This window comes from Streptomyces sp. NPDC059255 (assembly GCF_042752355.1).
Lineage (GTDB): Bacteria > Actinomycetota > Actinomycetes > Streptomycetales > Streptomycetaceae > Streptomyces.
Genome location: NZ_JBHYZP010000035.1, coordinates 1 through 57,671 on the forward strand (window position 1 = coordinate 1; position 57,671 = coordinate 57,671).

The window sequence follows — 57,671 nt, forward strand, 5'->3', positions numbered from 1 at the left end:
CGCCCGGTTACATTCCGAACCCGGAAGCTAAGCCTCACAGCGCCGATGGTACTGCAGGGGGGACCCTGTGGGAGAGTAGGACGCCGCCGAACAATCTTTCAAGGACCCGTGGTCCAGCGTTCACGCTGGGCTACGGGTCCTTTTTGTTTTGCCCTCTATTACCCGAAGCCACCGTCCCAGGCGCCCGTCGGTACCCCGACTGCGCGAGAATGGCTGCGGTACCCGAAGACAGGAGCCCAACCGATGTCCCCCAATTCCTCCGACGACCGTCCTGAGCGCGACCCGCGCCGCAGTGACAGCGGCGACCGGGGCGGCTTCCGAGGCGGCCGTGACGATCGCGATCGTGGACCGCGTCGCGACGACCAGCGCGGTGGCGGGTTCCGTGGCGCGCGGGACGGTCGGCCCAGCGGTCCCCGTCGCGACGACGACCGGGGCGGCCGTCCCGGCTCGGGTTCCCGTTTCGGCTCCAGCTCCGGTTCTGGTTCCGGTGGCGGCGGTGCCGGTGGCTACGGTCGCCGTGACGACCGGGGCGGTCGGCCGGGCGGCGGTGACAACCGTGGCGGCGGTGGCGGTTACGGCCGTCGTGACGATCGCCGTGATGACCGGTCCAGTGCTCCGCGTCGTGATGACCGGTCCGGCGGTTTCCGGCGTGACGACCGGCGTGACGACCGGCCGAGTGGTCCCCGTCGCGACGACCGGCCCGCCTTCCAGCGGGACGACCGTGGCGGCCGGCCCAGCGGCCCGCGCCGTGATGACCGTCCTGCCTTCCAGCGGGACGACCGGCGGGACGACCGGCCTTCCGGTCCCCGTCGTGACAACGACCGTGGCGACCGCGGTGGTTTCCGCCGTGATGACCGCCGTGATGACCGTTCGGGCGGTCCGCGTCGTGATGACCGGTCCGGTGGTTTCCGGCGTGACGACCGGCCGAGTGGTCCCCGTCGTGACAACGACCGTGGCGACCGCGGTGGTTTCCGCCGCGACGATCGCCGTGATGACCGATCGAGCGGTCCGCGTCGTGATGACCGGCGTGATGACCGGTCCAGTGCTCCGCGTCGTGATGACCGGTCCGGCGGTTTCCGGCGGGACGACCGGCCGAGTGGTCCGCGTCGGGACGACCGGCGGGATGACCGGTCCGGTGGCTTCCGGCGTGACGACCGGGGCGGCCAGGGCGGTCGGCCCGGTGGCCCGCGCCGTGACGACCGGGGTGCCGACAGTCGTGGCGGCGGGGGTGGCTACGGGCGCCGTGACGACCGGCGTGACGACCGTGGCGGCTACCGGGGCCGGGACGACAACCGCGGTGGCGGCTACGAGCGGCGTGACGACCGGGACCGTGACCGCGAGCCCATCAAGCGGCTGCCGATCCCGGACGACGTGACCGGCGACGAGATCGACAAGAGCGTGCGGCAGGAGCTGATGAGCCTGCCCAAGACGCTCGCGGAGGACGTCGCCCGTAACCTCGTCATGGTCGCCCAGCTCATCGACGAGGACCCCGAGCGGGCGTACGCCTACTCGCGGATCGCCCTGCGGCTCGCCTCCCGTGTCGCTGCCGTGCGCGAGGCCGCCGGCTTCGCCGCGTACGCGACGCAGAAGTACTCCGAGGCGCTGGCCGAGTTCCGGGCGGCCCGGCGGATGACCGGCAGCGTGGAGCTGTGGCCCGTCATGGCCGACTGCGAGCGCGGTCTCGGCCGGCCGGAGCGGGCGATGGCCATGGCCGGCGAGCCCGAGGTGCAGAAGCTCGACAAGGCCGGGCAGGTCGAGATGCGGCTCGTCGCGGCCGGTGCGCGCAGGGACATGGGGCAGATCGACGCCGCCATCGTCACCCTGCAGAGCCCCGAGCTGGCGTCCAGCTCCGTACAGCCGTGGACCGCGCGGCTCCGCTATGCGTACGCCGACGCGCTGCTGTCGGCCGGGCGTGAGGACGAGGCGCGCGAGTGGTTCGGCAGGACCATCGAGGCGGACAAGGACGGCGCGACCGACGCGTCGGACCGGCTCGCCGAGCTGGACGGGGTCGAGTTCGTCGACGCCATGGACGAGGAGGAGGCGGAGGGGGACAACAGCGCCCCGGCCGGCACCGACTCCGGTGCCGCCGTCCCGCCGACGGGTGACGCGGACGCGGACGCGCTCGTCGACGAGGACATCGTGGTCGTCGACGACGATGACAAGCGCTGAGCGATGACAAAGGTGGGCGGTATCCCGGCAGGGGTGCCGCCCACCGTCAGTCGAAGGTGACGCTCCGCATGACCAGGCCCGTGGCCGGCTTCGGGCCGAACGATGTCGACTTGCGCGGCATGGTGACCCCTTGACGCGCCAGCTCCCGTACGACGTCCTCGCGCACCGGATGCATCAGGACCGCCGTGCCGCCGGTGCGCTCGGCCTGGACGACGGCCGCCTCCGTGTCGTGAAGGTAGGAGATGTGCTCCGGGTCGTCCGGGATCCGCCAGACATGGTCCAGCAGTGCGGCGTGCAGCACCGTCGCGTCCAGCCGTTGCCAGGCCGCCGGGCGGTCGGTCCGTACCGTACGGGCCAGCAGTTCCTCGTCCGGGCGGTCCACGAGGTGGAAGCGGCCGTCCCCGGCGAGCAGGAACGCGTTGCCCGTGGCCGCCGCGTCCCCCAGCGCGCCCAGCGCCTCGGGGAGTGGTCCGCCGACCGTACGGACCCGGAACGAGCCCGCGAGCGCGTCGAGTGCCCGGCCTACCGGCAGTCCGCGCAGCAGACGGTGGATGGAGCGGACCTGGAGGGGGTAGCGGGCCGTGTCGATCAGCAGGACCAGGCCGTACCCCCAGGGTCCCGCCGCCCCTGCCGGTTTCTCCGGTCCCGCCGTCGCCGCGTGTTCGTCGCGCAGCCGCAGATAGGTCGCCCAGCGGTGGTGGCCGTCGGCGATCAGGGCCTGGTGGCGGGAGAGGTCGTCGGAGATGTGTGCCAGATCCGTGGGGTCCGTGACCGCCCAGAGGCGGTGGGCGAAGCCGTCCTCCGTGGTGGTGGTGAGGAGCGGGGCCCGGCCGAGGGCGCGTTCGACGACACCCGCGGTACCGCCCGGGGGCGTCGCCGGTTCCGTGGACGGTTCCCCGGACGGTGCGCCGTCGGTGTCGCCGCGGTACGTGAGCAGCAGCGGCTCCAGGTTCGCCGCCGTCGTCCGCAGCAGCGCCGCGCGGTCCTCCACGACGTCGGCCATCACGTCCTCGTGCGGCAGCACGATGCCGTCGGCGGGGGAGGAGAGCGCCAGGGCGCCGATGACGCCCCGCTGGAGCACCTCGCCCCTGCGCTGCTCGTACACGTAGAGCGCGGGCTCGGGGTCCGGCGCGAGGACGCCCTCCGCCAGCCACCGCTCCAGCGTCGCCGCCGCCTTGAGGTGCCGGTTCGCGGAGGTGGCGGCCTGCGGCAGGATGAGCCGGACGATGTTGTGCGGGTCCGCGGACTCCAGGTGGTGCAGTCCGTCGGGCCTGACGACGACGTCGTACGGTGGCGAGGTCACCGCGGACAGGCTGCCCACACGTTCCGGGACGTACCGGAGCCCACGGAACGGAATCAGTCGCAGACCCTTGTCCGCAGGACCTGTTGTGTTCATCCGAGCATCGTATGTGCATCGTATGGACGGGGTGGGCATGAGCGATGATCGGGTGAGAAGTCCCGGACGAGGAGTGTAAGCAGCATGAGCGAGCAGAGCAGGACCAGGCCGAGCGGGAGTGCGACCGCGCTGAGCGAGGCGTACGACACGGCTCTGCTCGATCTCGACGGGGTGGTGTACGCCGGCGGGGAGGCCATCGTGCACGCCGTCGAGTCGCTGCGTACGGCGCGGGACGGGGGGATGAGGCTCGCGTACGTCACCAACAACGCCCTGCGCCCGCCGGACGCCGTCGCGGCCCATCTCACGGAGCTGGGCGTGCCCGCGGAGCCCGCCGATGTGATCACCTCGGCGCAGGCGGTCTCCCGGCTGATCGCCGAACAACTGCCCGCCGGATCGAAGGTGCTGGTCATCGGGGGTGACGGGCTGCGGATCGCGCTGCGCGAGCGAGGGCTGGAGCCGGTCGAGTCGGCCGAGGACGATCCGGCCGCGGTCGTACAGGGGTACGGCGGCCCCGATCTGGCGTGGGGGCGGTTCGCCGAGGCCTGCTACGCGATCAACCGGGGCGTGCCGTGGTACGCGTCCAACACGGACCTGACGATCCCCAGCGCGCGCGGGATCATGCCGGGCAACGGCGCGGCGGTGGAGGTCGTACGGATCGCCACGGGCGCCGAGCCGCAGGTCGCGGGGAAGCCGCTGCCCCCGATGCACCGGGAGACGATCCTGCGGACCGGGGCGAGGAAGGCGCTGGTCGTCGGGGACCGGCTGGACACCGACATCGAGGGGGCGTTCAACGGCGGGGTCGACTCGCTGCTCGTCCTGACCGGGGTGACGGACGGGGCGCGGCTGCTGGCCGCCGAACCCAAGTACCGGCCGACGTACGTGGACGCCGATCTGCGCGGGCTGCTCACCGGGCAGCCCGAGGTGGTGACGGTGGACGGTGGCTTCGGCTGCGGCGGCTGGACGGCCTCGGCCGGTACGGGTGTGCTGGTCCTGGACGGGGACGGTACGGCGCTGGACGGGCTGCGGGCGCTGTGCGCGGCGGCCTGGACGGACGCCGGTGACGGCGCGTGCGCGCTGGACGCGGGGAAGGCGCTGGCCCGGCTCGGGCTCTAGGCGGGACTTCGGGAGGACTGACGGGACTTCGTGAGGGCAGGCGGGGCTTCGGGGTGACTCGTCCGGGCCGGGCTCCGGGCCGGACGCTCCGGGCCGAGCTCCTGGCGGGGCTTTTGGCGGGGGGCGGCGGGCCGGGGCCGGGCCCGTCGCCGGCGGGCCCGGAGGGCGGTGTCACGCCTCCTCGGCGGCCTGGAGCAGGTGGTCCTCGGAGGCGCCCCGGCGCCAGTAGCCGCTGAATTTCACCGCGCGCCGGTCGAAGCCGCGGTCCCCGACGAGGTGGCGGCGTACCGCCTTCACCGTCGCGGCCTCCCCGGCGACCCAGGCGTACGGGGTGCCGGCCGGGAGCGCGGCGGCGCGGATCGCCTCCGGGGCGGCGGGCGAGGCGTTCCGGACGAGCCAGGTGATGTCGGCGTCCGCCTTGGTGGGCAGTTCCTGACGCTCCGCCGGGTCGTGGACCTCGATCCAGACCCGGGCCGGGGTGCCCGGGGCCAGCGCGTCGAGGATGCCGGCGACGGCGGGGAGCGCGGACTCGTCGGCGGTCAGCAGGATCCAGTCGGTGTCCTCCGGCGGCCGGAAGTCGTATCCGCCGTTCTCCTCGTCGACCGGCGCCAGGACGCAGACGCGGTCGCCGGGCGCGGCGGTCCCGGCCCAGCGCGAGGCGGGCCCCGACGCGTCCCCGGACTCGCAGTGCAGCGCGAAGTCGATGACCAACTCGTCCGGTTCGCGGCGCAGTTCGCGGATCGTGTACGTACGCATGATGCCGCGTACCGAAGGGTCGAGCGCGCGCCACTCGGCGTACCAGTCGGCCACCCCCGGCTCCGGCATGACCGGCTCGGGCTGGCCGGGGTGGGGCAGGAAGAGTTTGACGCGCTGGTCCCGGCCGGCGGAGGCCATCCGCGCCAGGGCGGGGCCGCCGAGGACGATCCGCGCCATGGCGGGGGTGATCCGCTCCGTGCGGAGCACCTCCGCGGTGAAGAACTGGAAGGGCGGAGGGGGCGGGGGAGGTGAGGGGGAGAGGGACGGGGCGGAGCGGTGGTGGTGGACGGCGAAGCGTCGGTCATACGGGGAGCCCCTTCGACTTCTCGATGGCGGCGGCGAGTTGGTGCGGGAGCGGGGCGTACCCCGCGGGGCGGAGCTGTGCTCCGTCGGGCCGCGGGGCGTCCCGGTGGCCCGTGCGGGGAGCCGTTCATGGTGCAGACGTCCCCCATCGAAGCAAGATGCGAGGGTAGGCTAACCTAACCTCGTGTGGGTCGACAGTCCCCCGGAACGGCGCGCGCAGGCTCGCCCCCTCACCCGCAGCGGCCATCGGCATCGGAAATGAACCCCGCGGACACCAGGAGTACGACCATGCAGCGCCTCACCGCGGAATCGGTGACCCTCGGCTACGACCAGCGGGTCATCGCCCGCGATCTCTCCGTGGAGATACCCGACCACTCCTTCACGGTGATCGTCGGCCCGAACGCCTGCGGCAAGTCGACCCTGCTCCGCGCCCTCTCACGGATGCTCAAGCCGGCCGAGGGGCGCGTCCTGCTCGACGGCTCGGTCATCCACGCGATGCCCGCCAAGAAGGTCGCCAAGATCCTCGGGCTGCTCCCTCAGACGTCGATCGCGCCCGACGGCATCACCGTCGCCGACCTGGTGGCGCGCGGCCGCTACCCGCACCAGGGGCTGCTGCGCCAGTGGTCGCCGGAGGACGAGCGGATCGTCGGCGAGTCGATGGAGGCCACCGGCGTCGGTGAACTGGCCGACCGCTATGTCGACGAACTCTCCGGCGGTCAGCGCCAGCGCGTCTGGATCGCCATGGCCCTCGCGCAGCAGACGCCGCTGCTCCTGCTGGACGAGCCGACCACCTTCCTCGACATCCAGCACCAGATCGACGTGCTCGACCTCTGCGCCGAACTGCACGAGAGCCAGGGCCGTACGCTCGTCGCCGTCCTGCACGACCTCAACCACGCCGCCCGGTACGCCACGCACCTCATCGCGATGCGCGACGGGCGGATCGTGGCGGAGGGCGCCCCGGCGGAGGTCGTGACGGCCGAGCGGGTGGAGGAGGTCTTCGGGCTGCGCTGCCAGGTCATCGACGACCCGGAGACGGGTACGCCGCTGGTGGTGCCGGCGGGGCGACGGGCACGGCGCAAGCCCTCGAGGGGGCAGGAGCAGGGGCAGGAGTGCACTGCGGAGGCGGACGCGGACCGGCAGGCCGCGGAGCTGCTAGAGAAGTGACTTCAGGCGCAGCAGATCCCGGAAGCCGGCCTCCAGCCTGATCCGGCCCGCGCCCCACGCGCGGGCGAAGTTCAGTTCGCCGTCGACCAGCGCCACCAGATCGTCGCCCGTCATGGCCAGCCTGATCTGAGCCCGGTCGGGCGGCGGTCCCGCGACCGTGTCGGCCACCTCGATCCGGCCGTCCACCAGCCGCCCGGTGAACGTGACGTCCAGATCGGTGATGTGGCAGCTCAGAGAGCGGTCGAAGCCGGCCGCCCGGCCTGCCTCGCCGTCGGTCCGCGCCAGATTGTCCGAGAGCTTGTCGAGTGCGCTGCGGCACTCCTCCTTCGTCGCCATCGGCACCGACGGTACCGCAGCCCTTCGCGGTAGCGTCTTGGGTATGAGTGACGTGACCGCGGACCCGGCCCCCGATCCGGCGGGCCCGACGGACCCGGCGGAGTCCGTGGGCCCTGCGGAGCCCACCGGCCCGCCGGAGCCCCGTCCCCTCGGGGTGGCCCGCACTCCGACGGGCGATGCCGGGGTGGACCGTACGCTGGACCGGCTCGCCGACGCCGACCACCTCCCCGCCGACGGCCACATCGAGGTGTACGAGGATGTGCACGGGGGACTGCGCGACGCGCTGACCGCGCTCGACGCACCTCCCGGACCCCTCTCACCTCCGGGGTCCCCGGGCCCGCCCCGGTGACCCCTCGCGTACGACCACAGGAGCTGAACCGAACGTGGCTGGACTGGCACGCCGCCGTCTCGATGCCGAGCTGGTACGCCGCAACCTCGCGCGGTCGCGCGAGCACGCGAGCCAGCTCATCGCCGCGGGCCGGGTGACCGTCGGCGGCACCACCGCGACCAAACCCGCGACGCAGGTGGAGACCAGCGCCGCCGTTGTCGTCAAGGCGGACGACAGCGACCCCGAGTACGTCTCGCGCGGCGGCCACAAGCTCGCGGGCGCGCTCGCCGCCTTCGTACCGCTCGGCCTGGAGGTACGGGGCCGGCGCGCCCTCGACGCGGGCGCCTCCACCGGTGGGTTCACCGATGTGCTGCTGCGCGCGGGGGCCGCCCGGGTCGTCGCGGTGGACGTCGGATACGGACAACTCGCCTGGTCGCTGCGGAGCGATGAACGCGTCACCGTCAAGGACCGTACGAACGTACGTGAGTTGACGCTTGATGCGATCGAAGGGGAGCCCGTGGATCTGATCGTGGGGGATCTGTCGTTCATTCCGCTGGGGGTGGTGCTGCCGGCCCTGGTGGGCTGCGCCGCCCCCGACGCCGATCTCGTGATGATGGTCAAGCCGCAGTTCGAGGTGGGCAAGGAGCGCCTCGGCAGCGGCGGTGTGGTCCGCAGCCCCGAGCTGCGTGCCGAGGCCGTACGGAACGTGGCCCGGCGGGCGGGTGAACTCGGTCTCGGCGTACGGGGCGTCACCGCCAGCCCGCTGCCCGGACCCTCCGGAAATGTCGAGTATTTTCTGTGGCTCCGCGCCGGGGCACCCGAGCTGGACCCGGCGGATGTCGACCGCGCAGTGGCGGAGGGACCCCGGTGACGAAGAACGCAGCAGAAGGACGCGGGGCGGCCGAAGGACGAGTGGCGGCCGGAGAGCGGCTGTGGGACGGGGAGAACGCGTTGGACGAGGAGCGCGCGGCGAACGCCGACCGGACCGTCTTCCTGCTGGCCCACACCGGCCGTCCGGCGGCCATCCGCAGCGCCGAACTGGTCGTGAACGGGCTGGTGCGCAGCGGGATCGGGGTCCGGGTGCTGGACAGCGAGGCGGCCGATCTGCCGCTGCCCGACTCCGTCCAGACGGCGCCCGAGGCCATCCCCGACGCGCTGGAGGGGTGCGAGCTGCTGATCGTGCTCGGCGGGGACGGCACCCTGCTGCGCGGCGCCGCGTTCGCGCGCGCCTCCGGTGTGCCGATGCTCGGCGTCAACCTGGGCCGGGTCGGCTTCCTCGCCGAGGCGGAACGGGACGATCTGGACAAGGTCGTCGACCGGGTCGTCACTCGTGCGTATGAGGTCGAGGAGCGGATGACGATCGATGTCGTCGTCCACAGCAACGGCGACGTCGTCCACCAGGACTGGGCGCTCAACGAGGCGGCCGTCCAGAAGGTCTCGCCCGAGCGGATGCTCGAAGTCGTCCTGGAGATCGACGGCCGGCCGGTCACCGGATTCGGCTGCGACGGCATCGTCTGCGCCACCCCGACCGGTTCGACCGCGTACGCCTTCTCGGCGGGCGGTCCGGTGGTCTGGCCGGAGGTCGAGGCGCTGCTGATGGTGCCGATCAGTGCCCACGCGCTCTTCGCGAAACCGCTGGTGACGTCCCCGACGACGGTGCTCGCGGTGGAGGTGCAGCAGGACACCCCGAACGGGGTGCTGTGGTGCGACGGGCGCCGGACGATCGAACTGCCCCCGGGGGCGCGGGTGGAGGTGCGGCGCGGCTCCGTCCCGGTGCGGCTGGCGCGGCTGCACCACGCCTCGTTCACCGACCGGCTGGTGGCCAAGTTCGCGCTGCCGGTCTCCGGGTGGCGCGGGGCGCCGCACTGAAATCGGCCGTGTGCGGTTCCGGGTGGTTCGGCCCCGTACGGTACGAATCGCGGACCACTCGGACACCGGTCCTCCCGTGAACTCGGGGGTGGGGTGCGTCGCGCACCCGGTGCCGGGACCTCGTATGGTCGTCACCGTGTTGGAGGAGATGCGGATACGGTCGCTCGGGGTCATCGACGACGCTGTCGTCGAGTTGTCGCCCGGCTTCACGGCGGTGACCGGCGAGACCGGCGCGGGCAAGACCATGGTCGTCACCAGTCTGGGACTGCTGCTCGGCGGGCGCGCCGATCCCGCCCTGGTGCGGATCGGGGCGAAGTCGGCGGTGGTCGAGGGGCGGATCAGGCTTGCCCCCGGCGCGCCGGCGACGCTGCGCGCCGAGGAGGCGGGCGCGGAGCTCGACGAAGGCGCGCTGCTCATCAGCAGGACCGTCTCGGCCGAGGGGCGCTCGCGCGCCCACCTCGGCGGACGCTCCGTGCCCGTGGGCATGCTGGGGGAGCTGGCGGACGACCTCGTCGCCGTGCACGGCCAGACCGACCAGCAGGGCCTGCTGCGCCCCGCGCGCCAGCGCAAGGCCCTGGACCGGTACGCGGGGGACGCGGTCGGCGCCCCGCACGCCGCGTACGCCACCGCGTACCGCAGGCTGCGGGCCGTGGCGGCCGAGCTGGACGAGCTCACGACCCGGGCCAGGGAGCGCGCGCAGGAGGCCGATCTGCTGCGCTTCGGGCTGACCGAGATCGCGGCCGTCGAGCCCCTGTCGGGGGAGGACACCGAACTCGGCGCGGAGGCCGAGCGGCTGGGCCACGCGGAGGCCCTCGCCTCCGCCGCCTCCCTCGCCCACGCGGCGCTCGCGGGTAACCCCGAGGACCCGGAGGGCGTCGACGCGACGACCCTCGTCGGGGGCGCCGGGCGGGCCCTGGAGGCGGTGAAGGCCCACGATCCGGTGCTGGCCGGGCTGGCCGACCGGATGGGGGAGATCGCGATCCTCCTGACGGACGTCGCGGGTGAACTCGCCGGATACGCGGACAACCTGGACGCCGATCCGCGCCGGCTGGCCGCCGTCGAGGAACGCCGCGCCGCGCTGACCGGGCTGACCAGGAAGTACGGCGCGGACATCGACGCCGTACTGGCCTGGTCCGAGGAGAGCGCCGCGCGGCTGACCGAGCTGGAGGGCGACGACGAGCGGATCGGTGAGCTGACGGCCGAGCGGGACGCGCTGCGCGCCGAGCTCTCGGGCCTTGCGCAGGCACTCACCGAAGCCCGTACGGAGGCGGCGGCGCGCTTCGCGGAGGCCGTCACCGCGGAGCTGGCCTCCCTGGCCATGCCGCACGCGCGGGTCTCGTTCGACATCCGGCAGACCGAGTCGCCGGACGAGAGCGCGGGCGTCGACGTCGGCGGGCGCTCCGTGGTCTACGGGCCGCACGGCGCCGACGAGGTCGAACTGCTGCTGGCCCCGCACCCCGGCGCCCAGCCCCGGCCGATCGCCAAGGGCGCTTCGGGCGGTGAACTGTCGCGGGTGATGCTCGCCGTGGAGGTGGTCTTCGCCGGGTCCGACCCCGTACCGACGTATCTCTTCGACGAGGTCGACGCGGGCGTCGGCGGCAAGGCGGCGGTCGAGGTCGGCCGCAGGCTGGCGAAGCTCGCCCGGTCGGCGCAGGTGGTGGTGGTCACCCACCTCCCCCAGGTCGCGGCCTTCGCGGACCGGCAGCTCCTGGTCGAGAAGACGGTCGACGGATCGGTGACGAGCTCCGGGGTGACGGTCCTGGAGGGCGAGGATCGGGTACGGGAGCTGTCGCGGATGCTCGCGGGCCAGGAGGACTCGGAGACGGCACGCGCCCACGCGGAGGAACTGCTGGCCACGGCCCGTTCGGACGCCTAGGGGCGGGCGGCTGCCGGGGAGGTCGTTGGAGAGCGGTTGTCGGAGCGGCCGTCGGAACGGGCCGCTGGAACAGGCCGTCGGAAGTGACGCATGGAACGGGCCCTGCCGGGTGGATCCGGCAGGGCCCGTTCCATGACGTCCGCCCGGCCGGGGCGTGCGGGACGCGTTCCAGGGTGATCCGCATGGCCGCCAGGAAGAGCAGGACCGCCGCGTTCCTCACCGCGCTGGGCACCACCCGTGGCGTGTACGAAGTGCGCCGCTCCCGTGCGCCGGGGGAGCCCGCGCGCTGGCGGCGGAGCAACTACGCCGGGCGCACCGTCGACCTGTACGCCGGTCCCGCCACCGTCCTCGGAGCCGCCGCCGGGTCCGCGCCGGTCGGTGCGCGGGGCGCCGTCGCGCTGGCCGTCCTCGCCGCCGGTGCCTGCGGGGCGTACGACGACCGGGCCGGCGCGGGCGATCCGCGCCGGGGTTTCGCGGCGCACCTCGGCGCGCTGCGCCAGGGTGAGGTGACCACCGGTGCCGTGAAGCTCCTCGGCATCGGCGCGGCGGCGCTCGCCGCGGGCGCGCTGCTCAAGGAGCGTCCCGTGGACCGGCTGCTGGCCGGTGTCGTGATCGCGGGCGGCGCGCACTGCGTCAACCTCCTGGACGTACGCCCCGGCAGGGCCTGCGTCGGGGTGCTCGCGCTCGGCGCGCCCGGCCTGCTGCGCGGGGGTACGGCGGGCGCCCTGGCCGCCGTACCGGTGGGCGCCGCCGCGGCGGTCGTCGGCGCCGACCTCGGGGAGCGGACGATGCTCGGCGACGCGGGCGCCCACGCGCTCGGCGCGGCCCTCGGCGCCGCAGTCGTCGCGGGCAACGGGCGGGCGGGGCTGGCCGTACACGCACTGGGAGTCATCGCCGGGACGGCGTACGGTGACAGGGTCGGCAGCCGGTGAGTGTGGCGCGGAACCGGGACGGCCGACCCGCGTCCTCACCCGTGTGAGTGATACCAGGCGCGGAGTTGAGGCGTCGGACACCGGAACGACGCCCGGGCGGTGCCGGAACGTGCGTACGGACTGGCATCCTTGACGCAGACCCTCACCGATCCAGGAGCCTTGCCCACGTGACACAACTGCGTACGGTCCAGGTGCTGGGCGGTGGCAGCGCGGGCAGCAGCGCGCACGTCCGATCGCTGGCGGCGGGGCTGGTCGCCCGGGGCGTGCGTGTGACCGTGTGCGCCCCCGCTGAACTCGACCGTGCCTACGACTTCAGCGGCGCCGGGGCGTACCACGTCCCCGTCGCCCGGCGTGGCGACCCGGCCTCGGTGGCGGCGCTCCGGGCGGCCTGCGCCGGAGCGGACGTGGTGCACGCGCACGGGCTGCACGCCGCCGTACGGACCGCGCTCGCGCTCGGCGGACTGAGGGTGCCGCTGGTCGTCACCTGGCACACCCGTACGGAGGCGGCGGGGCCCCGCGGCCGCCTGCTGCGGATACTGGAACGGCGCGCGGTCAGGGCCGCCTCGGTGGTGCTCGGGGCGACCTCCGAACTGGTGGACGGGGCGCGTCGGCGGGGCGCGCGCGATGCCCGCCTCGCGCCCGTCGCGCTGCCCGCGCCCTGCCACCAGGCCGCGGGCGAGGAGAACAAGTCTCGCGCCGAACTCGGCGCGGTCGAACGTCCGTTGCTGATGGCCGTCGGCAGCCTCGTACCGGACCAGGGGTACGACACGCTGCTCGACGCCGTGGCCGGCTGGCGCCATCTGGACCCCGCCCCGCTGCTCACCATCGCGGGCGAGGGCCGGGAACGCGCCAGGCTCCAGCGCCGGATCGAGAGCGACGACCTGCCCGTACAGCTCATCGGCCGCAGGGACGACATCAGCGAACTCCTCGCGACGGCGGACGTCGCCGTGCTCGCCAGCCGCTGGGAGGCCCGCTCGGTGCTGGCCCAGGAGGCGCTGCGGCTCGGCGTGCCGCTGGTCGCGACGGCGGTGGGCGCCATCCCCGAACTCGTCGGCGACGCCGCCGAACTCGTCCCGTACGGCGACGCGCCGGCCCTGGCGGAGGCGGTGACGCGCCTGCTGGCCGACCCGGAGCGGCGGGCCCGGCTCGCGACGGCGGGCCGGGCGCAGGCGGCCACCTGGCCCACGGAGGACGAGACGATCGCGCAGGTGCTCTCCGTGTACGACGAACTGACGGCGCGGGGACGCCCGGCACGCTGATCCGGGCAGGGCCTAGGGTGGGCAGCCGGAGTGAGCCCCGGTGAGCCGGAGCGGGCCGAGGGGAGAGCGTGTGGAGAGCCGCAGTGCCGCTGAGGGATCCGGTGGGACGGTGAGCAACACCGTCTCCGGGGACGCGGTGATCTCGGGGCCGCTGGTGCAGGCCGGATACATCGGTTCGATCACCTACCCGCCCCTGCCGCCCCCGGTGATCCCTCGCCAGCTTCCCGTCCCGCACAACGGTTTCGTCAACCGGATCGATGAGCTGACCATCCTCAAGGGGGTGCTCGCCGCACCGGTGGGTTGCTGCGCCCAGGCGCTCGTGACCGGCCTGGGCGGGGTCGGCAAGACGGAGCTCGTGGCCCATTGGGCCAACGACCCCGAGGTGCAGGCCCGCTACCCGGGCGGACAGCTCTACGTCGACCTGGAGGACCTGCGGTACGGCGACGCCGTCGACATCGGCGGTGTCCTCGGTATCCTGCTCCGCTCGCTCAACGTGGACGAGAGCCGCATCCCGCCCACCCTCGGGGAGCGGTCCGCGCTGTTCCGCTCCGCCACCGCGACGCGGCCCGTGCTCGTCGTGGTCGACAACGTACGCGCCGCCCCCGAGGTCAGACCGCTGCTGCCCGGCGTCGGACTCGCCGTCGTTCTCAGCCGTACCCGGCTGGCGCCCCTGCTGCTCGACGGCGCGGTGGACGTTCCCGTCCCTCCGCTGGACAGCCGCGCCGGGGTCCGGCTCGTACGGCGCTGGCGGAGCACGGCGGCGGACGACGCGGCGGCCGAACTGGTCTCCCTCTGCGCCGGGCTGCCGCTCCTCATGCGCGCGGTGGGGGAGCGCCTGGTGGGGCAACCGCACAGGACACTGGAGGACGTGGTGCGCGAGCTGACGGACGGCACGGAGGCCGGCGAGGGGTCCGGCGACGGCGGGGCCGTGATGGACGCCGTCGTCGCGGGCTTCACCGGCCCCACCCGGCGCCTCTACGACCTGCTCGGACTGCTCCCCGGCACCACCTTCACCGCGCCCCTCGCCCACGCGGCGGGCGCGGGGGAGGAGTTCGACGCCGCGCTCACCGACCTCCTCGCCGTACATCTCGTGGTCGCCACCGGCCCCCGGGGCCGCTACCGGATGCACGACGTGGTCCGCACGCACGCGCGGGCGCTCAGCAGCCGCCGGGAGGGCGCCGAGGAGCGCCGCCGCACCGTGCTGCGCGGTGTCGTGGACTTCTACGTCGCCGCCGCGGCCCGCGCCGACCGGCTGATCCTCGGCAACCGATGGCGCCTTCAGGAGAGCCCCGCGGATCCCGGAGCCGCCGGCCCCGTACGGGACCCGCTCTTCACCACCTCCGCCGAGGCGGTGGACTGGCTGGACGACGAGCGGGACACGCTCCTCGCCGTGCTGCGCGCCGCGGACGGGGAACGGTGGTACGACGCCGTCTGGCGGCTCTGTGAGTCGCTGTGGGCGCTCTTCGAGAGCCGCAAGCACTACGCCGACTGGATCGACTCGCACCGGCTGGGGATCGAGGCGGCGGCCCGGGAGGGCCGCTTCGACGCCGAGGTCAGGATGCGCAACCAACTCGCCCGCGCCCACTACGGACTGGGCGAGTACGAGGACGCCAGGGACCAACTGGCCCGTGCGGAGCCCCTTCTGGAGACGCTGGCCGACCCGCGCCTCTCCGGCGCCGTACGGGAATCGCAGGGGCTGCTGCATCTCGCGGCCGGCGACCCGGACACCGCGGTCGAGCTGTTCCGCGGCGCGCTGGCGGCCAACGCGGGGGACCCGCACGGCATCGTCGTGCAGAGCTACCACCTGGGGCAGGCGCTGATCGCCGCCGGACGGAACCAGGAGGCGGCCGACGTCCTGGCGCGGGCCGCCGCGACCGCGGCCGGGACCGGGGACGACGGGATGCGGTCGAAGACCGGCATCCAGCTCGCCCGCGCCCAACGCGCCCTGGGAGACCCCGCGCTCGCCGTGCGGACGGTCACCGAGGCGGCGGTGTGGGCCGGACGGCAGGGCCAGTACACCAAGCTCGACCAGGCGCTGGAACTCACGGCGGAGCTCGCCCGGGAGATCGGCGACGACCGGCTCGCACAGGAGAGCCTGGACAAACTCCGCGCACTGCGCGCCGACATGGACCTGTCCCGGCGGCCCGGTCCGGCCTGAGCGGCTCGGTCCGGCCTGAGCGGCCCGGCCCCGCCTGAGCGGCTCGGTCCGGCCTGAGCGGCCCAGTCCGGCCTGAGCCGCCCGGCTTCTCCGCCACCCGTCTCGTTCCGTGGCCGTGCCGTGCCGTGCCCGTTCAGTACGATCACACTCGCATCCCTCTCCCCGCTCTGCACATGACCGCAGGACCGAAACCGTCCGGAGGTGGCCGTGTTCCCGCCGCGCAGGAGCCGTGCCCGGCACGCCGGGACGCGCTGGGACACCTACGAGCCGCCCAGGGCCCAGGTCCTGGCCGTCGCCCGCACCCTGACCTCCGCGACCAGGCTGCGGGACGTGACCCGCCTGCTCCGTCCCGAGGACGGGATCGAGGTCTCGTACACCGTCAACCCCGGCTCCGCCTTCAGCGCGGGGCTGGCGGAGTACCTGGACGGGCTCGGCGTCACCGTCCTGAGCTGGCGCGAGGCCAGACGGCGGCGCTTCCATCTCGTCGTCGCCTGCGCCGTGCACCGCTCCATGTACCGCAGGGGCACCCCGCTCGTGGTGCTGCCGCACGGCGCGGGCTACAACCGGCTGGTCACCGAGTCCACCGGGGACACGTCCTCACCCGCCGGACTCTCGGCGCGTGAACTGACCCGGCGCGGCAAGGTCCTGCCGTCCTGCATCTGCGTCTCCCACGAGGACCAGATCGCCCGGCTCGCCGTCTCCTGCCCTCAGGCGGTGCCGTACGCCGTCGCCGTCGGCGACCAGTGCTTCGACCGGATCCGGGCCAGCGTGCCCCGGCGCGACATCTACCGGGAACGGCTCGGCGTCGTGGGCGGGCGGCGGCTCGTGGTCGTCCACTCGACCTGGAGCAGGCACTCCCTGCTCGGCCGCTGCCCCGACCTGCCGGAGCGGCTGCTCGCGGAGCTGCCCGCCGACGACTACGCGGTGGCGCTCGTCCTGCACCCCAACGTCTGGGCCCGCCACACCACCGACGGGGTCCTCGACCGGCTGGCCGGGGCGATGAACGCGGGGCTCCTGGTGATCCCTCCGCAGGAGGGCTGGCGGGCCACCGTGGTCGCCGGGGACTGGGTGATCGGCGACCACGGCTCCACGACCTTCTACAACGCCGCCCTGCACCGGGTGACGCTGCTCGCCGCCACCGGGCTCGACGAGCTGGACCCGGCCTCCCCCGCGGCGGCCTTCGCCCGGCGGGCGCCCGCCCTCGACCCCGCCAGGCCCCTGCTCGACCAGCTGCTGAGCGCCGCCGACCGATACGTCCCCGGCGAGCTGGACGACGTGTTCGCCCTCCAGCTCGGCGCCAGGGGCGAGGGCGCGGAACGCACCAGGCGCAAGCTCTACTCCTTCCTCGAACACCGGGGCGTGCGCCTTCCGCCGGTGACGGAGCAGCCCGATCCGGTCCCCGACCCCCGCCCCGTCGAGCACACCGTCTCCGCCGTGTACGACGTCGTCGGCGGCCGCCCCGCGGACGGGGTGGTGGCGCTGCGCCGCTGGCCGGTGATCCCCGGGCGGCACGGCACGGGCCGGGGCTTCTACGCCGCCCACGACCACGGCACGGACACCCGGTGGCGCGGATACGCCGAGGTCCTCGCGCGCACGACCGTGGAACCGGTGCAGACCCCCGCGCGCTGGGCGGCGGCGCGGTTCGCCGCGCTCCCCGCGCTGAACGTCGCGGTCGCCGCCCTGGGCAGCCGTACGGCCCTGGTGGCGCTGCGCGACGGGACCCTCCTGGAGGCGTCTTCGGCGCGGCCGTGGGGCGAGCACCACGCGCCCCTCGATCCGGTGCTGCTGGGCGCCGCGGTGAACGTCCTGCTGGCGGACGGGTGTTCCCCGAAGGAGATCGCCGAGGGCGTGACCGTCCGTACCGGAACCCGTGACGTACGGGTGGAGTTCACCACCCCGGAGTGACCCGGCGCCCGGCCGCGCTCACCCGCCGGGCGGGTGGCGGTCGGTCGCGCTCACCCGCCGGGCGTGTGGCGGCGGGCCCGGAGCGCCAGGCTCAGCGCCAGTACCGCCTGCGGGTCGTCCAGGTCCGTGCCGAGCAGCTCGGAGATCCGGCCCAGCCGGTTGTAGAGCGTCTGCCGGTTGAGATGCAGCTCCCGCGCCGTCTCCGCCTTGCGCCCCGCGTGCGCCAGGAAGACCTCCAGCGTCGGCAGCAACGCGGGCCTGGACGACCGGTCGTGGGCGCGCAGCGGGCCGATCGCACGGTCCACGAAGGCCGCCAGGTCCGGGTGTTCCCGCAGCCGCCACAGCAGCAGATCGATGTCCAGGCGGCGGGCGTCGTACCACGGCAGGTCCGGCAGCCCCCGCGCCGCCGCGGCCGTCTCCGCGGCGTGCCGCAGGCTCGCGCTCGCCGCCGCCCAGCCTCCCGCCACGCCCACCACAACCACCGGGGGCGGCGCGCCGGGCCGCTCCACGCCCGCGCGCGCCACGCCCGCCCGCAGCGCCGCCGCGACCCGGTCGGCCACCGCCGTACGTTCGGACTCCGCCCGCAGCCCCAGCAGCAGCGGAACCCGGCCCTCCACGGGCCGTACGCCCAGCAGCACCGGCACGCCCACCGCGGACAGCTCCTCCAGCACCGCTCCGGCCAGCACCGCCCAGTTCCCCACCGGCGGCGGCTCGGCGCCCGGGGCCCGGTCCGCCGCCCGGTCCGGCCCCAGCCGCATCACCACCGGCAGCAACGGCCCGTCGCCGGGCCGGAAGCCCAGCACCCGCGCCCGCTCGGGCGCGTCCTCGGGGCGGATCCGGCCCTCCGCGAGATCGGTGAGGAAGTCACCGCGGCCGCGGGCCGCCAGCTCCTCCTCCTGGCGTGCCTGCATCAGGACGACCGCGAGGGTGCCGGCCACGCGCTCGGCCGCCAGCCGGTGCACCGGCAGCGCCGCCGCCGACACGGCCGGGATCACCAGCCGGGCCCGCACCGCCCCCGTACCGTGGCCGCGCCCCGCGACGTCCACCAGCACCGCGCCCGCCGGCGGCCCCGCCGCCCGCGCCGCGCGCCGGCCGCGCAGCCCCGCCCACACGTCCAGCGGATCGGCGGCCGCCGGGGCCGCGCCGGGCGCCGCCGCGTACAGGAGCCGGCCCTCCGCGGTCTCCAGGAAGACCGGATTGCCCGTGAAGTCCGCCAGGATCCGGAGCACCCGCTCCACCCCGCCCCCGTCCAGTACGGCCTCCGTGCACCGGTGGTGGACCTCCTCGGCCTGCCGCAGCAGCGCGTAGTGGCCGTTGACGATCTCGGTGTGGACCTCCTCGGTCACCGAGACGAACGGCACCTCGCGGTGGAGCTGCACCAGCGGCAGCCCGGCCGACCGTGCCGTGTCCACGAGCGCCGCCGGGAGCCGGTCGAACCGGGCGCCCAGCTCCACCACCAGGGCCGCGATGCCCCGCTCGGCGAGCCTGCGGACGAAGGCGCGCTGCTCGGCGGGTCGGCTGCCGAGGCCGAGACCGGTCGTCAGCAGCAGCTCGCCGCCCTTGAGGAGCGAGGCGATGTTCGGCACCTCGCCCGCGTGCACCCAGCGCACCGTACGGTCCAGTGCCTCCGCGCAGGCGACCACCTCCGGCAGCCCGCCCCGGAGTCCGGGCAGCTCAAGAACGCGCCGCACGGTGATGCCGCCCTGAGTCTCCATGGGCCGGAGGCTACTGGACGAGGCGCAGGTGGGGACGTACGGACGTACGCGGAGGACCGGCGAGGACCCGGGCCCGGACGCGGGAAGGGCCCGGACGCGGGAAGGGCCCGGACGGAGGCGGCGTACACCGTCCCGTCCGGGCCCCGCCCCTGGCGGTCGGCCGTCAGCCGCCGTACGCGCCCGACGCCGTCAGCCGCAGCGCCGTGTCGATCAGCGGCACATGGCTGAACGCCTGCGGGAAGTTGCCCACCTGGCGCTGGAGCCGGGAGTCCCACTCCTCGGCCAGCAGCCCGAGATCGTTCCGCAGCGACAGCAGCTTCTCGAAGAGCTTGCGCGCCTCGTCGACCCGCCCGATCATCGCCAGGTCGTCGGCGAGCCAGAACGAGCAGGCCAGGAACGCGCCCTCGTCGCCCTCCAGACCGTCGACCCCCGCGTCCTCGCCGGACGTCGGGTAGCGCAGGACGAAACCGTCCTCCGTGGACAGCTCGCGCTGGATCGCCTCGATCGTGCCGATGACCCGCTTGTCGTCCGGCGGCAGGAAGCCCATCTGCGGGATGAGCAGCAGCGACGCGTCCAGCTCCTGGGAGCCGTACGACTGCGTGAAGGTGTTCCGCTCCTTGTCGTACCCCTTCTCGCAGACATCGCGGTGGATGTCGTCGCGCAGCTCGCGCCAGCGCTCCAGCGGCCCGTCCGCGTCGCCCGACTCGATCAGCTTGATCGTCCGGTCGACCGCGACCCACGCCATCACCTTCGAGTGCACGAAGTGCCGGCGCGGCCCGCGCACCTCCCAGATGCCCTCGTCCGGCTGGTCCCAGTGCTTCTCCAGGTAGCGGATCAGCTTGAGCTGGAGCACGGAGGCGTAGTCGTTGCGGGCCAGACCCGTCATGTGCGCGAGGTGCAGCGCCTCGGTGACCTCGCCGTACACGTCGAGCTGGAGCTGGTGCGCGGCGCCGTTGCCGACCCGGACCGGGCCGGAACGCTCGTACCCCGGCAGCCAGTCCAGCTCCGCCTCGCCGAGCTCACGCTCGCCCGCGATGCCGTACATGATCTGGAGGTTCTCCGGATCGCCCGCCACGGCGCGCAGCAGCCACTCGCGCCAGGCGCGGGCCTCCTCGCGGTAGCCGGTGCGCAGCAGGGACGAGAGCGTGATCGCGGCGTCGCGCAGCCAGGTGTAGCGGTAGTCCCAGTTGCGGCTGCCGCCGATCTCCTCGGGCAGCGAGGTCGTCGGCGCGGCCACGATGCCGCCGGTCGGCGCGTACGTCAGCGCCTTGAGCGTGATCAGCGAACGGATCACGGCTTCCCGGTAGGGACCGTGGTACGTGCAGTGCTCGACCCACTCGCGCCAGAACTCGGAGGTCGCCTCCAGGGAGCCCTCCGGGTCCGGCAGCGCCGGCGGCTGCCGGTGCGAGGGCTGCCAGCTGATCGTGAACGAGATCCGGTCACCGGGTGCCACGGTGAAGTCGGAGTACGTCGTCAGGTCCTTGCCGTGGGTCTCCGCCTCGGTGTCCAGCCAGACCGAGTCGGGTCCCGCGACCGCGACCGTACGGTTGTCCACCTTGTGCACCCACGGCACGACGCGTCCGTAGCTGAAGCGCATCCGCAGCGCGGAGCGCATCGGCACCCGGCCGCTGACGCCCTCGACGATCCGGATGACCTGGGGAGCGCCGTCACGCGGCGGCATGAAGTCGGTCACTCTCACGGTGCCGCGCGGGGTGTCCCACTCCGACTCCAGGATCAGGGAGTCTCCGCGATAGCGGCGCCGCGTGGCCCGCGGCGGTACGGAGCCCGCGGGGTGCGCGGGTCCCAGTCGCCAGAAACCGTGCTCGTCGGTTCCCAGCAGAGCCGCGAACACGGCATGCGAGTCGAAGCGGGGCAGGCACAGCCAATCGACTGTGCCGTCCCGGCAGACCAGGGCAGCGGTCTGCATATCTCCGATGAGTGCGTAATCCTCGATGCGCCCGGCCACGTGCATCTCCAGTCGAACGGCCACGTCCGCCCCGCGGGGCGCTTACTGCGGTCAAGGGTCGTTGACGAGCTGGTTTTCCGGGAAATCGGGCGGGGGTGGTGCCGTTTGCCGGCCGTACTCGGCAGCGAATGTTTGAGCAGGATACGACGCACCCGAGGGTTCCGCGTCACGCTCGGAAGAAGAGCGGTCCGCCGAACGAGTGGGTCTGAGGGGACGTGGGGGAAAAAGTGTGACGAGGGGGAAAGGAGGGGCGCCGACCGGTGTCGCGTGGCCGGAAGCGACCTCCCCATGTCGCTGTTACCCTGGTAGCCCGTGGACCGGTGGACTCCCTGCACAGCACAGAGACCCCGAAACCGCAGCGACGGCAGTCCCGTCACCTCTCGGCAGGGACTCCGGCACGCACACCGAACCGCGACCACGGGAGCCCCCTCTTGGCCATGCCGACACGATCCTCGACAGCCTCGACGACCAAGCACATCTTCGTCACCGGGGGTGTCGCCTCCTCCCTCGGCAAGGGCCTGACCGCCTCCAGCCTGGGCGCGCTGCTCAAGGCGCGTGGTCTGCGGGTCACGATGCAGAAGCTCGACCCGTACCTGAACGTCGACCCCGGCACGATGAACCCGTTCCAGCACGGTGAGGTGTTCGTCACGAACGACGGCGCCGAGACCGACCTGGACATCGGCCACTACGAGCGCTTCCTCGACGTGGACCTCGACGGCTCGGCCAATGTCACCACCGGGCAGGTCTACTCGCAGGTCATCGCGAAGGAGCGGCGCGGCGAGTACCTGGGCGACACGGTCCAGGTCATCCCGCACATCACCAACGAGATCAAGCACCGCATCCGGCGGATGGCGGCCGGCGACGTCGACGTCGTCATCACGGAGGTGGGCGGCACGGTCGGCGACATCGAGTCGCTGCCGTTCCTGGAGACCGTCCGCCAGGTCCGCCACGAAGTGGGCCGCGACAACGTCTTCGTCGTGCACATCTCGCTGCTTCCGTACATCGGCCCGTCCGGCGAGCTGAAGACCAAGCCGACCCAGCACTCGGTGGCCGCCCTGCGGAACATCGGCATCCAGCCGGACGCGATCGTGCTGCGCGCCGACCGCGACGTGCCGCTCTCCATCAAGCGCAAGATCTCGCTGATGTGCGACGTCGACGAGGCGGCCGTCGTCGCCGCCATCGACGCGAAGTCGATCTACGACATCCCCAAGGTGCTGCACACCGAGGGCCTGGACGCCTATGTCGTACGCAAGCTGGACCTGCCCTTCCGCGATGTGGACTGGACGGTCTGGGACGATCTGCTGGACCGCGTCCACAACCCCGACCACGAGGTCACCATCGCCCTGGTCGGCAAGTACATCGATCTCCCGGACGCGTACCTCTCCGTCACGGAGGCCATCCGCGCGGGCGGCTTCGCCAACAAGGCGCGCGTCACCGTGAAGTGGGTCACGTCGGACGACTGCAAGACGCCGGCCGGCGCCGCGAAGCAGCTCGCGGACGTCGACGGGATCCTGATCCCCGGCGGCTTCGGCGAGCGCGGCGTGACCGGCAAGGTCGGCGCGATCCAGTACGCCCGTGAGCACAAGGTGCCGCTGCTCGGCATCTGCCTCGGCCTCCAGTGCATCGTCATCGACGCGGCGCGCAACCTCGCGGGCATCGCCGAGGCCAACTCCACCGAGTTCGACTCCGGCACCGCGCACCCGGTGATCTCCACGATGGAGGAGCAGCTCGCGTACGTGGAGGGCGCGGGGGACCTGGGCGGCACGATGCGGCTCGGCCTCTACCCGGCGAAGCTCGCCGAGGGCTCGATCGTCCGTGAGGTGTACGAGGACCAGCCGTACGTGGAGGAGCGCCACCGCCACCGCTACGAGGTCAACAACTCGTACCGCGCGGAGCTGGAGAAGAAGGCCGGTCTCGTCTTCTCCGGTACGTCCCCCGACAACAAGCTCGTCGAGTACGTCGAGTACCCGCGCACCGCGCACCCCTACCTGGTCGCCACCCAGGCCCACCCGGAGCTGCGGTCCCGGCCGACGCGTCCGCACCCGCTCTTCGCGGGGCTGGTGAAGGCGGCGGTCGAGCGCCGTGAAGGGCTGCGTCAGGAGCCGGGCGAGCCGGTGGCCGCGCGGTCGTAGGGCGCGCCGCAGGCGATACGGTGGGAGCCGGGGTACGGGCCGCGTTCTGCGGGGCCTGTGCCTCGGTTTCCGCTTGTGTACCACCGTGGGAGGACGCTGCCATGACCGTCAAGGACACCCCTGAGGAATGGCGGGTCACCGCGACCACGACGCCCTTCCGCGGCAACAAGACCAGCGTCCGCACGGATGATGTGGTCATGCCCGACGGCACGGTCGTGAAGCGGGACTACCAGGTCCACCCCGGATCCGTCGCGATCCTCGCCCTCGACGACGCGGGCCGGGTCCTGGTCCTGCGCCAGTACCGTCACCCCGTACGCCAGAAGCTCTGGGAGATCCCGGCCGGCCTGCTCGACGTGCCGGGGGAGAACCCGCTGCACGCGGCGCAGCGCGAGCTGTACGAGGAGGCGCACGTCAAGGCCGAGGACTGGCGGGTGCTCGCGGACGTCTACACCACGCCGGGCGGCTGCGACGAGGCGGTACGGGTCTTCCTCGCCCGGGAGCTGTCGGAGGCGGAGGGCGAGCGCTTCCAGGTCTCCGAGGAGGAGGCGGACATGGAGCTGGCCCGGGTGGAGCTGGCCGAGCTGGTACGGGGCGTACTCGGCGGCGAACTGCACAACACCTGCCTCGCGGTGGGCGTCCTGTCGCTCACCGCCGCGCTGGCGGGGGACGGCGTGGAGGCGCTGCGGCCGGCGGAGGCGCCGTGGCCGGCACGTCCGTTCGCGGCCTGACTGATCGACCGACTGACTGCCGGTCGTCGATCGCCCCACTGATACATCCTCTGATCTGAAGAAATGCTGATCCGATCGAGGGATGTACCGGCCACGCTCTCCCGATCTCGTCGCAGAGAGTGAACTACGCTCGAACCGTCCGTGCGGAGATCCGCCGGGCTCGGATCGTGCGCAGGCGGACGGGAGCGTGGCCCGTGACGGATCAGGCGGTGGACGTGGGCGGCCCCGGCCGTGCGCGGGCGAAGAAGCCCCAGGAACCGGGGAAGACCGCCGCCGGGCCGACGGAAGCCGACGCACCGCCGAAGAAGCGCCGCGGCCGGGCCACGTCCGCCGCGAAGAAGAAAGGTACGGCCCGGGTGAGCACCCCGGAGGGTCCCGAAGACGTGACGGACGGCGCGAGCGGTACGGAGAGCGACGGCCCCGCCCCGCGCCCGGCCGCCAGGACGCCCAGGACCACCCGCCCCCGGCGGAAGCCCGCCGTGCCGAAGGATGACCACGACCACCCCGAACCGCGGACGGCCGAGCCCGAGCCGGAGCGTCCCGAGCCGGAGCATTCCGAGCCGCTCGCGCCTGCCGCGCCACGGCCGGAGCCCGAGGCCGACGCGCGGGCCGAGGCCGGCCCCGTAACGGCAGTCGAGCCCGATCCGGGGGGCTCCGAGCCAGTGGTGTCCGCCGTGTCCGGGCCCGGGCCGGAGGCGGAAGCCGAGCCGGAACGTCCCGAGCCGGTCGTGCCTGACGCGCCTGACGCGCCTCGGCCGCAGCCGGAAGCCGAAGCCGAGCCGGAGCGTCCCGAACCGGTGGTGCCTGCCGGGTCCGGGCCGGAGTCCGTGGCCGAAGTGCCGGCGCAGGCCCGCCCCGAAGCGGAAGTGGAAGCCGAAGCGGAAGCCGGGCCCGCTGAGCCGGCCGTGCCGGCTTCGGAGCAGGACCAGGATCAGTACCAGTACCAGGACCAGGTTCACGACCGGGGCCCGGGCCCGGCCGGGGGCGAGCGCGTGCCAGGGGCTGTCGTCCGGGCGGGAGCTGTGGAGGGGCCGCCGGAGGGGGAACGTGCCGTGGCCGGCGGGGAGTTCTTCGGGCGGCTGCGGGAACTCAAGTCACTGCACGCGGACATCGAGGGCGCCGGGCTCAACACGATCTCCGGCCGGAAGGAACCCCGCGCGCGGGTGCTGCTGATCGCCGGGCGCCCCGGGTCCGGGCGCACCTCGCTCGCGCGGGAGCTGGCCCGGCAGTTGCGGGACCGGTATCCCGACGGGACCGTACGGACCAGGCTCACCGAGTCCGGCGGCGCGCGGGTGCCCACGGAGCGGACCGCCCGCGAGATCCTCGGCGCGTTCGGCGTGGCCACGCCGCCCGGCGCGGGGGAGGACGAACTGTCCGAAATGGTGCGCGAGGCGCTGAGCGTCCGCCGGGTGCTGCTGCTCCTCGACGACGCCGCCGACGCCGGGCAGGTCGACCCGCTCGTGCCCGACAACCCGGACTGCCTGGTCGTCGCCGTCTCGCGGGGGCCGCTCACCGGGATCCCCGACGTGCGCCCCTGCACCCTCGGCGGGATGGACACCAAGGCCGCCATCGAACTGCTCACGCGGTTCACCGGCGCCGTACGGATCACCGTGGACCCACAGGCCGCGGAGTCCCTCGCGGAGGAGTGCGGCGGTCAGCCCGCCGCGCTCGTGCTGGCCGGCGGCTGGCTCGCGGCGCGCCCCATGGCGTCGGTCGCCGATGTGTCCAAGCGGCTGCGCGCCCTGCCGCACGACCCCGAGTGGCCCGTCGGGATCCGCCCGCTCGCCCGCGCCTTCCGGCTCGTGTACGAAAGCCTGCCGCAGCCCGCCGCCCGGATGCTCCGGCTGCTCGCCTTCGCGCCCGCCGGGATCACCGACGCGCACACCGCCTCGGCGCTGGCCGGCTGCTCCATGTCGGACGCCGCCGCCCTGCTGGACGACTTCGCCGTACGGGGGCTGCTCCGCACCGCCGACGACCGGACCGCGCGGGGGACCGAGCGGCCGTACCGGCCCGACCCCGAGCGGGTCCCCCTCGATCAGTACGTCCTCCCCGGCTGCCTCGTCCCGCTGCTGCGCGTCCTGCTGGCCGAGGACCGCCCCGCCGAGGTGCAGCTGGCCCGCGCGCGGATGCTGGAGCGGACCGTACGGCTGCTCCAGTCCTGCCGTGCCGTCACCGACCCCGAGGGCTCCCCGGCCCGTAAACGGCTCGCCGGGCTGCCGCGCGCGCTGCGCTTCCCGAACGCCGAAGCCGCGGCCGGGTGGCTGTACTCCCGGCAGCCCGCCCTGCTGGCCGCCGCGCGCCTCGCGGTCGCCGACGGGGAGCTGGACACCCTGGCCCGCCGGCTGGTCGCGGCCCTGGTCCGCGCGCTGGCCGCGCACCGGGGCACGGAGGCCGCCGCCCCCGAGCTGTACGGGCTCCACCAGCTCGTCCTCGACATCGCGGAACGGCACGAGCTGTACCGGGAGCAGGCCGCCGCCCTGCTGAACATCGGCGATCTGGACGCCAGGACCGGCCGTACCCACGACGCGCTCGCCCGCTACCGCGCCGCGCTGGACGCCGGACGGGCCGCGGGCGACCTGTACGCCACCGGCCGTGCCATGGAGTCGCTGGGCGGCGCCCACCAGGACCTGCAGGACTGGCAGCGGGCCGCCGACTGGTACGGGCGGGCCCTCTCCCAGCGGCTGAGCCGGGGCGAGCGGGCCGACGAGGCGCGTCTGTACGGCCGCCTCGGCACCGTCCACACGTACGCGGGCCGCTACGGCGAGGCCCTGCGCAACTGGCGCGCCGCCACCGCGATCCACCGCAGACTGGGCGATCTGCCGGGCCAGGCGCGGTCGCTGAGCGAGGCGGCCCGGGTCCAGGAGTACGCGGGCCGGCCGCAGGAGTCGCTGCGTACCTGCCAGGAGGCGGTCGAGTGGGCGCGGCTCGCCGGGGACCTGCGGCTCCAGGCGGCGCTCCAGCTCCGGGTGGCGGACACGCTGGACCGGCTCGGAGATCCGGCGGCGGCCCGGCTGCACCGCGCCACCGCGGAGCGCCTTCTCCTAGAAACGGAAGGAAACACCTACGAAATCCGTAGCGCTGTCGTCGAGGACTGATGCTTTGTAAGGCTAGACAGCAGGAAATCCTTCATTAGACTGGCTTTGCCGCCTTCGTCAGCGGTGCCTTCCCGTGTGCCACGCGTGCCCGGGTATGTATGGGATTGCGTCCGGAGTCTCCGCGGAATCCCCCGAGCCAAGGACCGTGATCTGCCGTGTTGGTCGGTATCCCCCGCGAGGTCAAGAACAACGAGTTCCGGGTGGCCATCACGCCCGCCGGTGTGCACGAACTGGTGCGCCAGGGACATCAGGTCGTCGTCGAACAGGACGCCGGCACCGGCTCCTCGATCACCGATGGCGAGTACACCGCCGCCGGCGCCCGGATCCTGCCCACCGCCGACGAGGTCTGGGCCACCGCCGACCTGCTGCTGAAGGTGAAGGAGCCGGTCGCCGAGGAGTACCACCGGCTGCGCAAGGACCAGACGCTCTTCACCTACCTGCACCTGGCCGCGTCCCGCGCCTGCACCGACGCCCTGCTGGAGTCCGGCACCACCGCCATCGCCTACGAGACGGTCGAGACCGCGAACCGCGCGCTGCCGCTGCTCGCCCCGATGTCCGAGGTCGCGGGGCGGCTGGCGCCGCAGGTCGGCGCGTACCACCTGATGCGTTCGGCCGGCGGACGCGGTGTGCTGCCGGGCGGTGTGCCCGGTACGGCGGCGGGCCGTGCCGTGGTCATCGGCGGCGGGGTCTCCGGCTGGAACGCCACCCAGATCGCCGTCGGCATGGGCTTCCACGTGACCCTGCTCGACCGGGACATCAACAAGCTGCGCGAGGCCGACCGGATCTTCGGCAGCAAGGTCCGGACCATCGTCTCCAACGCCTTCGAACTGGAGAAGGCGGTCATCGAGGCGGACCTCGTGATCGGGGCCGTGCTGATCCCAGGCGCGAAGGCGCCGAAGCTCGTCACCAACGCGCTCGTCGCCCGGATGAAGCCCGGAAGTGTACTTGTCGACATTGCGATTGATCAGGGCGGCTGCTTCGAGGACTCACGCCCCACCACCCACGCCGAGCCGACCTTCCGGGTGCACGACTCGGTCTTCTACTGCGTGGCCAACATGCCGGGCGCCGTGCCGCACACCTCCACGTACGCCCTGACCAACGCCACTCTGCCGTACATCGTGGAGCTGGCGAACCACGGCTGGGCCGGCGCGCTGCGCCGTGACCCGGCACTCGCCAAGGGGCTCAACACCCATGACGGCCAGGTGGTTTACCGCGAGGTGGCGGAGGCCCACGGTCTGGATCACGCCGAATTGGGGGCAGTTCTCGCCTGAGATGTCAACGGGCGTCGTCAACGTCACGCCGACGGCCGGACCTTGCCCGGTGAGGTCCGGCCGTACGCGTTCCCGCGGAGTGTGCCGCGTCCGGCCAACTCGCCTCGAACGTAACAATTTCAACCGTTTCGCAGGGCGGCGAAACCTCGCCGCCCTGCCTTGGTGAGAGGGTTGTGCGCCCTTGACAGAGGGGTGTTCGGTTGCCGACACATCGGGTCCGGTCCGGCGGATTGTGTTGCTGCGGAGTGGTGACACGCCATAGAGTCGCCAATCGTCGGCATGGTGCCACGCTGACCTATCGATAAGTTTCCTGGTCCCGTCCAAGGAGGTAAGACGACTTGTGAATGAGTCGACATTTACTCCCGGGGGTGGTCAACCAGGAATGCCGGTGAGGGGCTATGGCCCGTCGTCCGGGTTCGAGGCTGTCGGCTCCGTAGCTGTCCGCACCTTCGCCACCCACCAGCACATGACGACAGCCCACCAGATGATGGACGGCCAACACGTGAACGCCATGGCCGGCAACGAGGGTGGCCGAGAGTCCACTTCGTTCGCCGACTTCGACGAAGCGCCCGAGGGGCACTTCTACGACCCTGACGCCGAATACGAGCCGGACCCCGAATACGCGGCCACCCTCGCCCCCGACGCTGCCCGCCAGCGCCGCGAGCGGATCGGCCCGACCGGGCGCCCGCTGCCGTACTTCCCGATTCCCGGCCCGCTCACCGACCACGGCCCCGCGAAGATCATCGCGATGTGCAACCAGAAGGGCGGCGTCGGCAAGACCACGTCGACCATCAACCTGGGCGCCGCCCTCGCGGAGTACGGCCGGCGTGTGCTGCTCGTCGACTTCGACCCGCAGGGAGCCCTGTCGGTCGGGCTCGGTGTGAATCCGATGGAGCTCGACCTCACCGTCTACAACCTGCTCATGGAGCGGGGCATGGCGGCCGACGAGGTGCTGCTGAAGACCGCCGTGCCCAACATGGACCTGCTGCCGAGCAACATCGACCTCTCGGCCGCCGAGGTGCAGCTCGTGAGCGAGGTCGCGCGCGAGTCCACGCTCCAGCGCGCGCTCAAGCCCCTGATGCTCGACTACGACTACATCGTGATCGACTGCCAGCCCTCGCTCGGTCTGCTGACCGTGAACGCGCTGACGGCCGCTCACAAGGTGATCGTGCCGCTGGAGTGCGAGTTCTTCGCGCTGCGCGGGGTCGCGCTGCTCACGGAGACCATCGAGAAGGTCCAGGAGCGGCTCAACCCGGAGCTGGAGCTCGACGGCATCCTCGCCACCATGTACGACTCGCGCACGGTGCACAGCCGTGAGGTGCTCGCGCGCGTCGTGGAGGCGTTCGACAATCACGTCTACCACACCGTGATCGGACGCACCGTGCGCTTCCCGGAGACCACCGTCGCCGGTGAACCCATCACCACGTACGCCTCGAACTCCGTCGGGGCCGCCGCCTATCGCCAGCTCGCCAGGGAGGTGCTCGCCCGGTGTCACGCCGAGTGAGTCTGCCCGGCGCCGACGAACTGTTCCGTACGACCGGAGGCATGGCGCTGACGTCGTCGTCCCCGGCGGCGCAGCGGCGGGGTGCGAACGGCGAACCGCGGGTGCCCGCGCCGGCCGGGGAGAGCGATCCCGGCGGCGACCAGGCGGGCCCGGACGGGTCCGGGACGGCGTCCGGATCGGCGGAGGAGCACTCCGGGCCGGACGGGGAGCCCGCCCCGGCCCAGCCGGCGCGCAGCCGCACCGCCGACGCGGAGCAGGCCGCGACCGCCGTGCAGGCCCGCAGGCCGCAGGAGGGCGGGCCCGCGGGGCCGGGCCCCGGCGGCGGTACGGGGCCGGGAACGGGGACGCAGGGCGCGCAGAACGCACAGCAGGGCGGGCAGCAGCGCCGGCAGCGGCGCGGCGCCAACCGGCGCCCCAGCGGGCGCGAACGGCACGACGAGAAGATCACGGTCTATGTCTCGGCCGAGGAACTGATGGACCTCGAACACGCCCGGCTGGTGCTGCGCGGCGAGCACGGACTCGCCGTGGACCGCGGGCGGATCGTCCGCGAGGCGGTCGCGGTCGTCCTCGCCGACCTCGAATCGCGCGGCGACGCGAGCATCCTCGTACGGCGGCTGCGCGGGCGCTGACGGTAGCCTGCGCGGGCCGCCCCACCGCTCACCGCCCCGCCGCCCCCGCCGCTCCCAGGACCGCGATGCCCCCGCCGCCCGACCCCGCCCGCCCGCCGCGCCGCCCGCTGGGCCGAGGCCCCGGCACCCCGGCGCCCGTCGTCCCCGGCCCCGAGCGGGTCGAGGCGGTTGAGCCCGTCGAGCCGGTTGAGCCGGTCGAGACTGCTGAGGTCCCTGAGGTCTCCGCTGTTTCCGAGGCCGCCGAGGGCGGGGACGACGGGGACGGCGGGGACAGGGAGGACGGCGGCGGGGACGAGCGGCGATTCACCGTGCGGCTCGCCAACTTCGAGGGCCCCTTCGACCTGCTGCTCCAGCTCATCTCGAAGCACCGCATGGACGTGACCGAGGTCGCGCTCTCCCAGGTCACCGACGAGTTCATGGCCCATCTGCGGGCGATGGGCCCCGAGGGCGACCTCGACCAGACCACCGAGTTCCTGGTGGTCGCCGCGACCCTGCTCGACCTGAAGGCCGCCCGGCTGCTGCCCGCCGCCGAGATCGAGGACGAGGCCGATCTCGCGCTCCTGGAGGCACGCGACCTGCTCTTCGCGCGGCTGCTCCAGTACCGCGCGTACAAGCGGGTCGCGGAGATCTTCGGCGAGCGGCTGGAGACCGAAGCCCGGCGCCACCCCCGTACGGTCGGACTGGAACCGCACCACGCGGAGCTGCTGCCCGAGGTCGTCATCGGCGTCGGGGCCGAGGGGTTCGCCCGGCTCGCGGTGAAGGCGATGCAGCCGAAGCCGAGGCCCCGGGTGTACGTGGACCACATCCACGCGCCGCTGGTCTCCGTCCGGGAACAGGCCGGGATCGTCGTCGCGCTGCTGCGCGAGCGCGGCGGGATGAGCTTCCGGGAGCTGACCGAGGACATCCACGGCACCGACGGCACCCTCACCGTCGTGGCACGCTTCCTGGCCCTCCTGGACCTGTACCGGGAGCGCGTCGTCGCCCTGGAGCAGGACGAGGCGCTGGGGCCGCTCATGGTCCGCTGGACCGGCGGGGACGGCTACGTCGACGAGGGCGGCAGGGGCGACGGGGACAGCCGGGACAGTGGGGACAGTGAGGGCGACGACAGTGAGGAGACGGTGTGAGTGAGCGGCAGCCGCCGGGTACGGTCGCGGACCTGGAGCTCAGGCCCGCCCTGGAGGCGGTCCTCATGGTCGTCGACGAGCCCGCCACCGAGGAGCATCTCGCCAAGGTCCTCGACCGCCCCCGCGGCGCCGTCGCGGACGCGCTGCGCGCGCTGGCCGACGAGTACACCGTCCAGGGCCGCGGCTTCGAGCTGCGGCTGGTCGCCGGCGGCTGGCGCTTCTACACGCGGCCCGAGTACGCCGAGGCCGTCGAGAGCTTCGTACTCGACGGGCAGCACGCCCGGCTGACCCAGGCCGCGCTGGAGACCCTGGCGGTCGTCGCGTACCGCCAGCCGGTGAGCCGTTCGCGGGTCTCCGCCGTACGCGGAGTGAACTGTGACGGTGTCATGCGCACCCTCCTTCAGCGCGGGCTGGTGGAGGAGGCGGGCGCGGAACCCGAAACAGGTGCGATCCTGTACAGGACGACGAACTACTTTTTGGAGCGGATGGGCCTGCGCGGCCTGGACGAGCTGCCGGAGCTCGCGCCCTTCCTCCCCGAGGCGGAGGCGGTCGAGGCCGAGAGCCAGGAAGGCGTCCCGTCGTTCGATCCGGACGCGCCTGACGCCCCGGAAACCCACGCAGACGACAAGACGGAACTTTGATGCGAAGCAACGGCAGGAACAGCGGCGGCTCCGACCGGAACAGCGGAGGCGGGCGCGGCGGCGGCCGGGACGACCGGGAGGACCGGGACAACCGGGGGGCCGGCGGGCGCGACGACAGGCCCAAGCGGCCGTCCCGCCCGCGTCCCGAGGAGCGCCGTTACGACGTCGGCCGCACGGGCCCCACCGGCGGCTCCGGCGCGTCCGGCGCCCCCCGCGGCGCCCGCCGTTCCGGTGGCGAGGGCGGCGGCAGTGGTTCCGGGGGGTCCGGCGGCTCCGGCGGCGGCACGCGCCAGGGCGGCGGCGCCCGCGGCGCGGCGGCCAGGGGCGGCGCCAAGGGCGGCCCCAAGCCGGCGCAGGGTGGCACACGGGGCGGCAAGGGCGGTCCCCGGCGCGGCGCACCGTCCCGTCCCCGTGAACTGGACGCCAAGATCGAGCAGCGCAACCGCGACCGGTACGCGGGCAAGCCCGCCATCACGACGCCCAGGACCAACCCGGGCGCCGAGCAGGAGGGCGAGCGGCTGCAGAAGGTCCTCGCCCGCGCCGGCATGGGCTCCCGCCGCGCCTGCGAGGAGCTGATCGAGCAGGCCCGCGTCGAGGTCAACGGCGAGATCGTGCTCGAACAGGGCATGCGCGTCGACCCGGAGCACGACGAGATCAAGGTCGACGGGCTGACCGTCGCCACCCAGTCGCACCTCTTCTTCGCGCTGAACAAGCCGGCCGGAGTCGTCTCCACGATGGGCGACCCCGACGGCCGGCAGAACCTCGGCGACTACGTCACCAACCGCGAGACCCGGCTCTTCCACGTCGGCCGGCTCGACACGGAGACCGAGGGCATCATCCTGCTCACCAACCACGGCGAGCTGGCCCACCGGCTGACGCACCCCAAGTACGGCGTCAAGAAGATCTACCTCGCCGCGATCCAGGGCCCGCTCCCGCGCGATCTGGGCAAGCGGCTCAAGGACGGCATCCAGCTGGAGGACGGCTACGCCAAGGCCGACCACTTCCGCGTCGTCGAGAACACCGGCAAGAACTACCTCGTGGAGGTCACCCTCCACGAGGGGCGCAAGCACATCGTCCGCCGGATGCTCGCCGAGGCCGGATTCCCGGTCGACCGTCTCGTCCGTACGTCCTTCGGCCCGATCCCGCTGGGCGACCAGAAGTCCGGCTGGCTGCGCCGCCTCACCAACACCGAGGTCGGCATGCTGATGAAGGAAGTCGGCCTCTGAGCCGTCCGAGACAGACAGGCCTCTGTGACCACCGGTGTCCCCGACACCGGTGGTACGTGAGAGAAGCCCGTGGCCCTCATGGCCGCGGGCTTCTCCCATGGGCCGCGGGCTTCTCTCTTGTCGCGGCGGCCCGTCCCGCTTTATAGTCAACATGACCATTAAGGAGGCGGGCGTGAGTCCACTGCTGCCCCCCACCGGTCACCGCCGGGGAACCTGGTCCCACGGGGGTGGACCAGGTTCCCCGGTTCCGCGAGGGCGACGATGAAGGCGCCCGCGCGGCGCGTCACCACGGCCGGGGACCCGCCCCCCTACGACGTGCCGCACGACGTGCCGCACGAGGCTCCGCACGACGCCCCGCCGTACGACCCGTCCGCGTTCGAGCCCTTCGCCGTCACGGTCGACCTCGCCGTCTTCACCGTCCGCGACGGCCGGCTCCACGTCCTGCTCGTCGAGCGTGGCGAGGCCCCCTACCGGGGCGACTGGGCCCTGCCCGGCGGCTTCGTCCAGCCGAAGGAGTCCGCCGGGCAGGCCGCCCGCCGTGAACTCGCCGAGGAGACCGGCCTGTCGGAGGAGACCGCGGGCGCGCTCCACCTCGAACAGCTGCGTACTTACAGCGCCCCGGACCGCGACCCCCGGATGCGGGTCGTCTCCGTCGCGTACGCCGCCCTCGTGCCGGACCTGCCGGAGCCGCGCGGCGGCGGGGACGCCGTCCGCGCCCGCTGGACCGAGTTCGGGGACCGCGGCTCCCTCGCCTTCGACCACGACGACATCCTCGCCGACGCCTACGACCGCATCGGCGCCAAGCTCGAATACACCTGTCTCGCCACGGCCTTCTGCCCGCCCGAGTTCACGCTGGGCGAGTTGCGGCAGGTCTACGAGACCGTCTGGGGCGTGGCACTCGACCGCCCCAACTTCCGGCGCAAGGTCCTCACCACGCCTGGGTTCGTCCAGGCGCTGGAAGGGCCGCCGCGCCGGACGGGTGGCCGCGGGAAACCCGCCGCGCTCTACCGTGCGGGCGCCGCCACCACGCTGCACCCACCTCTGCTGCGACCGGAAGGACGGACGGCATGATCATCGCGAGGACCCTCACCAAACAGGCCGCGACGGGCACCCTCATCGGGCTGGCGCTCGGCGACGCCCTCGGATTCCCCACCGAGTTCAGCGACGTCCCCTCGATCCTCGCCAAGTGCGGCCCCTGGCGCGAGATGGCACTGCCGAAGCCCGCCGTCGTCACGGACGACACCCAGATGACGCTCGCCTTCGCCCGCGGCATCAGGACCGCGATGGACCGCGGTGTCCTCGGTCCGCTCCGCCTGGAGCGGCCCGTACGCGACGAGTTCGTCGACTGGTACCACTCCCCGGACAACAACCGCGCCCCCGGCGCCACCTGCATGAGGGCCTGCATGCTCCTCGACAGCGAGCGGCCCTGGCAGCGCGCCAGCCAGATCCACTCCAAGGGCTGCGGGGCCAACATGCGCGTCGCCCCGATCGGTCTGGTGCCCGGGCTGAGTGACGAACAGCGGGCGGGCGCCGCCCAGTTGCAGGCCGCGCTCACCCACGGCCACCCGACCGCCCTCGCCGCGTCCGACCTCACGGCGCGCGCCGTCTACCTGCTCTCGCACGGCGGTGAGCCCGGGGCGCTGATGGGCCAGCTCCGCAGTTACGCGTACGAGAACCGCGAGCACTACCGCCAGCGCTGGCTCGGCGACCTGTGGACGTACGCCGACGACGCCTCGCCCGAGGAGTTCATCGCCCGCGGCTGGGACGACTGCCTGGAGGTCCTCGAACGCCTCCAGCAGGCCCTGCGCTCCCCGTCCCCGGAGACCGACCCCTGCCTGGCCACCGGGGACGGCTGGATCGCCGAGGAGGCCCTGGCCACCGGACTGCTCTGCTTCCTGCTCTTCCCGTCCGACCCCGTCACCGCGGTGCGCCGGGCCGCCTGCACGCGCGGCGACTCGGACTCCATCGCCTGCCTGACGGGCGCCTTCGCGGGCGCGTACCTGGGCGCGGGCGCCTGGCCGAAGGAATGGGCCGAACGCATCGAGTACCGCAGCGACCTCATGTCGCTGGGAGCCCTCTGGGACTCTTGACCCATGCGTACCGAAGAGTTGAGCGCGGACGAGCGGGACCACCCGGCGGGGCCGGACCACGCCGAGGAGCGGAGCCGTGCCGACCGCCTGCGCGCGGCCGGGCTGCCGGTCACCGACCTCGGCCCGGTCCTCGCCGCGGAGACCGACCCGCTGCTGTTCGCCACGGTCTCCGGGGCGCATCTGTACGGCTTCCCCTCCCGTGACTCGGACGTGGACGTCCGAGGTGCCCATCTGCTGCCCGTCGCCGCGCTGATCGGGCTCCGGGAGCCGGAGGAGACCCGGTCGCGGATGGCCGACCGGGACGGTGTGGAGACCGACCTCGTCACCCACGACCTGCGCAAGTTCGTCCGGCTGATGCTGCGCCGCAACGGCTACGTACTGGAGCAGCTGCTCTCGCCGCTGGTGGTCCGCACGTCCGAGGCGCACCGGGAGCTGATCGCCCTCGCGCCCGCCGTGCTCACCAGCCACCACGCCCACCACTACGCGGGGTTCGCGCGGACGCAGTGGCGGCTGTTCGAGCGGACCGGTGAACTCAAGCCCCTGCTCTACACCTTCCGCGCGCTGCTCACCGGCGTGCACCTGATGCGCGGCGGCGGGATCCTGGCGCATCTGCCCACCCTGCTGGGGGAGGTGGCGGCGCCGGGCTATCTGCCCGAGCTGATCGCGGCCAAGGCCGAGGCCGAGCACGCCCCTGCCGCCGGGCCCGGCCGGGACCGGCTGGAACAGGACGTGGAGGCGCTGCGCGCGGTGCTGGACGAGGCGCGCTCGGCCACGGCCCTGCCCGACGGCGGCGCCGGGCACGAGGCGCTGCACGACTTCGTGGTCCGCGTCCGGCTCGCGGGCTGATCCGTACGCGTCCTCGTGGCTACGTGGCTACGTGGCTGCAGGGGTACGGGGCTACGCGCCGGCCGAGGCGCGGCGCGTACGGATCAGGAAGTCCTCCACCCGGGCCCGGTCCGGCTCGGCCGGCAGCGGGGAGCGCCCGACCGCCTCCTCCGCCTCCGCGATCAGCCCGGCCACCCGGCGCGCCACCTCGGGCCAGGGCACCTCGCCGCGCTTGACCGCCAGCAGCGGCTCCCGCTCCGTACCGACGTCGATGACCAGTTCGCCGGTACGGAGCAGATCCCGGCAGGAGGCGAGCAGCCGGAGCAGATGCATGGCGGGCTTCCAGCGCGGGGCGCCGCCGCGCCGGACGTCCGTCTCCAGCTTCCTGTGCTGGCTCTCCGCGTACCGGACGAAGGTCCCGTACGCCTGCCGCGAGAGGAACGCGTCGCGCAGCGCGAGCAGTTCGCGGCCCGTGGCGTCGACGTGCTCGACGAGCGGTGAGTGCAGACACTCCAGGACGTTCGGGTTGGTGCGCAGCGCGAGGGAGCAGAAGCGTTCCAGCTCCCAGGAGAACTGCTCGGGCGCGGGCCCCTCGACGTGGAGCGGCGGCTTCTCGAAGCCCCAGTACGACGGCGTCGGGGCGAGGAAGACCCCGCGCCGGTCGGTGTCGCTCTCCTCCGTCGCGAGCCCGAAGGCGCGCGAGCCCATGACGCACGCGTAGACGGTGTGGTCGCGGACGAGGTCCTCCGGCGAGGGGGAGGACGAGGGCGACGGGGAGGAGGAGGTCGAGGGCGAAGGAGAAGGCGAGGCCATGCGCGCGAGCGTACGGGCCTGCGCGGGAGGCCGTCGGCCGGGAGGTCGTTAGTCTGGACGGAGCACTCGATCATTCAGGGAGAACGCGGTGGCGGTACGAGCGGTTCGCGGAGCCGTCCAGTTGGAGCGGGACGAGTCCGGGCACATGGACGAGCAGGTCAAAGCCCTCCTCACCGCGATTCTGGAGCGCAACGGGCTCACCGCCGACGACCTGATCAGCATCTGGTTCACGGCGACGCCCGATCTGCACAGCGACTTCCCGGCCGCCGCCGCGCGCGGCCTCGGCATCGTGGACGTACCGCTGATCTGCGCCCAGGAGCTGGACATCGCCGGCGCCCTGCCGCGCGTCGTCCGCGTGCTCGCCCACATCGAGTCCGACCTGCCCAGGTCCGAGGTCGCGCATGTCTACCTCGGCGCCGCCGCCGCTCTGCGCAAGGACATCGCCCAGTGAGAACCGCCCTCGTCATCGGGACCGGTCTGATCGGCACCTCGGCCGCGCTGGCCCTGGCGGGCCGTGGCGTCACTGTCCACCTCAGCGACCACGACCCCTCCCGGGCCAGGACCGCCGCCGCCCTCGGCGCCGGCACGGACGAGCCGCCCGAGGGCCCCGTGGACCTGGTGATCGTCGCCGTACCGCCCCGGCACGTCGCCGCCACCCTCGCCGGGGCGATGCGCGCCGGCGCGGCCCGCGGCTACCTGGACGTCGCCAGCGTCAAGGACGGGCCCCGGCGCGAACTGGCGGCGCTGGGCATCGACACCGCCGCGTACATCGGGACGCACCCCATGGCGGGCAAGGAGCGCTCGGGCCCGCTCGCCGGGACGGCCGACCTCTTCGAGGGGCGGCCCTGGGTGCTCACCCCGACCCGGGAGACCGACACCGAGGTGCTCAACCTCGCGCTGGAGCTGGTCTCGCTCTGCCGCGCCCTGCCCGTGGTCATGGACGCGGAGGCGCACGACCGGGCGGTGGCGCTGGTCTCGCACACCCCGCACCTCATCTCCTCGATGGTCGCGGCCCGTCTGGAGGCGGCCGACGAGAGTGCCGTACGCCTCTGCGGCCAGGGCATCCGCGACGTCACCAGGATCGCGGCCTCCGACCCCGCGATGTGGGTCGAGATCCTCTCCGCCAACGCGGGCCCGGTCGCGGAGGTGCTGGCCGCCGTCGCCGCCGACCTGGACGAGACCGTGGAGGCGCTGCGCGCGCTCCAGTCCGCCGACGAGGCGAAGCGGAGCGGCGGCGCGGCCGGCATCGAGGACGTCCTGCGGCGCGGCAACGCGGGCCGGGGCCGGGTCCCCGGCAAGCACGGCGCGGCCCCGACGGCGTACGAGGTCGTGGCGGTCCAGGTCAGCGACCGGCCGGGCGAGCTGGCCCGGATCTTCGCCGACGCCGGCCGGGCCGGGGTGAACGTCGAGGACGTACGCATCGAGCACGCGACCGGGCAGCAGGCCGGCCTGGTCCTGGTGATGGTCGAACCGGCGGCGGCGCCCGTGCTCGCCGCGGCCCTGCGCGAACGCGGCTGGTCGATCAGGCAGTGACCGGTGCCGCCGAACGGGTGCGATCGGGGCCCTGAAGACTCGGTAACCTTGTGCGGGGGCGTGTGCGCGTCCCCGCACATCCACCCCGTGATTCAGGAAGGTGTCCACCCCCCGTGGAAGCTACCCCCGCCCGGACCGCCCAGGCCGCTGTGATCGTCGCCATCGACGGGCCCTCGGGCACGGGCAAGTCGAGCACCTCCAAGGCCGTGGCCGCCCAGCTCGGGCTGAGCTACCTGGACACCGGCGCGCAGTACCGCGCGATGACCTGGTGGATGATCAGCAACGGCGTCGACGTCGAGGACGCCGCCGCCGTCGCGACCGCCGCCGCCAAGCCCGTCCTGGTCTCCGGCACCGACCCGGCCGACCCCACGATCACCGTCGACGGCGTGGACGCCGCGGGCCCGATCCGTACCCAGGAGGTCACCGCCCGGGTGAGCGCGGTCAGCGCCGTCCCGGAGGTGCGCACCCTTATCACCGGACTCCAGCGCGAGATCGCCGCCGCCGCGCCGCTCGGCATCGTGGTCGAGGGCCGCGACATCGGCACGACGGTCCTGCCGGACGCCGACGTCAAGATCTTCCTCACCGCGTCCCCGGAGGCCCGCGCGGCCCGCCGCAGCGGCGAGCTGACCGGCAAGGAGGCGACCGACGTCGCCACCACCCGGGACGCGCTGGTCAAGCGGGACGCGGCCGACTCCGGCCGGAAGACGTCCCCCCTCGCCAAGGCCGCCGACGCGGTCGAGGTGGACACCACGGATCTCACACTCCAGCAGGTCATCGAGTGCGTCGTGACCCTGGTGGAGGAGAAGCGGGCCGCGCGGTGAGCCCGGCGGACGCGCCGCCCTCGAAGCGGGGCGCGGCGATCGGCAGAGGTATCGGCATCGGGCTGATGTACGGGCTGTGGAAGCCGCGGGTGCTGGGCGCCTGGCGGGTTCCGGCGAGCGGCCCCGTGATCCTCGCGGTCAACCACGCGCACAACGTCGACGGCCCGATGGTGATCGGCACCGCTCCCAGGCCGTCGCACTTCCTGGTCAAGAAGGAAGCGTTCATCGGCCCGCTCGCCCCCTGCATGCGCTTCCTCGGGCAGATCGAGGTGGACCGCTCGACCGCCGACCGTGCCGCGATCACCGACGCGCTCGGGGTGCTCGCGGAGGGCGGCGTGCTGGGGATCTTCCCCGAGGGCAGCAGGGGCGAGGGGGACTTCGCCTCGCTCCGTGCCGGGCTCGCGTATTTCGCCGTACGGTCGGGAGCACCGATCGTGCCGGTCGCGGTGCTCGGCTCCACGGAGCGCCCCGGCCGTCTGATACGGGGGCTGCCCGCGCTGCGCAGCCGCGTGGACGTCGTCTTCGGCGACGCCTTCGAGGCGGGCGACGGGAGCGGGCGCCGTACGCGCAAGGCGCTGGACGAGGCCACCGTACGGATCCAGGAGCGGCTGACCGTGCACCTGGAGCACGCCCGCCGCTTCACCGGACGCACCGCGCCCGCCGAGGGCGCCGGGTCCACCGGGTCCGCCCGGACCGGGCCGTAGGAAACACAGCACGACTTCAGTAGTGCGCCGCGAGACGCGGCACACCGATCACGATGAACGAGGTACGGACTTCATGAACGACCACATCGACTCCGGCGACGAGCACGGAGAGCTTGGCGACGCCGAGTACACGGACTTCATGGAGCTTGCCGCTCAGGAGGGCTTCGAGGCCGAGGAGGTGGAGGGCGCGCTGGACGAGGCCGGGCACGGCCCGCTGCCCGTCCTCGCCGTCGTCGGCCGCCCGAACGTCGGCAAGTCGACTCTCGTGAACCGGATCATCGGCCGCCGTGAGGCGGTCGTCGAGGACAAGCCGGGCGTCACCCGCGACCGGGTCACCTACGAGGCCGAGTGGGCCGGCCGCCGCTTCAAGATCGTCGACACCGGTGGCTGGGAGCAGGACGTCCTGGGCATCGACGCCTCCGTCGCCGCCCAGGCCGAGTACGCGATCGAGGCGGCCGACGCGGTGGTCTTCGTCGTGGACTCCACGGTCGGCGCCACCGACACCGACGAGGCCGTGGTACGGCTGCTGCGCAAGGCGGGCAAGCCCGTCGTGCTCTGCGCCAACAAGGTCGACGGACAGAGCGGCGAGGCGGACGCCACCGCGCTCTGGTCGCTGGGCCTCGGCGAGCCCCACCCGGTCTCCTCTCTGCACGGCCGCGGCACCGGCGACATGCTCGACGCGGTGCTCGAAGCGCTGCCCGAGGCACCGGCGCAGACCTTCGGCACTGCGATCGGCGGCCCGCGCAGGATCGCCCTCATCGGCCGCCCGAACGTCGGCAAGTCGTCCCTGCTGAACAAGGTCGCGGGCGAGGACCGGGTCGTCGTCAACGAGATCGCGGGCACCACCCGGGACCCGGTCGACGAACTGATCGAGCTGGGCGGCACGGTCTGGAAGTTCATCGACACCGCGGGCATCCGCCGCCGGGTCCACCTCCAGGCGGGCGCGGACTACTACGCGTCGCTGCGCACCGCCGCCGCGGTCGAGAAGGCCGAGGTCGCGGTCATCCTGATCGACACCAGCGAGTCCATCAGCGTCCAGGACCAGCGCATCGTCACGATGGCGGTCGAGGCGGGACGCGCCATCGTCGTCGCGTTCAACAAGTGGGACACCCTCGACGAGGAGCGCCGCTACTACCTGGAGCGGGAGATCGAGACGGAGCTGGCGCAGGTCGCCTGGGCGCCCCGGGTCAATGTCTCCGCCCGCACCGGACGGCACATGGAGAAGCTCGTCCCGGCGATCGAGACGGCGCTGGCGGGGTGGGAGACCCGCGTCCCGACCGGCCGGCTCAACGCCTTCCTCGGCGAGCTGGTCGCCGCGCATCCGCACCCGATCCGGGGCGGCAAGCAGCCCCGCATCCTGTTCGGCACCCAGGCCGGCACGAAGCCGCCCCGCTTCGTGCTCTTCGCCTCGGGCTTCATCGAGGCCGGGTACCGGCGTTTCGTGGAGCGCCGGCTGCGCGAGGAGTTCGGCTTCGAGGGCACCCCGATCCACATCTCCGTACGGGTACGGGAGAAGCGCGGGCGCAAGAAGTAGCCGTCCGCCGGCCGCGTCGGCGGCAGGACGCGGTGGGGCCCGGCACGGACGATCCGTGCCGGGCCCCACCGCGTGACGGCCGTGACGGCGGCCGCTCCGGTGCCCGAAGTGGGCGGACGGGTCAGACCCCGCGGCGCGGGCCCGGCGGCAGCGCCAGCCGGTCGGGCCGTCCCATGTGCTGCTGGCGGGGGTCCCGCTGCCAGGATCCCTGGTACTGCGGCTGCGTGTGGCCGAAGCCGCCGTGGCCGCCGTAGAGGTGGTGGGAGGTGCCCAGCCCGGTGCCGAACGCCGTGAAGCCGAGGTTCTCCTCGTTGGTCCGGTCGCCCGGCAGCGCTCTGAAGGACCTGCGGAACTCGGAGTAGAGCGCGTCGTAGATCGGGGTCGTCGAGAACCCGTCCGCTCCGTCCTGCGCCGGGCGCATCGAAGGGATGTGGCTCTGGTACTGCGGGCGGGAGGGGTCGTATGAGTGCACGTACGTGCCAACGACCCCGTCGTCCGTCGGATGCGGGCTGCCCGGGGAATTCGCCTGCTGCGGGAGGGGAGGCAGCCGGCGGGTGGGGCGCGTGGCCTCGGTCATGTGCCGGCCAGCGGCATCATGGCGGCGACCAGATTGCCGTTGGCCGCGGCCTTCTCCAGGGCGTCGCGCAGCAGGTCCTCACGGGGCTGCTGGCCGATGGAGCCGACCGGCGCGGCGAAGACCAGCACCCGCTGTGACTTGTTGGCCGCCGTCCGCCACCCCTCCGTCACCTGGAGCGGCTGGTGGGCCTGCCACCAGGCGGTCGGGGAGCCGCCGCCGGTGCCGGGCTGGAGCACGGCGTGGAGCTGGCCCATGGCGAGCAGCACCGACCAGCCCGGGTTCTGCGCGGGCACCGACCCCAGCGCGTGCACCGGCTGGAAACCCTGCTCGACCAGGAGCGACAGGAACTCGTCGGTGGTGGAGTCGGAGCCGGGCCGGACGATCGGGGCCGTCGGCTCGACGACGAGGGCGGGGTGCAGATCCTCCTCCAGCAGTACCAGCCCGCTGGTGACACCGAGCACCGCCTGTCCGGGAGCCGCCGCGGGGGCCTGCGGCGGCGGGGGCTGCTCGCCGCCGGTGATCGACCGGACGGCGCCCTGGAGCTGGTCCTCGGCGACCTGGACGACCTGGGAGGGGATGCAGGTGGCGTGGGCGAAGGCGAGAACCGCGGTCTCCTCGCCCACGAACAGGACGGTGCTGGTCCGCTCCTGTTCGGAGTCGCCGGGGGTCCGGCAGGACGTGCAGTCGTAACTGCCCGGGGAGTTCTCGCCGGCGAGCAGCCGGTCGGCTTCCTCGTCGCCGATCTCGGCGCGGACGTCCTCGCTGACATCGAGCATGCGCGGCACGGGTGGCTCCTCGAACTCGGTGCGTGGGCCGGGCTGTTCCCGGCTCGTACAGAGACAACGGGCGACCCGTGGCCCGGGTCACGCGCGGAAGCGCACAGAATCGAACCGTCCGGCGCGCCGCCCGGGCCGGTGGCCGGAACCCGTAGCGCCTGGTCAGCTCGTGGAACAGGTGCTTCCGCCGCTTCGGTGCGCCGCGTCCCAGGCCAGGCGGTGGACAGGTCGACAAATCGCGATATCGGTGAGTTGCACGGGTGGCTGGATCCAGTTGCTTCTTTCGGCGCCCTCCGTGTGCGAAACGCGTCAGTGCGACCGATCATACGAATCTGTCCCCACCCGGTACGTTCCGGGCATTCCGCCGCCCGTTCGGGTGCCCGGGAGGCGCCCGCCGGGGGCACCCGTACGAGAAAGACCGGCGCCGTATGCACCTCGCCTTCCTGCTCCACAACGCGTACGGCGTCGGCGGGACGATCCGGGCCACCTTCCACCTCGCCGGGGCCCTCGCCGTCCACCACGACGTCGAGATCGTCTCGGTCTTCCGCCACCGGGACCGGCCGCACCTCGGCGCGCCCGCCGGAGTGCGGCTGAGTCACCTTGTCGACCTGCGGCACGGCACCCCGGGCGACGAGAGCGGCGACCCCGACCACGCCCGCCCCGCCCGGATCTTCCCGCGCGGCGACGGCCGCCACCGCCAGTACAGCCGCCTCACCGACGCCCGCATCGGCGAGCGGCTCCGCTCCCTGGAGGCCGACGTCGTCATCGGCACCCGCCCGGGGCTCGTCGTCCACCTCGTCCGGCAGGGACCCGGCGGCGGCCAGGTGCGGATCGGGCAGGAACACCTGACCCTGGACGGCCACGGCCACCGGCTGCGCCGCGAGATCGGCCACCGCTACCGGCTCCTCCACGCGGTCACCACCGTCACCGAGGCCGACGCCCGCGCCTACCGGACCCGGCTGCGGCTGCCCGGCGTACGGATCGAGGCCATCCCCAACGGCGTGCCCGCGCCCGCCGTCGCGCCGGCCGACTCCACGGGCCGCTGGGTCGTCGCCGCGGGCCGGCTCACCCGGGTCAAGCGGTACGACCTGCTGGTGCGGGCGTTCGGGCAGGTCGTGGCGGTACGCCCCGACTGGCGGCTGCGGATCTACGGCGCCGGGGAAACCACCGGCGACGAACGGGGAGCCCTCCGCGCGCTCATCGGGGAACTCGGCCTCCACGACCACGTCTTCCTCATGGGCCGCGCCGACCCGCTGGAGGCGGAGTGGGTGAAGGGCTCCGTCGCCGCCGTCACCTCCAGCCGCGAGTCCTTCGGCATGACCATCGTCGAGGCCATGCGCTGCGGGCTCCCCGTCGTCTCCACCGACTGCCCGCACGGCCCCGGCGAGATCATCGCCGACGGCGTCGACGGGGTGCTGGTGCGCAACGGCGACGAGGACGCCGTCGCCGGGGCGCTGCTCAGGCTGATCCAGGACGACGCGCTGCGCCGCCGGATGGGCCGGGCGGCGCTGATCTCCGCCGCCCGCTTCGACCCGGCGCGGATCGCCGAGCGCCACGCGGCGCTCTACGCGGAGTTGGCCCGCGGCTCCCGGCGCCCCTTCCGCGACGCGCTGCACCGGGGCTCCAGCGCGGTCCTGGGCGGCGCGTACGCCGTCCGCGACCGGGCCGCCGACCGGATCAGGGGGCGCGGGAGCCCCGGAGGCAGACACGCGGACGGACACGGCGACGAACACGGCGACGGTTCGCGTGCGGGTTGTGCGGGGAAAGCGTGAATTCGACCGGGACGTCAATTGAGTGGCCGGGGTTCACGCCGTAACCGTAAAGGAGAATTAAAGGAGCGGGAATTTATGTGATCTTCGGGGTCGTGAAATTATCGATGAGTCCGGTGTGAGTGCTCCGTAAGAGTGAAGCCGGTCGTGCTCGGGGAGTGTCGGGAACCTGTGACACAAGTGTGACCGCCGGGGGACGCGGGTGTTCCTCTCCCGGTATCGGATGGGCTTCCGATCGCCTCCGAATCGCTTCCTTCCGCGCTCCCCGGCGCCTACGGTGAGTGGCATGGCACCCCTACCGACTCCACCCCGACAGCCCGACGACGCGCCCGAGTCCTATGTCGGACTCGACGCCGAGAGCGCCGAGCGGCAGGCTCGCGGTCGCGGCTGGACCCATGTCAGAGCGCTGCCCCCGGGCTCGATCATCACGATGGAGTTCGTGATGGGCCGGCTCAACTTCGAGGTCGACGGAGGCCGGGTGATCCGCTGCTGGGTCGGCTGAGCGACACGCCGCACCCGTCGGCACGGAGCGCGCACCCGTCGGCACGGATGTTCCCGTCGCACGGACGTACCGCCCCCGCCGAGGTCTCAGCCGCCCGTCACGGGGCGGGAGCGCGGCGGCCGGCGGCTGCCGCCCGCCGGGGTCACCGGGGTCCGCTCCGAGCGCACCGCGTGCTGCCGGGGCTGGGTGGTGAGCTGCGCGGCGCTCCTGGCGCCCGCGGGCCGTACGCCGTGCGTGGGGCCGGCGGCCTCGCAGGGCGTTCCCTCCACGGTCTGCTGGGCGCCCTGGGGCACCGTCTCGGGCCGCCTGGGCGCCGGCTCCGTCCCCTGCTCCGTCGCCGGGGCGGTGGGGGCCGCGCCGCGCCGCGCGCGCCACCGCTCCCGGACCGCGAAGACCGCCTGCTCGGCGCGGCCGATCAGCGGCTCCATCCAGGGCAGCCCCAGCAGGATCAGCAGCCCGGCGGCCCAGCCGAGCAGCACGTCGCTCAGCCAGTGCGTACCGAGGTAGACGGTGGTCGCGCCGACCCCGAGCGCCACCAGGGACGACATGACCGAGAGATAGCGCCTGGCCCGTGGCGTGGTGGCCAGATAGGAGAGGATTCCCCAGGTCACCACGGCGTTGGCGGTGTGGCCCGAAGGAAATATATCGCCGCCCGCGAAGAGCTCGGCCGAGCCGATCTGCGTCGCGTAGTGGGGGCCGAGCCGCCCGAGACCGAGCTTGACCGCGCCGACGGTCACGTTGAGCAGCAGCAGCGCGGCGCCGAGGGTCAGCAGCGGCCGCAGCGTGTGCTGGCGCCACGAGCGCCAGCCCAGCCAGGCCGCGATCATCACGGCGGTCGGACCGCGCTGGCCGAGCACCACGAAGTAGTCCAGGTAGGGATGCAGGACCGGCCACTGCTGATAGGGCCGGAAGAGCATGACCTTCCAGTCGGTGATCACCAGCGAGGACGAGACGAGCACGGCGACGACGATGGCGAGATAGAACGCCAAGGTCCCGCCGAAGAGAGCCTTACGGGTACGACTCATCCGCGGGATCTCTATCTTCGGCGGTTCCGGCTCCCGGTCCAGGCGGGCAAAGATGTCGGTACGCACGTAAAGGACGTTACAGCGAGTGAGGGAGCGAGCCGGTCGATCCGGTCTCTTTGTGATGACGATGTGATGTGGACTATGTCTCGGATCACATTTCCGTCCGGGCCGTTCCGGAAATCTCCAGGGCCCTTCGGCCCTATTCATCAGGGCCCCCTTCCGGGGAGTGTCTTTCTGCGGAACCGAATTAGTTCACCGAGGCGTCGCGCGGAATTTCCCTCACGCTCGTGTCGCGCCCGGGGCCCGGTCCTGGCGCGGACGGCGTGGCGTACGCCACACTCCCTGGTCAGAACGGTGAGAGATGCACCACGCGATCCGCGGGAACACTCGCGTACGCTGTCGGCTCACTCGCCCGCCGATGCCGGGCCGCCCCGTGGGACCCGTGTCCCCGCCGGCCCGCCGAGCGCGAGGGACGCATTGGGAGGTACGCAGATGTCCGGGACCACCACGGCCGGAGCACGGCCGCGCCCGGCCGCCGGAGGTGCGAACCGCTGGATCGTCCTGCTGGTCCTGTGCGTCAGCCTGCTGCTCGTCGCGCTGGACGCGACCGTGCTGCACGTCGCCGTACCGGCCGTCACCGCGGATCTCCGCCCCAGCGGGGTCGAGCTGCTGTGGATCGTCGACTCCTACCCGCTCGTCTGCGCGGCGCTGCTGATCCTCTTCGGCACCCTCGGCGACCGGGTCGGGCGGCGCCGGATCCTGCTGACCGGATACGCGCTCTTCGGGGCCGCCTCGGGCCTTGCCGCCTTCGCGGACAGCTCCCTCGTGCTGATCGGGGCGCGCGCCCTGCTCGGGGTCGGCGGCGCGATGATCATGCCCGCGACCCTCTCCATCCTGCGCGCCGTCTTTCCCGACCGGCGCGAACGGGCCATGGCCATCGGCGTCTGGACGGCGGTCGCCGCGGTGGGGGCCGCGGTCGGCCCGGTGCTGGGCGGCTTCCTCGTCGAGCACTTCTGGTGGGGCTCCGTCTTCCTCGTCAACATCCCGCTGCTGGCGCTCCTGCTGCCGCTCGGCCGTTTCCTGCTGCCCGAGTCGAAGGGTGCCACCGACGGCCCCTGGGACGTCCTCGGCGCGCTGACGGCCGCGGCCGGGGTGCTCGGGGTGGTCTTCGGGGTGAAGCGGCTCGGCGCGGGGGAGGGGCCGCTCGGCCCGATGACGCTCGCCCCGCTCTGTCTCGGGGTGGCGCTCCTCGTCCTCTTCGTACGGCGGCAGCGGCGCCGGTCGCATCCGCTGATCGACGTCCGGATGTTCGCCAGGCCGACGTTCTCCACCTCCGTGGGGTGCATCGTCCTCGCCATGCTCGCCCTGGTCGGCCTCGAACTGATCGCCGTCCAGTACCTCCAGCTCGTGCTGGGGCTCAGCCCGCTGGAGACCGGGCTGCGGCTGCTGCCGCTCACCTTCGCCGCCATGGCCGCCGGGGTCACCGGTTCCGTCACGCTGCGGCGGATGGGGCCGCGCCGGATGGTGGCCTGGGGCTTCGTCCTCACCGCGGCCGCCGTCCTGCTGCTGGTCATGATGGGCCAGCACGACCGGCCCGCGCTGCTGACCACCGGGTTCGTGCTGCTCGGCTTCGGGCTCCAGACCACGCTGTTCGGGGCGTACGAATCGATGCTCAGCGAGGCCCCGCCCGAACAGGCGGGCGGCGCCGCGGCGATCGGCGAGACCTCCTACCAGCTGGGCGCGGGCATGGGCATCGCCCTGCTCGGCAGCGTGATGAACGCGGTGTACGCGCCCGCCATGGCCTCCCTGAAGGGCGTCCCGCCGGGGACGAGCTCGGCCGCGGCGGACTCCCTCGGCGAGGCGTACCAGGTCGCCGGCCGGCTCGGCGGGCCCGCGGGGCAGGCGCTGCGGGCGGCCGCGCGGGACGCGTACGTCCACGGCCTCCATGTGACGCTCCTGGTCAGCGCGGGGCTGCTGCTGCTCGGCGCGGTGGCCGCGCTCCGGCTGCCCCGGGCCATGGAGTGCGCGGCGTCCGCCGACGATGCCGGGACGGCCGCCGCCGACGAGGCGGGTGGCGCGCCCGCGGCGCACGAACCGCGGCCCCCCACGCGTGGCGCCGAGGAGCGCCGGCCCGCCGATCACCGGCCGCCCCGCATGCGTACAGCGCCGGAGCAGGGCGTCTCCGTCGAGGCGGCCGTACCCCTGGGCCGCGGACCCGCCGCGCGGGCCGGGTCTGGACGGGCGTCGCGCTGAGCCGTAACGTCGGCGCGGATCTTCGGCCGGTGCGGGCGGTCGCGGGGTGAGCCGGTCGCGGTGACCGGCCTCACCCCGGCCGGCCGTACCGGCCCGTACCGGCCCCAGTCCGTTCTGCGCGAGCCGCCGGAGGCGCCCCATGTCCGTACCCCCAGCCGACGAGCCGCCGCCCTTCGACCCGGGCGACCCCCTCGGCCTCGACGATCTGCTCGACGCGGAGGAGCGGGCGATCCGGGACACCGTGCGCGCCTGGGCAGCCGACCGGGTGCTGCCGGAGATCGCCGGGTGGTACGAACGCGGCGAACTGCCCGGCATCCGGGAACTGGCCAGGGAACTCGGCTCCCTCGGCGCGCTCGGCATGTCCCTGACGGGGTACGGCTGCGCGGGGGCGAGCGCGGTCCAGTACGGACTGGCCTGTCTGGAGCTGGAGGCCGCCGACTCCGGCATCCGCTCCCTCGTCTCGGTACAGGGTTCGCTCGCCATGTACGCGATCCACCGGTACGGCTCCGAGGAGCAGAAGGAGCGCTGGCTGCCCGGGATGGCGGCGGGCACCACCATCGGCTGCTTCGGCCTCACCGAGCCCGACCATGGCTCCGACCCGGCGGGCATGCGGACGTACGCCCGGCGGGACGGCACCGACTGGGTGCTCACCGGACGGAAGATGTGGATCACCAACGGCTCGGTGGCGGGTGTCGCCGTCGTCTGGGCGCGGACCGAGGGCGACGGCGGACCCGGGAGCGGGGCCGTGCGGGGGTTCCTCGTACCGGCCGGCACCCCCGGGTTCTCCGCCCCCGAGATCCGTCACAAGTGGTCGCTGCGGGCCTCGGTCACCAGCGAGCTGGTCCTGGACGAGGTGCGGCTGCCCGCCGACGCCGTGCTCCCCGGGGCCACCGGACTGCGCGGACCGCTGAGCTGTCTGAGCCACGCGCGCTACGGCATCGTCTGGGGCTCGATGGGCGCCGCGCGCGCCAGCTTCGAGGCGGCGCTCGGCTACGCGCGGACGCGGGAGCAGTTCGGCCGGCCGATCGGCGGCTTCCAGCTCACCCAGGCCAAACTCGCCGACATGGCGCTCGAACTGCACAAGGGGATCCTGCTCGCCCACCATCTGGGGCGGCGGATGGACGCGGGCCGGCTCCGTGCCGAACAGATCAGCTTCGGCAAGCTCAACAATGTGCGGGAGGCGATCGGGATCTGCCGGACCGCGCGGACGATTCTCGGCGCCAACGGGATCTCGCTCGAATACCCCGTGATGCGCCATGCGACGAACCTCGAATCGGTGCTCACGTACGAGGGCACCGTCGAGATGCATCAGCTCGTGCTGGGCAAGGCGCTCACCGGCCTCGACGCGTTCCGGTGAGCCGCCCTGCTCAGCTCTGGTTGAAGAAGCCGTCCTGCGGACGGCCCACGGCGTCCCCGGTGACGATCTCGGTGTCGGCCGGGCTGAGCAGGAAGACCCGGGTGGCGACCCGGTCGATCGAACCGCGCAGTCCGAAGATCAGTCCGGCGGCGAAGTCCACGACGCGCTTGGCGTCGGCGGGGTCCATGGACGTGAGGTTCATGATGACCGGGGTACCGGCCCGGAAGAGCTCGCCGATGGCCCGGGCGTCCCGGAAGGACTCCGGCGAGACGGTGGCGATTCTGCGGTCCTGCTCCTGGGCGGGGGCCTCGGGGGCGACGCGCATGCGCGGTTCGCTCCGCCAGGTCTCGCCGCTCTCCGCACCATCGGCGTACTCGTCGTCGTAGTAACGCTCGTCGTTGTCCTCGACGAGGCCCAGCCAGGCACTCGCCTTACGCACCGATCCCATGGACGCCTCCTTTCACCGCGGTCACTTGAAGTTCCCTATCCCTATCGTCGTCCATCATGCGGATCGTGCGCCAAGGGGATAGTCGGCGCGCAGGCGATTCGTGACGGTACTGGTGCAGAAGATGTGGTGGTTCGTCAAGATTCCTCCAGGATACGGGCCCTGAGATGGTGCAAAATAATACGTTCCGGCCAGATGGGTGATGCTGGGTTCGTCCGGGTGAACGAATCACTCGATACGATGCGTCGCGCACAGCGGTACGACTCTCGGGGGAACGTCGTGTTCGGAATCGTCAGGCCATGCGCGCACCGGCTCGGCAGCCGTCTCAAGGCGGAGTGGACGGCCCATCTCTGCGGGCTCTGCCTGGCACTTCGCGCCGATCACGGGCAGCTCTCCCGGATCGTCACCAACTACGACGGCCTGATCGTCTCGGTCCTGACGGAGGCTCAGGGCCCCCGGACGCCCGCGCAGCGCCGCACGGCCGGGCCCTGCCCGCTGCGCGGCATGCGGACCGCGCCGGTCGCGCGCGGCGAGGGGGCGCGGCTCGCCGCCGCGGTCTCGCTCGTCCTGGCCTCGGCGAAGGTACGGGACCACGTCGCCGACGGGGACGGGCTGTTGCGGCGCCGTCCGCTCGCCGCCGCCGCGCGCCGGGTCGCCGGCGGCTGGGACCGGGCGGGCGCGCGGGCCGGCGCGGAACTGGGCTTCGACACCGCCGTCCTGGTCGACGCCGTCGACCGCCAGCCCGGTATCGAGGCGCTGGCCGGGCCCGGTACCCCGCTGCTCACCGTCACGGAGCCGACCGAGACCGCGACCGCCGCGGCCTTCGCGTACACCGCCGTCCTGGCCGGGCGGCCGGGCAACGAGGCGCCGCTGGCCGAGGCGGGGCGGCTCTTCGGGCGGCTCGCACATCTGCTGGACGCCGTGGAGGACCAGGAGACTGACGCGGCGTCAGGTTCCTGGAACCCGCTCACCGCGACGGGCGCCTCGCGGGCGGAGGCGCGCCGGCTCGCCGACGACGCGGTGCACGGCATCCGGCTCGCCCTGCGCGACGCCGAGTTCAGCGACGGCCGCCTGGCGCACGTGCTGCTCGCGCACGAGTTGCGCGCCTCGGTCGACCGCGCTTTCGGCCCGGCTCGGTGCGCGCACCCCGAAGACGGCGCGCCCGGCGCCCCGTCCGGCACTCCGTCCGGCACCCTGTCCGGCGACCCGTCCGGGGCCCCGGGCACGCTGCCGCCCGGCTTCCCCGAGGGCCCGCGGAAGCCACCGGAGAAGCGCGGGTTCGTGGCCGGCTGCGCGGTCTTCACCGGGCTCTTGTGCACGTGCCGGATGTGCTGTGCGAAGGAGTACGAGGGCCCCTGGTCGCGGCAGAAGCACGAAGGCGTCTGCCGCGACGGCGACTGGTGCGAGGGCTGCTGTGATTGCTGTGAGGGTTGCGGCAATTGCTGTGACTGCTGCGAGACCTGCGGCAACTGCTGCAGTTGCTGCGACTGCGGGGGTGTCTGACCGGGGGCTGTCCGACGGTACGCACCCGAAGGCGCGCGTCGGACGGTGGTGCGAGGGGAGGGGAGGAGCGTGGAGCGCTGCGTGTGAAGGCACGCGGGAACGGCGCGGCGAGCACCGGGAAGAGCACGGGATGGCGCAGGGCGTCAGCTCAACAGGAAGAGGACCACACGCGACCGAAGTCGATGTGGGAGCGCTTGACCAGCCACTGCTGCGCATACATGAGCCAAGTGGAACAGGCATCCGTTTCCGCGTCAACCGGCCCTCGCGTCGGCGTGAGACGCGCGGCTCACAGTGTGGACAGGCTTGACAACAGGCCGTACGCGCCGCTTAGCCTCGGTCCCGCAGGCGGACCCCGCTGAGGGGCTCGGTCCGCCCGCGTTCCGTGTGAAGGCACCTCCCGTGTTCGATCTCAGCATCCACGGAGCCTTCCATGTCCGCGTCACCGGATCCGGACCCCGCCCGCACGCCTCCCGCCACCCCGTCCGTCGTGATCGTCGGCGCGGGCCCGCGCGGCACGGGCTTCCTCGAACGGATCGCCGCCAACGCGCCCTCCCTGTACGGCGGTCTGCCGCTGGACATCCATCTCGTCGACCCGTTCCCGCCCGGCGCCGGCCGGATCTGGCGCCGCGACCAGTCCCCGCTGCTCTGGATGAACTCCATGGCCGAGGACGTGACGATGTTCACCGACGACTCGGTCGTGCTGGAGGGACCCGTACGCCCCGGACCCGCGCTCGACGCCTGGGCCCGGGACGTCGCGGCGGGCCGCGCCCGCCCGGCCGCCGCGCCCGCCGCCGGGTCCGGGGCCGGTGTCGACGGCGGGGCCGCGGCCGACCGGGCCGGGCTGCTCGCCGAGATCGCCGCCCTCACCGGGCAGAGCTTCCCCAGCCGCCGGGTCCAGAGCGCCTATCTGAGCTGGGTGTACGAGCGGACCGTGGCCGCCCTGCCGCCCGGCGTCCGGGTTCATCTCCACCCCACCCACGCGCTCCGCGTCCACGGCCCGCGCGAGGGACGCCAGCGCGTGGTGCTCGCCGGCCGGGCCGAACCGCTGGAGGCCGATCTCGTCGTACTGACCCTCGGTCACCTCGACGCCGAACCCGACCCGGAGCAGGTGGAGCTGGCCGGATTCGCGCGCCGCCACGGGCTGCTCCACCTGCCGCCCGACTTCACCGCCGACACCGACCTGTCCGCCCTGCCCGCCGGCGAATCCGTCCTCGTGCGCGGGTTCGGGCTCGCCTTCGTCGACCTGATGGTGCTGCTCACCGAAGGGCGCGGCGGCCACTACACCGGGGGCGAGGGCCCCGGCGACGAGCTGGTCTACCACCCCTCGGGGCGCGAGCCCGTCCTCCACGTCGGCTCGCGGCGCGGCGTCCCGTACCACTCCAAGATCGGTTACGGGCTGACCGGCGAACGCCCCCCGCTGCCGCGCTTCCTCGGCCCCGCGCAGGTCGACGCGCTGCTGAGCGGGGCCGAGCGGCCCGACTACGACCGCGACATCCGGCCGCTGGTCGAGAAGGAGCTCGGCTTCGCCCACTACCACCGGCTCTTCGCCGCCCACCCCGAACGCACCCGCGTCGACTGGGCCGACTTCGAGGAGAAGTACGCGGCGGCCGGCCCCGGGAGCCCCGAACTGGAGGCCCTGACCGGCTCGGCCGTCCCCGACCCCGCCGACCGGCTCGACCTCGCCGCGCTCGACCGGCCGCTCGACGGGGTGCGCTTCGCCTCGTACGACGCGCTCCAGGACGGTCTGCGCTCCTACATAGCCCGCGACCTGGCCCGGCGCCACGACCCGGCCCACAGCGCGGACCTCGGGGTCTTCCTCGGGCTGCTCTCCGTCTACGGCCAGCTCGTCCGCCTCGGGGACCTCGGCGACCCGGGCGGGCGGTGGCACGGCTTCTTCAGCTACCTCGCCTCGGGCCCGCCGGGCCCCCGGCTGCGGCAGCTCCTCGCTCTCTCCCGGGCCGGTATCGTCCGCTTCCTCGGCGCGGACACCACCGTCGAGGCCGACGAGCGCGGCGGCGTCTTCCGGGCCCGCGGCGCCTCCGTACCCGGGGCGTACGTCGAGGCCCGCGCCCTGGTCGAGGCCCGGCTCCCCGACCCCTCGCCGGAACGCACCCTCAGCCCGCTGCTGCGCGCCCTGTACGACGAGGGGGCGGCCACGGTCTCCGCCGCCGGGCTGGTCAGGGTCGACCCCGGGGACGGCCGCCTCGTGGAGCGCGACGGCCGCCCGCACCCGCGCCGCTTCTCCCTCGGCCCGTACACCACCGCGCGGTCGAGCGGGGCGTTCACCCGGCCGCGTACCGGCGGACCCGCGTTCCGCCAGAACGACGCCGCCGCGCGGAGCGCCCTCACCCTGCTCGCCGAGGCGGCCGCCCGTACGGTCCGGGCACCGGCCCCGTCCGAAGCCGGAAGGTAGGGCTGCCCGTGTCCGCCACCCGTACCCTCCACCTCGCCGCCGAGATCGGCGGCCCGCCCCGGTACGACGCCGCCTCCTACGTGGCGCTCGCCCGGCTCGCCGAGCACGGCGCCCTCGACTTCGTGACGCTCAGGGACTCCTTCGAACGCCCGGGACCCGACGCGCTCGCGGTGCTCGCCCGGGTCGCCCCCGCCACCGAACGCGTCGGTCTCGTACCGACCGTCACCACCACCCACACCGAGCCGTTCCACCTCTCCACGGCGATCGCCACCCTGGACTGGGTGAGCCACGGCCGGGCGGGTTGGCTTGTCGACGTGTCGACCACCACCGCGCAGGCCCGGCTCTTCGGCCGGCGCCCCGCCGCGTCCGCGTCCGCGCTCTGGCGGGAGGCGGGCGAGGTCGCCGACGTGGCCGCCCGGCTCTGGGACAGCCGGGAGGCCGACGCCGGGATCCGCGACACGTCGACAGGCCGCTTCGTCGACCGGGAGACGCTGCACCAGGTCGACTTCCGGGGCGCCACCTTCGCCGTACGCGGCCCGTCCACCGCGCCCCGGCCACCGCAGGGACACCCCGTCACCGTGGTCGACATCGTCACCGGACGCACCCCCGAACTCACCGAGACCGCCGCCCGGTACGCCGATGTCGTCCTGATCAGGGCGGGCCAAGCCGAGGAGGCCGCGGCCCTCCGCGGGCGGCTGCGCGCCCGCGCCGCCGAGACCGGCCGCGACCCCGGCACCCTGCGGGTGCTGGCCGCGCTCACCCTCGACTGTCACGACGGCGAACGCCCGCGGGAGCCGGGCTGTGTGTACGGGACGCACACCGCGGCCGGCGCGGCGGGCGCGCACTACCGGGGCGGCCCGGTCGACCTCGCCGACCTCATCACGCGCTGGCACGGCGACGAGGCCGTCGACGGCTTCCACCTCACCCCCGTCGAGCCGCACCGGGACCTCGAACGCCTGGTCAACGGCACGGTCGCGGTCCTCCAGCACCGCGGCCTCTTCCGCACCTTCCACCCGGGCGGCACGCTCCGCGAACACCTGGGCCTGGCCCGCCCCGCCAACCGGTACACGACCGCGGGGGGAGCGTCATGACCACGGAACCGACGAGTGGCGCCACCGAGTCGACCGGGGCCACGGAGTCGACCGGGGCCACCGCGGCGACCGGGGCCGCCGGGCGCGCCGGGGCCGCATGTCCGCGCGCACGTAAGCAGATCCATCTTGCCGCGCGCTTCCCCGGGGGTGACCGCACCACCGTCCGGACCGATCCCCGCTCCCGCTCCCGGACCGACTTCGCCTCCTTCGAGGCGCCGGCGAGGGCGGCGGAACGCGGCACGTTCGACTTCTTCCTCCTCGCGGAGGGGCCCCGGCCGCACGAGCACGTCGGCCGCCCCGAACCGCTCACCGTGCTCAGCGCCCTGGCCGCCGTCACCGACCGGCTCGGCCTCGCCGCCACCGCCGACACCACCTTCAACGAGCCGTTCGAACTGGCCCGCAGGTTCGCCACCCTCGACCACCTCAGCGCGGGCCGCGCCGCCTGGCACGTGGTCACCTCCTCCGACGCCCGCGCCGGGGAGAACTTCCGGCGCGGCGGCTGTCCCGACCGGGCCGGCCGGCGCACCCGGGCCGCCGGGTTCGTCCGTACCGCCCGCGAACTGTGGGACTCCTGGACCGCGCCGGCGCCCGGCTCCCCGGACGGCGCGCCCCGGCCCTTCGCGCACTCCGGGCCGCAGTTCGACATCGCGGGGGAGTTCACCGTCCCGCGCTGCCCGCAGGGCCACCCCGTGATCATCCAGGCCGGGGACTCCGACGAGGCCCGCGAGTCCGCCGCCCGCGCCGCCGACGTGATCCTCACCCGGGGCGGCACCCTGGAGGCGGCCCGCGCCTTCTACGCCGACACCAAGGCGCGGCTGGCCGCGTACGGCCGGAAACCGGACGACCTCAAGATCATGCCGCGGGTCACCGTCGTCCTCGGCGACAGCGACGCCGAGGCGCGGGAGCACGCCGCGTACGACCCGGACGGGCCGCGGTCCTTCATCGGCGCCCCGGAGACCGTCGCGGCGGAGATGGACGCCTTCGTCTCCGGCGACGCGGCCGACGGGTTCCTCCTCCTGCCGCCTCCCGCCCCGGACGGGCTCGACGACTTCGTCGACCGGGTCGTCCCGCTGCTCCGGGAGCGCGGCGTCTTCCGTACGGAATACGAGGGCACCACCCTGCGCTCCCACCTCGGGCTTCCCGATCCGGTGAACCCGGTATGAAAGGTTGAACAGCATGACAACGGACACATCGCCCGTCCCCGCCCGGGAGTGGACGAGCTGGCACGAGCGCCGCACCGCCACGGTCTCCGCCCCGTACGGACCGCTCGCGCTCACCGGCACCCACTGGCTCGCCGACCACCCCGACGGGGTCCTCCCCGGGCTCCCGGGGGTGTGGCGCGAGGACGGCGACGCGATCGTGCTGACCGCGGCGGCCGGCGACGGGCTGACCGCCGACGGCGAACCGCTCGCCGGCGGGATCAGGCTCACCGCCGACACCGGCCCCTTCGCGGAGTCCCGGATCGCGGCCGGCCCGCGCCGGCTGGTCGTGCTGCGCCGCGAAGGGCTGTGGGCCGTACGGGACTTCGACCCGGACTCCGCCGCGCGGCGCGCCTTCCGCGCCGTCGAGGCCACCCCGTACGACCCGGCCTGGACGCTGCCGGGCCGCTTCCGGCCGTACGACGGGAGCCGCACCGTTCAGGTCGCCAACGCCGACGGCCGGGAGCGCGGGCTCGGCCTCGGCGGGGAGATCGCCTTCACCGTCGGCGGTACGGAGCACACCCTCCAGGTCGCGGTGGAGGCCGACGGCTCCCTGTGGGCGGTCTTCGCCGACACCACCAGCGGCCACGGCAGCTACCGCTTCCGCTTTCTGCGGCCCGCCGCCCCGGCCGCCGACGGGACGGTGACGGTCGACTTCAACCGGACGCTGCTCCCGCCGTGCGCCTTCGCCGACCACTTCATCTGCCCGTTCCCGCCGCCCGGCAACACCCTCCCGATCGCCGTCCCGGCGGGCGAGCGCACGGTCCGCACCGACTGACCCGCAACGGCCTCCGACGGGCACCGGGCGTACCTCACGTGGCGCCTGGGCACCGTACGTCCCAGTGG

General features: G+C 73.6%; 48 protein-coding genes and 1 rRNA gene. 39 read left to right on the top strand and 10 right to left on the bottom strand.

What is annotated here, in order from left to right; genetic code table 11:
• The 3 genes from rrf to ACFXKG_RS31615 all read left to right on the top strand — a co-directional run.
• Positions 1 to 92 (top strand): 5S ribosomal RNA (gene rrf / locus ACFXKG_RS31605); the annotation flags it as partial.
• A gap of 200 nt (positions 93 to 292) precedes the next feature.
• Positions 293 to 1,375, top strand: coding sequence for a hypothetical protein (locus tag ACFXKG_RS31610; RefSeq protein ID WP_384846499.1), 1,083 nt, complete (start codon positions 293 to 295; stop codon positions 1,373 to 1,375).
• A complete protein-coding gene (locus ACFXKG_RS31615; protein ID WP_384846483.1) occupies positions 1,354 to 2,169 on the top strand; it encodes a hypothetical protein in 816 nt (271 codons plus the stop codon). Before ACFXKG_RS31610 ends, ACFXKG_RS31615 begins: the two co-directional genes overlap by 22 nt.
• A 46-nt stretch (positions 2,170 to 2,215) precedes the next feature.
• Here ACFXKG_RS31615 and ACFXKG_RS31620 read toward each other — a convergent pair whose 3' ends face one another.
• Positions 2,216 to 3,565 carry a DUF1015 family protein gene (locus ACFXKG_RS31620; protein ID WP_384846338.1) on the bottom strand — a complete coding sequence of 450 codons (1,350 nt, stop codon included), beginning with the start codon at positions 3,563 to 3,565 and terminating at the stop codon, positions 2,216 to 2,218.
• A gap of 84 nt (positions 3,566 to 3,649) precedes the next feature.
• Here ACFXKG_RS31620 and ACFXKG_RS31625 point away from each other — a divergent pair, with 84 nt between their 5' ends.
• Positions 3,650 to 4,678, top strand: a complete 1,029-nt coding sequence (locus ACFXKG_RS31625; protein ID WP_384846340.1) for an HAD-IIA family hydrolase — start codon at positions 3,650 to 3,652, stop codon at positions 4,676 to 4,678.
• Positions 4,679 to 4,849: 171 nt separating this feature from the next.
• Here the strand turns inward: ACFXKG_RS31625 and ACFXKG_RS31630 are convergent, their stop codons facing one another.
• Entirely contained in the window at positions 4,850 to 5,641 is a 792-nt protein-coding gene (locus tag ACFXKG_RS31630; RefSeq protein WP_384846342.1) for a siderophore-interacting protein, read from the bottom strand.
• Positions 5,642 to 6,025: 384 nt separating this feature from the next.
• Between ACFXKG_RS31630 and ACFXKG_RS31635 the strand changes: the two genes are divergently transcribed.
• The gene (locus ACFXKG_RS31635; RefSeq protein ID WP_384846344.1) at positions 6,026 to 6,901 is read left to right on the top strand and encodes an ABC transporter ATP-binding protein; all 876 of its coding nucleotides are present in this window, start codon (positions 6,026 to 6,028) and stop codon (positions 6,899 to 6,901) included.
• Here ACFXKG_RS31635 and ACFXKG_RS31640 read toward each other — a convergent pair.
• The gene (locus ACFXKG_RS31640) at positions 6,890 to 7,237 is read right to left on the bottom strand and encodes a sterol-binding protein (RefSeq protein WP_384846346.1); all 348 of its coding nucleotides are present in this window, start codon (positions 7,235 to 7,237) and stop codon (positions 6,890 to 6,892) included. The two genes, ACFXKG_RS31635 and ACFXKG_RS31640, sit on opposite strands and share 12 nt — an antisense overlap.
• 43 nt (positions 7,238 to 7,280) lie before the next feature.
• Here ACFXKG_RS31640 and ACFXKG_RS31645 point away from each other — a divergent pair, with 43 nt between their 5' ends.
• The 8 genes from ACFXKG_RS31645 to ACFXKG_RS31680 all read left to right on the top strand — a co-directional run bounded on the left by ACFXKG_RS31645 (position 7,281) and on the right by ACFXKG_RS31680 (position 17,564).
• The gene (locus ACFXKG_RS31645) at positions 7,281 to 7,586 is read left to right on the top strand and encodes a hypothetical protein (protein ID WP_384846348.1); all 306 of its coding nucleotides are present in this window, start codon (positions 7,281 to 7,283) and stop codon (positions 7,584 to 7,586) included.
• 34 nt (positions 7,587 to 7,620) lie between these two features.
• Complete coding sequence (locus ACFXKG_RS31650; protein WP_384846350.1) at positions 7,621 to 8,436, top strand: TlyA family RNA methyltransferase; 816 nt, start codon at positions 7,621 to 7,623, stop codon at positions 8,434 to 8,436.
• A gap of 59 nt (positions 8,437 to 8,495) precedes the next feature.
• Positions 8,496 to 9,434 (top strand): NAD kinase, encoded by a 939-nt coding sequence (locus ACFXKG_RS31655; RefSeq protein WP_384846485.1) that lies wholly within the window; start codon positions 8,496 to 8,498, stop codon positions 9,432 to 9,434.
• Positions 9,435 to 9,558: 124 nt separating this feature from the next.
• A complete protein-coding gene (gene recN, locus ACFXKG_RS31660) occupies positions 9,559 to 11,310 on the top strand; it encodes a DNA repair protein RecN (RefSeq protein ID WP_384846353.1) in 1,752 nt (583 codons plus the stop codon).
• A gap of 182 nt (positions 11,311 to 11,492) precedes the next feature.
• Complete coding sequence (locus tag ACFXKG_RS31665; RefSeq protein ID WP_384846355.1) at positions 11,493 to 12,242, top strand: hypothetical protein; 750 nt, start codon at positions 11,493 to 11,495, stop codon at positions 12,240 to 12,242.
• A 167-nt stretch (positions 12,243 to 12,409) separates the two neighbouring features.
• Complete coding sequence (locus tag ACFXKG_RS31670; protein ID WP_384846357.1) at positions 12,410 to 13,501, top strand: glycosyltransferase family 4 protein; 1,092 nt, start codon at positions 12,410 to 12,412, stop codon at positions 13,499 to 13,501.
• Positions 13,502 to 13,610: 109 nt separating this feature from the next.
• A complete protein-coding gene (locus ACFXKG_RS31675) occupies positions 13,611 to 15,659 on the top strand; it encodes a tetratricopeptide repeat protein (RefSeq protein WP_384846359.1) in 2,049 nt (682 codons plus the stop codon).
• 201 nt (positions 15,660 to 15,860) lie between these two features.
• Positions 15,861 to 17,564, top strand: coding sequence for a hypothetical protein (locus tag ACFXKG_RS31680; RefSeq protein ID WP_384846361.1), 1,704 nt, complete (start codon positions 15,861 to 15,863; stop codon positions 17,562 to 17,564).
• Between the two features lie 50 nt (positions 17,565 to 17,614).
• On the opposite strand, the gene ACFXKG_RS31685 is transcribed toward ACFXKG_RS31680, so the two are convergent.
• Positions 17,615 to 19,279: a PucR family transcriptional regulator gene (locus tag ACFXKG_RS31685; protein WP_384846363.1), complete on the bottom strand. Its 1,665-nt coding sequence runs from the start codon at positions 19,277 to 19,279 to the stop codon at positions 17,615 to 17,617.
• Between the two features lie 163 nt (positions 19,280 to 19,442).
• Positions 19,443 to 21,251, bottom strand: a complete 1,809-nt coding sequence (locus ACFXKG_RS31690; protein ID WP_365810516.1) for a glycoside hydrolase family 15 protein — start codon at positions 21,249 to 21,251, stop codon at positions 19,443 to 19,445.
• A 431-nt stretch (positions 21,252 to 21,682) separates the two neighbouring features.
• Here ACFXKG_RS31690 and ACFXKG_RS31695 point away from each other — a divergent pair, with 431 nt between their 5' ends.
• From ACFXKG_RS31695 to ACFXKG_RS31750, 12 genes are all read left to right on the top strand, one after another.
• A complete protein-coding gene (locus ACFXKG_RS31695; protein ID WP_384846365.1) occupies positions 21,683 to 23,377 on the top strand; it encodes a CTP synthase in 1,695 nt (564 codons plus the stop codon).
• A 101-nt stretch (positions 23,378 to 23,478) separates the two neighbouring features.
• Positions 23,479 to 24,105 (top strand): NUDIX domain-containing protein, encoded by a 627-nt coding sequence (locus ACFXKG_RS31700; protein WP_382887213.1) that lies wholly within the window; start codon positions 23,479 to 23,481, stop codon positions 24,103 to 24,105.
• A gap of 992 nt (positions 24,106 to 25,097) precedes the next feature.
• Entirely contained in the window at positions 25,098 to 27,200 is a 2,103-nt protein-coding gene (locus tag ACFXKG_RS31705; RefSeq protein ID WP_384846488.1) for a tetratricopeptide repeat protein, read from the top strand.
• A gap of 155 nt (positions 27,201 to 27,355) precedes the next feature.
• A complete protein-coding gene (gene ald / locus ACFXKG_RS31710; protein ID WP_384846367.1) occupies positions 27,356 to 28,471 on the top strand; it encodes an alanine dehydrogenase in 1,116 nt (371 codons plus the stop codon).
• 382 nt (positions 28,472 to 28,853) lie between these two features.
• Positions 28,854 to 29,975 (top strand): ParA family protein, encoded by a 1,122-nt coding sequence (locus tag ACFXKG_RS31715; RefSeq protein ID WP_365810449.1) that lies wholly within the window; start codon positions 28,854 to 28,856, stop codon positions 29,973 to 29,975.
• A complete protein-coding gene (locus tag ACFXKG_RS31720) occupies positions 29,960 to 30,604 on the top strand; it encodes a hypothetical protein (RefSeq protein WP_384846370.1) in 645 nt (214 codons plus the stop codon). The genes ACFXKG_RS31715 and ACFXKG_RS31720 overlap by 16 nt, the downstream gene beginning before the upstream one ends.
• A 65-nt stretch (positions 30,605 to 30,669) precedes the next feature.
• On the top strand, positions 30,670 to 31,728 hold the full coding sequence (locus ACFXKG_RS31725) for a segregation and condensation protein A (protein ID WP_384846372.1): 1,059 nt from the start codon (positions 30,670 to 30,672) through the stop codon (positions 31,726 to 31,728).
• A gap of 65 nt (positions 31,729 to 31,793) precedes the next feature.
• Complete coding sequence (scpB, locus tag ACFXKG_RS31730) at positions 31,794 to 32,369, top strand: SMC-Scp complex subunit ScpB (protein WP_384846490.1); 576 nt, start codon at positions 31,794 to 31,796, stop codon at positions 32,367 to 32,369.
• Entirely contained in the window at positions 32,369 to 33,595 is a 1,227-nt protein-coding gene (locus ACFXKG_RS31735) for a pseudouridine synthase (protein WP_384846374.1), read from the top strand. Before scpB ends, ACFXKG_RS31735 begins: the two co-directional genes overlap by 1 nt.
• A 261-nt stretch (positions 33,596 to 33,856) precedes the next feature.
• Positions 33,857 to 34,666, top strand: coding sequence for an NUDIX domain-containing protein (locus ACFXKG_RS31740; RefSeq protein ID WP_384846376.1), 810 nt, complete (start codon positions 33,857 to 33,859; stop codon positions 34,664 to 34,666).
• On the top strand, positions 34,663 to 35,685 hold the full coding sequence (locus tag ACFXKG_RS31745) for an ADP-ribosylglycohydrolase family protein (RefSeq protein WP_384846378.1): 1,023 nt from the start codon (positions 34,663 to 34,665) through the stop codon (positions 35,683 to 35,685). The genes ACFXKG_RS31740 and ACFXKG_RS31745 overlap by 4 nt, the downstream gene beginning before the upstream one ends.
• Positions 35,686 to 35,688: 3 nt before the next feature.
• Positions 35,689 to 36,531: a DNA polymerase beta superfamily protein gene (locus tag ACFXKG_RS31750; protein WP_384846380.1), complete on the top strand. Its 843-nt coding sequence runs from the start codon at positions 35,689 to 35,691 to the stop codon at positions 36,529 to 36,531.
• Positions 36,532 to 36,582: 51 nt separating this feature from the next.
• Here the strand turns inward: ACFXKG_RS31750 and ACFXKG_RS31755 are convergent, their stop codons facing one another.
• Complete coding sequence (locus ACFXKG_RS31755; protein WP_384846382.1) at positions 36,583 to 37,323, bottom strand: DNA polymerase beta superfamily protein; 741 nt, start codon at positions 37,321 to 37,323, stop codon at positions 36,583 to 36,585.
• Positions 37,324 to 37,411: 88 nt separating this feature from the next.
• Between ACFXKG_RS31755 and aroH the strand changes: the two genes are divergently transcribed.
• The 5 genes from aroH (at position 37,412) to der (ending at position 41,915) form a co-directional block, all read left to right on the top strand.
• Positions 37,412 to 37,774: a chorismate mutase gene (gene aroH / locus ACFXKG_RS31760; protein ID WP_365810432.1), complete on the top strand. Its 363-nt coding sequence runs from the start codon at positions 37,412 to 37,414 to the stop codon at positions 37,772 to 37,774.
• Positions 37,771 to 38,856 carry a prephenate dehydrogenase gene (locus ACFXKG_RS31765; RefSeq protein WP_384846384.1) on the top strand — a complete coding sequence of 362 codons (1,086 nt, stop codon included), beginning with the start codon at positions 37,771 to 37,773 and terminating at the stop codon, positions 38,854 to 38,856. The genes aroH and ACFXKG_RS31765 overlap by 4 nt, the downstream gene beginning before the upstream one ends.
• Positions 38,857 to 38,969: 113 nt before the next feature.
• Positions 38,970 to 39,677, top strand: a complete 708-nt coding sequence (gene cmk, locus ACFXKG_RS31770; protein WP_384846386.1) for a (d)CMP kinase — start codon at positions 38,970 to 38,972, stop codon at positions 39,675 to 39,677.
• Positions 39,635 to 40,381 (top strand): lysophospholipid acyltransferase family protein, encoded by a 747-nt coding sequence (locus ACFXKG_RS31775; protein ID WP_384846388.1) that lies wholly within the window; start codon positions 39,635 to 39,637, stop codon positions 40,379 to 40,381. Before cmk ends, ACFXKG_RS31775 begins: the two co-directional genes overlap by 43 nt.
• A 73-nt stretch (positions 40,382 to 40,454) precedes the next feature.
• Positions 40,455 to 41,915, top strand: a complete 1,461-nt coding sequence (gene der, locus ACFXKG_RS31780) for a ribosome biogenesis GTPase Der (protein ID WP_384846390.1) — start codon at positions 40,455 to 40,457, stop codon at positions 41,913 to 41,915.
• A gap of 121 nt (positions 41,916 to 42,036) precedes the next feature.
• On the opposite strand, the gene ACFXKG_RS31785 is transcribed toward der, so the two are convergent.
• Both ACFXKG_RS31785 and ACFXKG_RS31790 read right to left on the bottom strand, forming a co-directional pair.
• Positions 42,037 to 42,492: a hypothetical protein gene (locus tag ACFXKG_RS31785; RefSeq protein WP_384846392.1), complete on the bottom strand. Its 456-nt coding sequence runs from the start codon at positions 42,490 to 42,492 to the stop codon at positions 42,037 to 42,039.
• The gene (locus ACFXKG_RS31790; protein ID WP_384846394.1) at positions 42,489 to 43,277 is read right to left on the bottom strand and encodes a hypothetical protein; all 789 of its coding nucleotides are present in this window, start codon (positions 43,275 to 43,277) and stop codon (positions 42,489 to 42,491) included. The genes ACFXKG_RS31785 and ACFXKG_RS31790 overlap by 4 nt, the downstream gene beginning before the upstream one ends.
• A gap of 419 nt (positions 43,278 to 43,696) precedes the next feature.
• On the opposite strand from ACFXKG_RS31790, the gene ACFXKG_RS31795 reads away from it, so the two are divergent.
• Entirely contained in the window at positions 43,697 to 45,040 is a 1,344-nt protein-coding gene (locus ACFXKG_RS31795; protein WP_384846396.1) for a glycosyltransferase family 4 protein, read from the top strand.
• A gap of 283 nt (positions 45,041 to 45,323) precedes the next feature.
• Positions 45,324 to 45,539, top strand: a complete 216-nt coding sequence (locus ACFXKG_RS31800) for an I78 family peptidase inhibitor (RefSeq protein WP_365810414.1) — start codon at positions 45,324 to 45,326, stop codon at positions 45,537 to 45,539.
• 86 nt (positions 45,540 to 45,625) lie between these two features.
• Here ACFXKG_RS31800 and ACFXKG_RS31805 read toward each other — a convergent pair whose 3' ends face one another.
• The gene (locus ACFXKG_RS31805; protein WP_384846398.1) at positions 45,626 to 46,630 is read right to left on the bottom strand and encodes a phosphatase PAP2 family protein; all 1,005 of its coding nucleotides are present in this window, start codon (positions 46,628 to 46,630) and stop codon (positions 45,626 to 45,628) included.
• Between the two features lie 426 nt (positions 46,631 to 47,056).
• Here ACFXKG_RS31805 and ACFXKG_RS31810 point away from each other — a divergent pair, with 426 nt between their 5' ends.
• Entirely contained in the window at positions 47,057 to 48,817 is a 1,761-nt protein-coding gene (locus ACFXKG_RS31810; protein WP_384846400.1) for an MFS transporter, read from the top strand.
• A gap of 139 nt (positions 48,818 to 48,956) precedes the next feature.
• Complete coding sequence (locus ACFXKG_RS31815) at positions 48,957 to 50,174, top strand: acyl-CoA dehydrogenase family protein (protein ID WP_384846402.1); 1,218 nt, start codon at positions 48,957 to 48,959, stop codon at positions 50,172 to 50,174.
• A 10-nt stretch (positions 50,175 to 50,184) separates the two neighbouring features.
• Here ACFXKG_RS31815 and ACFXKG_RS31820 read toward each other — a convergent pair whose 3' ends face one another.
• Positions 50,185 to 50,622, bottom strand: a complete 438-nt coding sequence (locus ACFXKG_RS31820) for a cell division protein SepF (RefSeq protein WP_384846404.1) — start codon at positions 50,620 to 50,622, stop codon at positions 50,185 to 50,187.
• Between the two features lie 276 nt (positions 50,623 to 50,898).
• Here ACFXKG_RS31820 and ACFXKG_RS31825 point away from each other — a divergent pair, with 276 nt between their 5' ends.
• The 5 genes from ACFXKG_RS31825 (at position 50,899) to ACFXKG_RS31845 (ending at position 57,603) form a co-directional block, all read left to right on the top strand.
• Positions 50,899 to 52,122: a DUF5685 family protein gene (locus ACFXKG_RS31825; protein WP_384846406.1), complete on the top strand. Its 1,224-nt coding sequence runs from the start codon at positions 50,899 to 50,901 to the stop codon at positions 52,120 to 52,122.
• 430 nt (positions 52,123 to 52,552) lie between these two features.
• Positions 52,553 to 54,535: an FAD/NAD(P)-binding protein gene (locus tag ACFXKG_RS31830; RefSeq protein WP_384846408.1), complete on the top strand. Its 1,983-nt coding sequence runs from the start codon at positions 52,553 to 52,555 to the stop codon at positions 54,533 to 54,535.
• A gap of 8 nt (positions 54,536 to 54,543) precedes the next feature.
• A complete protein-coding gene (locus ACFXKG_RS31835) occupies positions 54,544 to 55,626 on the top strand; it encodes an LLM class flavin-dependent oxidoreductase (protein ID WP_384846410.1) in 1,083 nt (360 codons plus the stop codon).
• A 119-nt stretch (positions 55,627 to 55,745) separates the two neighbouring features.
• Complete coding sequence (locus tag ACFXKG_RS31840) at positions 55,746 to 56,789, top strand: LLM class flavin-dependent oxidoreductase (RefSeq protein ID WP_384846492.1); 1,044 nt, start codon at positions 55,746 to 55,748, stop codon at positions 56,787 to 56,789.
• A 13-nt stretch (positions 56,790 to 56,802) separates the two neighbouring features.
• A complete protein-coding gene (locus ACFXKG_RS31845; protein WP_384846412.1) occupies positions 56,803 to 57,603 on the top strand; it encodes a DUF1684 domain-containing protein in 801 nt (266 codons plus the stop codon).
• Positions 57,604 to 57,671: the final 68 nt, after the last annotated feature.

What these genes read in the sequence shown, in the direction of transcription:
- ACFXKG_RS31745 (WP_384846378.1), top strand. Translation starts at nt 34,663, where the DNA reads ATGATCATCGCGAGGACCCTCACCAAACAGGCCGCGACGGGCACCCTC.
- ACFXKG_RS31725 (WP_384846372.1), top strand. Translation starts at nt 30,670, where the DNA reads ATGCCCCCGCCGCCCGACCCCGCCCGCCCGCCGCGCCGCCCGCTGGGC.
- ACFXKG_RS31625 (WP_384846340.1), top strand. Translation starts at nt 3,650, where the DNA reads ATGAGCGAGCAGAGCAGGACCAGGCCGAGCGGGAGTGCGACCGCGCTG.
- ACFXKG_RS31685 (WP_384846363.1), bottom strand. Translation starts at nt 19,279, where the DNA reads ATGGAGACTCAGGGCGGCATCACCGTGCGGCGCGTTCTTGAGCTGCCC.
- ACFXKG_RS31635 (WP_384846344.1), top strand. Translation starts at nt 6,026, where the DNA reads ATGCAGCGCCTCACCGCGGAATCGGTGACCCTCGGCTACGACCAGCGG.
- ACFXKG_RS31620 (WP_384846338.1), bottom strand. Translation starts at nt 3,565, where the DNA reads ATGAACACAACAGGTCCTGCGGACAAGGGTCTGCGACTGATTCCGTTC.
- ACFXKG_RS31695 (WP_384846365.1), top strand. Translation starts at nt 21,683, where the DNA reads ATGCCGACACGATCCTCGACAGCCTCGACGACCAAGCACATCTTCGTC.
- ACFXKG_RS31800 (WP_365810414.1), top strand. Translation starts at nt 45,324, where the DNA reads ATGGCACCCCTACCGACTCCACCCCGACAGCCCGACGACGCGCCCGAG.
- ACFXKG_RS31715 (WP_365810449.1), top strand. Translation starts at nt 28,854, where the DNA reads ATGCCGGTGAGGGGCTATGGCCCGTCGTCCGGGTTCGAGGCTGTCGGC.
- ACFXKG_RS31700 (WP_382887213.1), top strand. Translation starts at nt 23,479, where the DNA reads ATGACCGTCAAGGACACCCCTGAGGAATGGCGGGTCACCGCGACCACG.
- ACFXKG_RS31820 (WP_384846404.1), bottom strand. Translation starts at nt 50,622, where the DNA reads ATGGGATCGGTGCGTAAGGCGAGTGCCTGGCTGGGCCTCGTCGAGGAC.
- ACFXKG_RS31845 (WP_384846412.1), top strand. Translation starts at nt 56,803, where the DNA reads ATGACAACGGACACATCGCCCGTCCCCGCCCGGGAGTGGACGAGCTGG.
- ACFXKG_RS31640 (WP_384846346.1), bottom strand. Translation starts at nt 7,237, where the DNA reads ATGGCGACGAAGGAGGAGTGCCGCAGCGCACTCGACAAGCTCTCGGAC.
- ACFXKG_RS31815 (WP_384846402.1), top strand. Translation starts at nt 48,957, where the DNA reads ATGTCCGTACCCCCAGCCGACGAGCCGCCGCCCTTCGACCCGGGCGAC.
- ACFXKG_RS31785 (WP_384846392.1), bottom strand. Translation starts at nt 42,492, where the DNA reads ATGACCGAGGCCACGCGCCCCACCCGCCGGCTGCCTCCCCTCCCGCAG.
- ACFXKG_RS31795 (WP_384846396.1), top strand. Translation starts at nt 43,697, where the DNA reads ATGCACCTCGCCTTCCTGCTCCACAACGCGTACGGCGTCGGCGGGACG.
- ACFXKG_RS31690 (WP_365810516.1), bottom strand. Translation starts at nt 21,251, where the DNA reads ATGCACGTGGCCGGGCGCATCGAGGATTACGCACTCATCGGAGATATG.
- scpB (WP_384846490.1), top strand. Translation starts at nt 31,794, where the DNA reads ATGGTCGTCGACGAGCCCGCCACCGAGGAGCATCTCGCCAAGGTCCTC.
- recN (WP_384846353.1), top strand. Translation starts at nt 9,559, where the DNA reads ATGGTCGTCACCGTGTTGGAGGAGATGCGGATACGGTCGCTCGGGGTC.
- ACFXKG_RS31830 (WP_384846408.1), top strand. Translation starts at nt 52,553, where the DNA reads ATGTCCGCGTCACCGGATCCGGACCCCGCCCGCACGCCTCCCGCCACC.
- ACFXKG_RS31735 (WP_384846374.1), top strand. Translation starts at nt 32,369, where the DNA reads ATGCGAAGCAACGGCAGGAACAGCGGCGGCTCCGACCGGAACAGCGGA.
- ACFXKG_RS31810 (WP_384846400.1), top strand. Translation starts at nt 47,057, where the DNA reads ATGTCCGGGACCACCACGGCCGGAGCACGGCCGCGCCCGGCCGCCGGA.
- ACFXKG_RS31750 (WP_384846380.1), top strand. Translation starts at nt 35,689, where the DNA reads ATGCGTACCGAAGAGTTGAGCGCGGACGAGCGGGACCACCCGGCGGGG.
- ACFXKG_RS31665 (WP_384846355.1), top strand. Translation starts at nt 11,493, where the DNA reads ATGGCCGCCAGGAAGAGCAGGACCGCCGCGTTCCTCACCGCGCTGGGC.
- ACFXKG_RS31740 (WP_384846376.1), top strand. Translation starts at nt 33,857, where the DNA reads ATGAAGGCGCCCGCGCGGCGCGTCACCACGGCCGGGGACCCGCCCCCC.
- der (WP_384846390.1), top strand. Translation starts at nt 40,455, where the DNA reads ATGAACGACCACATCGACTCCGGCGACGAGCACGGAGAGCTTGGCGAC.
- ACFXKG_RS31755 (WP_384846382.1), bottom strand. Translation starts at nt 37,323, where the DNA reads ATGGCCTCGCCTTCTCCTTCGCCCTCGACCTCCTCCTCCCCGTCGCCC.
- ACFXKG_RS31645 (WP_384846348.1), top strand. Translation starts at nt 7,281, where the DNA reads ATGAGTGACGTGACCGCGGACCCGGCCCCCGATCCGGCGGGCCCGACG.